Genomic DNA, 56,241 nt, shown 5'->3' with positions numbered 1-56,241 from the left:
AGACCGCCACCACGAACCGGGCGGCGAAGCCGGCGAGCCGGAGGTCCAGGTTGGTGCGGAACTGGCGGGGGATCTTGTTCCCGCTGGCCAGGGCGATGGCCGGGATCGCGAGGACGTCGTCGATGACGGCGGCGACGAGGTAGGCCACCGCCAGCGGTGCCACCATGTCGAAGGCCTGTTCAGGGGGCCAGCGCCAGTCCAGGGCGGTCAGGGTGGTGACCGCGCCGAGCGCCACCAGGACGTTCTTGCCGACGCCGAAGGCCAGTTTGATCCGGGGCAACCGGTGGAAGGCGATGGCGATGCCCACGGCGGTGCAGAGCACCACCCAGGGGCCGGGGGCGATGGCCGCCCCGACGATGATCGCGGTCTCGTTCCAGCTGATCGACTGGTTGGTGGAGCGGATCCGGATCCGGATGGTGACCCGGGTGCCGACGGCGATCAGGAAGGCCAGCATCACGACTGTCGCGCCGTCGGTGGCCGAGGTGGGGAAGGGCGAGGTCACGGCGAGGTGGAGCGCCCCGCCGACGACGGCGGTGGCGAGAACGACGACGAGACCGACGAGCAGCCGTAGCCGCCTGTCGGTCTCGTGTGCTCGTCGCTGGGAAAGTGTCACACCACTCCCCGGGCATCACGTCGTGATGCGTGCAGTCTAGTCGTTGCGCCGTCGCTTCAGTCGATTCAGGTCCAGTCGGTACCACGCACGGTTCCGCTCCCTTCATGCCCCAGCATCGATTCGAGGTGTTTCGAAGAAAGAGGGCGCCTCTGTCTGGTGGCAAGATTAGGGGAACTTTCACCCGGTTAGAAGGAATAAATGTCGTTATGGGCAACATAAGCCAAGTCGGGCCGTATTTGTCACGTTCTGTCCAGGGCGGAGAACGGAGCGCGGTGGAGGATTTCGCTGCGCGACCGTACGGTGGCTGGACGTCCGACTCTCATTGCCTGTCGGCGACGTACTGAACCGCATTCTTGCCGGTGACTTCAACCCGTCTCGAACCGGCATCCAAGAACCGCCTTCCACCTGCGGAAACATCCCCTGATCAGGGGTGATGCCAGCGATTCCCGGTGGCCGACGTGACGGAAGAATAGCGATGATCGCGCAAGGTGATCAGTCGTGGACGCTACCGTCGAAGCGTTGAATACGGCCGGTTCGGCTCGTGGAACTCATCGTCGTGAGTGATTGGCCGACTGCGGTACGACGCAATGCGGTGACGTCGGGGAGTGTCCACGCAACGGGTCGTGTCGACGCATCGAACCCCGATCACCGACCATCGCCACTGGCGAACCGGTGGTGACTATTAGTGCCCGTGTTCATCGTCCGTGACGGACGGGTCGCACAGGTGTGTGCGTACCGAGGGGCTAGGCTTGCCGACCGTGACCGAACCCACGCAGCTCACCCACGTCGATGCGGCGGGCGCGGCCCACATGGTCGACGTCTCCGCCAAGCCGGTCTCCGGCCGGACCGCCGTCGCCGCCGGCCGGCTGCGGACCACCCCCGAGGTGATCGACCTGCTCCGGCGGGACGGGCTACCCAAGGGCGACGCGCTCGCCGTCGGCCGGATCGCCGGCATCATGGGGGCCAAGCGCACCCCCGACCTGATCCCGCTCTGCCACCCGATCGCCCTGCACAAGGTGACTGTCGACCTGCAGCTCACCCCGGACACCGTGGAGATCACCGCCACCGCCCGGACCGCGGACCGGACCGGGGTGGAGATGGAGGCGCTGACCGCCGTGGCGGTCGCCGGACTCACCCTCGTCGACATGGTCAAGGCCGTCGACCCGGCGGCGTCGGTCGACGCGGTACGGGTGCTCACCAAGTCGGGCGGGAAGACCGGCGAGTGGCACCGCCCGGCGGACCGACAGTGACAGTGGAGGACCCGGGTACGGCGCCGAACCCCATCCACGCCCGGGTGGTGGTCGCCTCCAACCGGGCGGCGGCCGGGGTGTACGCCGACACCAGCGGGCCACTGCTCGTGGACGGTCTGCGTCGGCTCGGGTGTGCGGTCGACCGGCCGGTCGTGGTGCCCGACGGCGAGCCCGTCGGCGTCGCACTGCGGGCGGCCCTCGCCGACGGGGTGCAGGTGGTCCTGACCAGCGGCGGCACCGGAGTGACCCCGACCGACCGGACCCCCGAGGTGACCCGGGCCCTGCTCGACTACGAGATCCCGGGCATCGCCGAGGCGATCCGGGCGTACAGCCGGGAGCGGGTGCCGACGTCGGCGCTGTCCCGGGGGCTCGCCGGGGTGGTCGGCCGGATGCTCGTGGTGAACCTGCCCGGCTCGACCGGTGGGGCCCGTGACGGCCTGGCGGTCCTCGCCCCGATCCTCGCCCACACGGTGCAGCAGCTCGCCGGAGGCGACCACTGAACCGTTCCCGCGGCTAGGCTCGGGGGTCCGGCCCCGGCCCATCCGTACCCCCGAGAGGCGGTCCAGTGAGCACCCAACCCCCTTCGGCCCCGGTCGCCGAGCCGCCGCCGGCCGGCTGGGAGGAGGCCCGCTCCCGGGTTTACGCCGTGGGGCTGGCCGCCGCGCTGCCGTCGACCCCCCGGCCGCTGGCCGAGGCGGACGGACACACCCTCGCCGAACCGCTGACCACCCGGACCGACCTGCCGGCCTTCCCCACCTCCAGCGTGGACGGGTGGGCGGTCCGGGGCGAACAGCCGTGGCGGGTCGTCGGACGGGTGCTCGCCGGCAGCACCCCGGCCCCGCTCACCAGCGACGGCACCACGGTGGAGATCGCCACCGGGGCGATGGTGCCGGAGGGCACCACGGCGATCGTCCGGATCGAGCACTCCGCCCGGGACCCGGAAGGGCTGGTGACAGGTGTTCCCCGCCCCCGACCGGAGTGGCGGCTGCCCGGCGAGGAGGCCCGGGCCGGGGAGGAGCTGGTCGCTTCGGGCACGCCGGTGGACCCGGCACTGATCGGGCTGGCCGCCTCCTGCGGGCAGGACACCCTCCAGGTGCGCCGCCCACCCCGGGCCGCGCTGCTGGTGTTCGGCGACGAACTGCTCACCTCCGGACCACCCGCCGACGGCCGGGTACGGGACTCCCTCGGCCCGTCCGTGCCGTCCTGGCTGCGCCGGTACGGATGTCAGGTGCGCGCCGCCGACGTGGTCGGCCCGGTCGCCGACACGTTGCCCGCGCACGTGGCGGCACTGCGGTCCGCGCTCGGCACCGCCGACCTGGTCTGCACCACCGGTGGCACCATGCACGGGCCGGTCGACCACCTGCATCCGGCGCTGGAGGCGCTCGGCGCGGACCACGTCGTGAACACCGTCGCCGTCCGCCCCGGGTTCCCGATGCTGCTGGCCCGGGTGACCTCCGACGACGGGCGGGTCCGTTTCGTCGCCGGTCTGCCGGGCAACCCGCAGTCCGCGGTGGTCGCCCTGGTCTCCCTCGTCGCGCCGCTGCTGGCCGGGCTCCAGGGCCGCCAGCTGCCGGTCCTGCCGCAGGTCACCCTCGCCGAGCCGGTGCCCGGCCGGGGCGACTACACCCATCTGGCGCTGGTCCGGCTCGACCGGGCGACCGGGACGGCGTACCCGGTCCGGCACGTCGGCTCGGCGATGCTGCGCGGGCTGGCCGGGGCGGACGGGTTCGCGGTGATCCCGCCGGGCACCTCCGGGTCGGTCGGCGACCGGGTCCGGGTCGTACCGCTGCCGTTGCTCCCGGGGGAACGGACGTGGTGACCCCGTTCGGCACCGTGACCACCGAGCCCCTCGACCTGGCCGCACACGAGGCCGCGGTGGCCGACCGGCGGGCCGGGGCGGTGGTCTCCTTCCAGGGGGTGGTCCGCGACCACGACCACGGCCGGGCGGTGTCGACCCTGGAGTACGAGGGACACCCCGGCGCCGCCGAGGTGCTCCGCGAGGTGGCCGCCGAGATCGGCGCGGACCCGGACGTCTACGCGGTGGCGGTGTCGCACCGCATCGGTCCACTGGCCGTCGGGGACGTGGCACTGGTCGCGGCGGTCAGCACCGCCCACCGGGCCGCCGCCTTCGCCGCCTGCGCGCGGCTGGTCGACGAGGTCAAGGCCCGGTTGCCGATCTGGAAGCGGCAGGTGTTCGCCGACGGCACCGAGGAGTGGGTCAACTGCCCCTGACCGTCGGCGGCGGTCAGGAGCGGGTGACCACCGGTCGGTGGGTACGGCGTCCGGCCTGGTGCCCGGCGCGGTCGGGGTAGAAGGCCGGCTCGGCCCCCGGCCGCCACGGCAGCGCGGCGACCAGCACGATCAGGGCCAGCGCCAGGGAGTTCTCCATGAGGACGCCGAACAGGCCGTGGTGGTAGTGCGACACCTCGGGGAGTTGGTGCTCGTACGGCCAGATCGGGGAGATCAGGAAGAGCAGGTAGAGCCCGAGGGCTGCGACGCCGTGCCGGAGGCCGGTCAGGGTCGGGTACCAGATCGGCGGGCGGAGCCCGGCCACCCCCGGCGGCCCGCCGTCGGGCAGTCCGTTCGTCACCCGTGGGGGCAGGCCCCGGCTGGCGTCGCGGCGACGCAGCGCGCCGTCGGCCAGGATGATGATCGCCGGGATCACCCAGACCAGGTGGTGGGTCCAGGAGATCGGGCTGATCACGTTGGCGGTCAGCCCGACCAGGGTGAAGGCGGTCAGTTCGTCGCCGTCGGCGCGGGCGGTGGCCGCCCGGGACAGCCCGACGGCGAGGAGGAGGACCGAGAAGGCCAGCCAGAGCAGCCCGGGACTCTCGATCGAGTCGTAGAGCCGGGCCAGCAGCCCGGCCAGGGACTGGTTCGGCGTCATGTCCGCCGCGCCGACCCGCTCGGTCTGCCAGAGGACCCCGCCGAAGTAGGACCGGGACTCCGCGCCGACGATCGCGAAGGAAGCGAAGGTCACCCCGACTGTGGTACCGATGGCGGTGGCCGCCACCCGCCACTGCCGGGTGATGACCAGATAGACGATGAAGAGGGCCGGGGTCAGCTTGATCGCGGTGGCCAGGCCGATACCGACACCCGCCCAGGCGCCGCTGAACACGAACCGGTGCAGCGGCCCGGCGGTCGGGTCGTACCGGGTGCCGCGTCGGGACCGCCAGCGCAGACCCACCAGATCGCCCATGACCAGCGCGAACAGCAGCAGGTTGACCTGTCCGTAGCCGAGGGTCTCGCGGGCGGGTTCCAGTGCCAGCGCCAGCGCGGTGGCGATGCCGACGGTGAACCAGAGCGGCCAGGCCAACCGGTCGATGATCGGACGCAGCAGCGCGGCCAGGACCACCGCCAGGGCGGCGATGCTGGCCACCGCGTTGAGCAGCCCGGCCACCCCCACGGAGAGGTAGGCCATCGGCAGCATCAGCAGACCGGCGAAGGGCGGATAGGTGAAGCCCAACGTGGTACCGGGCGAGATGAACTCGTACAGCTCACGACCGCTGGCCCACCACACCACTGCACCGTGGTAGATCCGCATGTCGAAGAAGTTGTAGGGCCGCCCGAAGAGCCCGACGGCCAGCCACGCGGCGTACGCCACGGCGGCCACCACTCCGAGTCGGACAACAGTCCGTCGGTCGATCCGTCGGATCAGCCGCTGGACTTGGGCGAAGCGGCCCGCCCGTCTCCCGACGGTCGCCGGCATGGCGTGGCCACCCCCGTACCAAAATCTCGTTGTCCGTCCAGGTCCGGTACGGAGCCTAGAACGGTGCCGCACGTCTTTGCCTCCCGCGTTATATGACCGTGTCCGATCCCACACCTGTTTGCGACGTTTCTTGCACGTTAACGCCTTAAAGATGGTTCAGGTGATTGGTGGAACTTCTGGGGGATGCGGCCGGGGAGGGGTCACCGACGTGCAGGTCAGAGGGGGTGGCCGGGCGGGCTGGTGGTCCGGTGGGGACCGGGGTCAGCCCGGGATCCGGCGTGCCGTGGCCGCCGAGCGGACAGCGATCCGGGCTTCCCGCCGGGCGGTACGGACGGCCCGTCGCACCGACCGACGTGAGTGTCCGACCCGGTGACCGGCCCGCCACCGCAGCCCCGGACGGCCCTCGGTGTCCGCCGCCGCCAGCAGCAGGCCACCGAGCAGCCCGAGGTTCTTCATGAAGTGGACCTGGTTGCTGGTGCGGGTGGCCGGGTCGTCGTTGCTCCAGAAGGGATGACCGGCCGCTGTCGTCGGCAGGAGGGTCCCGGCGAGCAGGAGCGCCGCCGGACGGGAGAACCGGCCGGTCGCCAACATCAGACCGGCACCGAGTTGGACCGCCGAGTTGATCCGGACCAGGGACTCGGTGTCGGTGGGGACACCGGGCATCGTGTTCTCGATCAACGGGGCGAGCCGGTCGGTCACCGGCTTCGCCGTCGACGCGAGCTGCCCCGGGTTCTGCAGGCCACGGGCACCGCTGACCACGAAGATGCCGCTCAACATGACTCGGGCGAGGGAGCGCACGGGTTTCATGGACCAGTCATACCCCGTCGGGGCGTCGGCTATCCCGGCAACCGCCGATTGCGGACCCGTACCGCAGTGGTGTCGGCCCGACCCGGATGCCCGGCGGCGGCTTCCGCGGCACCCGGTCGGAACCCCCGTCGCGCCACGCCGTGTCGATCGTCAGTGATGGATCGCTCAGGGAGTAACCTCGCGGCGTGACCAGCCTGCGGCTCCGACCGGAGGGTCCGGCAGACGCCGGCCCGGTCCGGCGGGTACTGGCCGCCGCGTTCGCCCGTCCCGACGTGACCGTCCCACCCGAGGTGCGACTCGTCGACGAGCTACGCGGCGGCGAATCCTGGATCCCCGAACTGGCGATGGTCGTCGAGTACGGCGGTGAGGTGGTCGGCTACGCCCTGCTCAGCAGGGTCCGGGTCCGTACCGGCCACCGCTTCGTCCCGGCACTGGCCCTCGGCCCGGTCGCGGTGGCACCTCACCGGCAACGGACCGGACACGGTACGGCGGTGGTGCAGGCCGCCCTGGACGGCGCGACCGAGCTGGGCGAACGGCTCGTGGTGGTGCTCGGTGCCCCCGCCTTCTACCGGCGCTTCGGTTTCGAGTCGGCCGACCGGGCCGGACTGACCGGCCCCTGGTCCGGGCTGGGGGAGCCGTGGCAGGCGCTGATCCTGCCCCCGTCGGTCAGCGGTGAGCAGCCGCCGCCACAGGGCGAGGTCCTCTACCCCGCTCCCTGGGCCAAGGTCTGACCCCGGCCGGAGGGGTCAGGACGGCTGGGTGCGCAGGTAGCGGCCGAAGTGCGGGACGGTGAAGGCGACGGTGCCTCGCTCGCCCGAGTAGATCAGTCCCTTCTTGATCAGGGCGTCCCGGGCCGGTGACAGGCTGGCCGGTCTGCGCCCCAGGGACCTGGCGATCTCGGCGGTGGGCACCGCCGCGTCCATGTCGTCCCGGACGCCCTCCACGCCCTCCGCCACCCCGGAGAGGGTGGCCATCGCCCGCATGTACTCCCGTTCCGCGGGGGTGGCCCGCTCGAACCGGGAGCCGAAGAACCCCACAGCCAACTCCGCCTCCGCCTCAGGGGCGGCCACCCGGACGTCGGCGTCGGTGATCGGGGAACGCGGCGCGTGGTCCCAGGTCGCCTTCCCGTACGCCTGGACGAAGTACGGGTACCCGCCGGAGAACTCGTAGAGCAGGTCGAGGGCCTTCTGCTCGTACTCGACCTGCTCCCGGTCGGCGGGGGCGCAGAGTGCCTGGTCGGCGGCGAGCCGGTCCAGGCGGTCGATCCGCTGGTACCGGAACAGCCGCTCGGAGTACGACTTCGCGGCGCTGAGCACCGCCGGGAGGTGGGGCAGACCGGCCCCGACCACGATCAGCGGCGCACCGAGCTGGGACAGCTCGTGGCAGGCCGCGCAGAGCGCCGAGACGTCCTCCGCCCCCAGGTCCTGCATCTCGTCGATGAAGACGGCGATCCCGGTGCCGACGTCACCGGCCACCGCCGCCGCGTCGGTGAGGAGTTCGACCAGGTCGATCTCGATGTCCCCGGAGTCGCCCCGCCCGCTGCTGGCCGGTACGTCGATGCCGGGCTGCCACCGGTCCCGCACCTTCGGCGGGGTGCCACCCCGGCCGGTCGGGGCGGCCCGTTGGGCGAAGGCCTTCAGGACACCGAGGAAGGCGTCGATGCGCTCCGGTGCCCGGTGTCGGGGTGCCAACTCGCGGACCGCCATGTGCAGGGCGGCGGCGACCGGTCGGCGCAACGACTGGTCCGGCCGGGCCTCGATCTTGCCGCTGCCCCAGAGCCGTCCGATCGCCTGCGACCGCAGCGTGTTGAGCAGCACCGTCTTGCCGACGCCACGCAACCCGGTGAGCATCAGACTGCGTTCCGGTCGCCCCCTGGCGATCCGTTCCAGGACGACGTCGAACACGTCCAGCTCGCGCCCACGCCCGGCCAGCTCGGGCGGACGCTGCCCCGCCCCGGGGGCGTACGGGTTGCGGACCGGATCCACGACTCGCACAGTATCGGCCCGTCTAGCTGCGACGATAGATTCCCGTAGAGGTGGGTACGGCGTGTCGGGGCGGGCGACGTCTCGACAGGTGTCTAGGGGTTTCTAGCCCTCGTGGCAGACCCGCCTAGATTCGGCTACCGACGACCCGGACCCCGCCGGTCGGCGCAGCTCCGTCGGGACCCCGCCGGTCGGCGCAGCTCCGTCGGGGCGGCGCGGTCGGGGCGGCACAGTCAGCGGAGCTTGAGGCAGAGGACGAAGTCCAGGGTGTCCAGGTCGCTGTCGTAGAAGTACCAGTTGGTGTACCCCTCGACCCCGGCGCACTTGGCCTCGGCGTCCCGCCCACCGCTGGTCGCCTCGTCGAACCGGCGCAACACCTCGTACGTCTTCGGGGCGCACTCGGTGATCAACAGTTTCGGCTGCCCGTCGACCATGCCGTCGTTGCGGACACACTGCCCCACCTCCGCGAACCGGGGATCGGCCGACGACTCCGGGGCGGCACCCGGCGACGGGGTTCCCGGTTCGGGCAGGTCCGCCCCGGCGGCCGGCGGCGGGGTGGCGTCGGCGACCGGCTCCTCGGCCGACCGTTTCAGCAGGAGGACGGCGCCGCCACCGGCGAGTGCGACGACGGTGAAGGCCACAGCGATCGCGAGCAGTCGGATCCGCCACTGTCGACGGGGTGGGGGTTCCGGGTCGACGCCGGGTCCTTCGAGCGGAAACGGCAGCACCGAGTACGCCGACCCGCCCGCCGGTGGCCGCTCGTCCGTGGGGGCGTACCCCCGGTCGTGGTCGTGGTCGGGCCGAGGGTCGGGGTCGGACCACGCGTCGGGACTGCCGCTACCCGGTGGCCTGTGGTACGCCATGACGCCTCCCGGTGGAGAAGGGGCCGACCTGCGCTGAGCGACCCGACCGGGTCACGGTAGCGCGACACGATGATCAGCTCACGTTCCGCAGGGTCACGACTTCGATGCGTGCCGGGGCCGACGATTCGCCAGGTCGGGACTGCCCACCGGTTCGGGGCCGCGCGCCGGGTCGACGGTGGATAGCATCGACGTCCATGTCCGTCGACGTGCCCGTCGTCGCCGTGGTCGGTGCCGTCGCCGGGGCGCTGGCCGGTGCGGCGGTCCCCGGGGTCACCCATCGGCTGGCGGTGGACGCCGCGACGGCGTACCGGACAGGGTGTCGTCGGTGCGACGAGCCGCTGCCGCGCGGACTCCCCGGGTGGCTCCGGCACCGGTGCACCCACTGCGGGCGGCGACTCGGACCGCCGGTCGGATCCACTGTGCTGCTCGGCGCGGTCGCCCTCGGTGGGCTGGCGGCCGCCCGCCCCGACGACCCGGGGCTGCCCGCGCTGCTGGCGGTGGCCGCCGTCGGGCTGGTCCTCGGCGCTGTGGACCTGGACTGCCTGCGGCTTCCGGACCCGCTGGTGGGGGCGGCCGGAGTGCTCGCCGTGGTCGGCCTGACCGGTGCGGCCCTGCTCACCGGAGCCCCCGACCGGCTGGTCACCGCCTTCGCCGGGGCGGCCGGGTCCGCACTGTTCTACCTGGTGCTGGCCCTGTCGCCGGGCTCCCGACTCGGCTTCGGCGACGTCAAGCTCGGTACGGTGCTGGGTCTGCCGCTGGGCTGGTCGGGTCTGCCGGTGGTGCTGCTCGGCCTGGTCCTGCCCGTCGTGCTCAACGGCCTCGTGGTGCTCGCCCTGCTGGCCGCCGGACGGGTACGCCGACACACCGCGCTACCCCTCGGACCGGCCCTGCTGACAGGTGCCTGGCTCGCCGCCCTGGTCGGGTGAGACCACCTCGACCAGGGCGGGGGCCTGCTCAGATCAACCGGAGCTGCCGGTCCCGGGGACGCCGGGGCTCGCTCTCGCCGAACCGCTCGAACAGCCCCGGGTCGATCGGGTCGAGGTACGGGGTGGGGGAACAGTCGCGTTCCGGCCCGTGTCGGGCCCGGCGGGCGGCGTGCGTGACGTAGAGCCGGTCCTGGGCGCGGGTGAGACCGACGAAGAACAGCCGCCGCTCCTCGGCGATCGCCGCGTCGTCGGGCGTCGAACCGGGCCACCGCATCGGCAGCAGCCCGTCCTCGGCCCCGACCAGGAACACCACCGGGAACTCCAGCCCCTTCGCGGCGTGCAGCGTGAGCAGGGTGACCGCCTCGGCGCGGGGGTCCAGGGCGTCCACCTCGGCCCCGGTGGCCAGGTGGGACAGGAACGCCGGAAGGTCGTCGCCGCACCGTCGGGCCAGCGGGGCGAGCAGGTCCACGGCGGCCCGGACGTCGGCGGGGCGGACCGCCCCGGAGCCGTCCAGGGTCGGCACCGAGAACCGGTCGGCGAGCACTTGGGCGGCCAGCCGCACCCGGGCGGTCACCGAACCGTCGACCCCGCCGGTGTGGCGCAGTTCCCGGGCGATCGCGCCCACTCCCGGGCGGTCCCGAAGCCGGTCGTGCGACCGCTTCTGCACCGGGATGTTGCCCCGGGAGAGGGCGTCCACGATGGGGGCGGCCTGGGCGTCGGTCCGGTACAGCACAGCGATGTCGCTGAACGACACTGTGGTGGCCCGGCCGTCGATCCGCCCCGAGTCCAGGGACCTGTGGGACAACCCGCCGACCAGTTCGTCGATGGTCCGCACCAGGAAGTCCGCCTCGTCGGCGACCGAGGCGGCGGCGTACCGGCCGACCAGGGGGGCCTCCGGGTCGAGCCGGGCCGGGTCGAGCCGACGTCCCCGGACCAGCGACGACGGGGCGATGGCCTGCACCGCCGCCGCGAGGATCGGGGCCGACGACCGGTAGTTGCGGTTCAACCGGACCAGCCGGGCGTCGATGAAGTCCTCGGAGAAGCGCAGGAAGTAGCCGACGTCGGCGCCCCGGAAGGAGTAGATCGCCTGGTCCGGGTCGCCGATCGCGCACAGGTTGCCGTCGGCGGGGCTGAGCAGCCGCAGCAGGTCGTACTGCACCGCGTCGACGTCCTGGTACTCGTCGACGAAGATCCACTGCCATCGGTCGCGGTACCGCTGCTTGAGCTTGCGGTCGGCGGTGAGCAGAGCCACCGGCAGGGTCAGCAGCTCGTCGAGGTCGACGAGGTCCCGTTTGCGCAGCAGTGCCGTGTACGCCGCGTCGTCGGTACCGGCCTCGGCCCGGGCCTCGTCCCGGTCGGCGTCGTCGGCGATCCGGAAGTCCGGCGCGAGCCCGGCCGCCGCGGCGTTCTCCCGCAGGACGGTCAGGCCCAGCGAGTGGAACGTGCCGACTGTGACGTCCTCGGCGACCGGACCGAGCAGCCCGTCGAGCCGGTGCCGCAGCTCCTCGGCGGCCCGCCGGGTGAAGGTGATCGCCAGGCAGCGCTCCGGGAACACGTTCAGCTCGGCGCAGAGGTACGCGATCCGGTGCGTCAGGGTCCGGGTCTTGCCGGTCCCCGGACCGGCGACGATCAACAGCGGCCCACCCGGGGCGGAGGCGGCCACCCGCTGCATCGCGTCCAACCGGTCCAGCAGGCCGGTCCCGACCTCCTCCATCCCGGAGAGCATCGGCTCGAACGGTTCGTGCGGCGACGGCGGCGGGGCCAGCGGCGGCAGTGGCGGGGCCACGACGGCCTTGCGCTTCGGTTCGGCCTTCGGCACCGTCGTACGCCGGGTCTTCGGCTTCGCCGTCGAGGCGGGGGCGCGCCGCTGCGCCGGAACGGGTACGTCGAACAACGTCTCCGCCTGTCCGGCGGCCCCTCGGGAACCCAACTCCGCCGGGTCGAACAGGGTGATCACCCCGTACTCGCCGTCGAACCCGGGCACCCGGCGGACCTCGCCCCGGCGGAGCCGACGGATCCCCTCGGCGAGCAGCTCCCCGCCCACCCGGTCGATCTCGTCGAGCGGCACGGAGGTGAGGATCTCCAGCTCCGAGCCGAGAGCGGCGACCAACTCGTTGAGCTTGCCTCCCACCTTCTTCGACTTCGGCCCGACCGAGTTGAGTTCGCCGAGGATCTCGGCCAGCGGAATGAGGTGGGTGACCGTCGGCGCGTCGGCGCGACGGTGCCCCACGGGCCGGTCGGCCAACTCCTCGATCCGGCTGAGCACCCCCACTGTGAGCGGCCTGCCGCACTCCGGGCAGCACCCCCCGGCGGCCCGGGTCTGCTCCGGTGACCAGTTCACCCCGCAGACACGGTGCCCGTCGGCGTGGTACTTCCCCTCCTCCGGGAAGAACTCGACGGTGCCCACGAGCCCGTCGCCGGTGCGCAGCGTCTCCCGGATCGAGAAGTAGTCCCGGGCACCGGCCAGGACCGTCGCCTCCCGCCCCAGGGCGGGCGGGGAGTGGGCGTCGGAGTTCGAGACGAGCTGGTAACCGTCGAGGCTCCCCACCCGCCAGTTCATCTCCGGGTCGGACGAGAGCCCGGTCTCCACGGCGAAGATGTGCCCGGCCAGGTCGGCGTAGCAGTCGGCGATGGCGTCGAACCCGGACTTCGACCCCAGCGCGGAGAACCAGGGGGTCCAGATGTGCGCCGGGACGAGGAACCCGTCCGGGCTCGCCTCCAGGGTGATCTCCAGCAGGTCGCGCGAGTCCAGACCGAGGATCGGCCGACCGTCGGAGGCGATGTTGCCGATCCGGCCCAGGGCGGTGTTGAACCGGGCCGCCGCGTCGAGATCGGGCAGGTAGATCAGGTGGTGGACCTTCCGGGTCCGGTCGTCCCGCTTGTAGATCGTGGAGATCTCCACGCTGAGCATGAACCGGACCGGATCGGCGTCGGCCCCGTCGGCCAACCGGGGCGGCAGCCGCCGGGCGATGTCCCGTTCCGCCTCGGGGGAGAGCCGGTACATTCCCGGCTCCGCCGGGTGCAGTGTCTCCCGCAGGTGGTCGTACCAGGCGGGGTGGGTGAAGTCACCGGTGCCGAGGACGCCGATGCCCTTGCGCCGGGCCCACCAGCCGAGGTTCGGCAGGGTCAGGTCCCTACTGCACGCGCGGGAGTACCGGGAGTGGATGTGCAGGTCAGCGACGAAGGACGGAGGGCCACCGGAGGGTACGGAACTGAACGGGGGCACGCCGCATCCTGTCACGCCCGCTCACGTACCCACCCGCCGCCACGCACACTCGTGACCTCCGCGATCCCCCGTCAGCTGGCCGACCCCCGGGACGGCCGTCGACAAAACCGCCAATTCAGACGGATCGCAGCTCCACCAGGGTGATCTGCGGCGGAGCGCCGACCCGGACCGGAGGACCCCAGAAACCGGCCCCGTTGGTCACGTAGACCTTGGTGCCGTCCACCTCGCCCAGGCCGGAGACCACCGGCTGCTCCAACCGGACCGCCAGGTTGAAGGGGACGATCTGCCCGCCGTGGGTGTGCCCGGACAGTTGCAGGTCGACGCCGAACTTCGCGGCCTCGAACGCGGCGACCGGCTGGTGCGCCAGGAGCACCACCGGGCGGCTCGGATCCCGGTCACCCAGCGCTGCGCCGAAGTCGGCGGGCGCGGCCACCCCGGTTCCGGCGGCGCTGACGTCGTTCACCCCGGCCAGGTCGAGTACGCCGCCCCCGGCGCGGATCTCCTCCCGCTGGTTCTGCAACACCCGCAGACCCAGCCGGTCCACCTCCTCCACCCACTCCTCCACCCCGGAGTAGTACTCGTGGTTGCCGGTGACGAAGAAGTTGCCGTGCCGGGACTGGATGTCGCGCAGCGGGGCGGCGTCCTCGCCCAGCTCGGCGACAGTGCCGTCGACCAGGTCACCGACGACGGCGACCACGTCGGCGTTCAGCCGGTTGATCGCGGCGACCATCCGCTCGGTGTGCACCCGCCCCCGCAACGGGCCGAGGTGGACGTCGGCGACGGTGGCGATCCGCAGCCCGTCCATGCTCCGGGGCAGCTTCGCCAACGGGATCTGGACCCGGTCCAGGTGCAGCGGGCCGAGGGCGGTACGGACGCCGTACCCGGTGATGCCGACGGCGGTGAGTCCGGCGAAGATGGCCGCACTCCGGGCCAGCAGGAGCCGTCGTCCCGGGTCGTGGTCGGGCTGCGGGGCGGGATCGCCACCCGCCTGCTCCGTCGACCCGTCGGTGCCGGTGTCCCCGGTCGCCGGGGCCGCCGTCGCAGCACCCTCCGGCCGGTCCGCCGTCGGTACGGACCCGGTCTGGTCCGCCGTCGGTGCGGACCTGGTCTGGTCCGCCGCGTCGGCCGCTCCGGACGCGTCGGTGCCCGGGTGGTCCGTGGTTGCGGCACCCACCAGGGCCGGGGTGGCGGGGGCGGGGGACGGAGCGACCCGGTTCTCGCGGCGGCGCAGTACCACCCGGGCGACCAACAGGGGCACCTCCAGCAGCAGCAGGAGCACCAGCAGGTAGAACATGACCGCGAGCCAGAGGTATCCGGGCCAGGCGAGCCAGTAGAGACCCGCCCTGGTGCCGATCAGGGTCGCCGGCACCAGCAGCCCCAGGACCAGGGCGGCGACCGCGCCGATCCGCCGCCACCGGCCGGGCCGGGTGGTGTCCCGGACCAGCCGCCGCCACAGGTAGTAGTGGATCAGACCGGTGATCAGCGCAAGGGTTCCCACGAACCCGAGGACCGATAACAACGGAGCCTCCCTCAGCCGCCCGCGAAGGGGGGCAGTACGTCGATCGTCACCCCGGCCGGCAGCGGGGTACGACGATCATGACAGGCCGTCCCGTCGACCAGGAAACTCGCCACCCGCAGTACGGCGGCGAGACGCTCGCCGTGCCGCTGCACCAGTTCTGCGGTGAGTTCGTCCAGCGAGCGCCCGGCGGATGCGGACTCCTCGGACACCCCGGCGGCGGCCCGAGCCCCGGCGAAGTACCTGACGGTGACCTGCTGCACCGTCACCCTCCGATCGCTGACATCGGCCGGGCCGGCTGGAGGAAGGTGGGGTCGTCGATGCCGTGTCCGGCCCGCTTGCCCCACATCGCCGCCCGCCAGCGCCGGGCCAACTCGTCGTCGTCCGCCCCGGCCCGCAGCGCGCCCCGCAGGTCCGACTCCTCGGTGGCGAACAGGCAGGACCGGACCTGCCCGTCGGCGGTCAGCCGGGTCCGGTCGCAGTCTCCGCAGAACGCCTGGGTCACGCTGGCGATCACACCCACCCGGGCCGGGCCGCCGTCGACCAGCCAGGTCTCGGCGGGGGCGGCACCGCGTACGGCGGGGTCGGGGCTGAGGTCGAACGTGGTGGCGAGGGCGGCGAGGATCTCCTCGGCGGTGACCATCCGGCTCCGGTCCCAGCCGTGCTGGGCGTCGAGCGGCATCTGCTCGATGAACCGCAGCTGGTAGCCGTGGTCGAGAGCGAACCGGAGCAGGGCGGGGGCCTCGTCGTCGTTGACCCCCCGCATCAACACAGTATTGATCTTGACGGGGGTGAGCCCGGCCGACGCGGCTCCGGCCAGCCCGGCCAGGACGGCGTCGAGCTGCGACCGGCGGGTGAGCTGCCGGAAGCGCTCCGGGTCGAGGGTGTCCAGGGAGACGTTCACCCGGTCGACCCCCGCCGCCCGCAGCCCCGACGCGACCCGGTCCAACCCGATGCCGTTGGTGGTCAGGCAGATCCGGGGCCGGGGACGCAGCGCGGCGACCTCGGCCACGATCCCGGCCAGGCCGGGACGGATCAGCGGCTCCCCTCCGGTGAACCGGACCTCGGTCACCCCGAGCCGACCCACTGCGACCCGGACCAGCCGGACGATCTCGGCGTCGGTCAGCAGGTCCGGTCCGGCGAGCCAGGGCAGACCTTCGGCGGGCATGCAGTAGGTGCACCGCAGGTTGCACTTGTCGGTCAACGAGACCCGCAGGCCCCGGGCGACCCGGCCGTACCGGTCGACGAGGCCCTCGGCGGATGGCGCGACAGGGGTCACCGGTCGACGGTAGCGCGTCCGGCATCGCTCAGGCGCCCCGCGCTCAGGGCGGCCCGCGCGACGGCGGCCTGCGCTCAGGGGCGGCCAGCGCCACGGCGGCTCGCGCTCAGGGGCGGCCCGCGCTCAGGGCGGCCCGCGCGGCGGCGGCCACGGCCGCTCGGTACTCGGCACCGAACAGTGCGGTGTGCACGAGGAGCAGGTGCAGCTGGTGCAGCGGGACCCGCGCCCGCCACCCCGCCGCCAGGGGCCATTCGTCCTGGTACGCACCCATGATGCGATCGCCGTGGGCAGCCCCGCCGAAGAGCGCCAACTGGGCCAGATCCGTCTCCCGGTGACCGCCGTGCGCCGCCGGGTCGATCAACCAGACCCGACCGTCGGCCCCCCAGAGCAGGTTCCCCGGCCACAGGTCGCCGTGGATCCGGGCGGGCGGTTCGTCCCCACCGAACTCACCGATCCGCTCGATCACCGCCTCGACCAGCGCGGTCTCCGTCGAGGTGAGGGCGCCGTTCGCCACAGACAGTCGCAGGTACGGATCGAGTCTGCGACCTGCGAACCAGGTCGACCAGGGGCCGTCCTGCTCGGTGTTGTCCTGCGGCAGTGCCCCGATGTAGCCCGACCACCGGGCACCGAACGCCGGCGCGCCGGCCCGGTGCAGCCGAGCCAGATCCCGACCGAACCGTTCGGCCGCCTCCGGAGTCGGCTCGCCGGTCTCCACCCAGGCGAGTGCCAGCAGATCCGGGAGGGCCACCAGGACCTCCGGCACCGGGACCGCCTCCGCCTCGCCCAGCCAGTGCAGCCCGGCCGCCTCGGCGGCGAAGAAGCCCTCCGGCGTCGGCTCCCCGGACCGCTGCGGCCACGACTTCGTCAGGATCGAGTGGCCGTCGTCCAGGGTCAGCCGTGAGGCCGCGCAGATGCTGCCGCCGGTGACCGGCGTCTCCCGGATCCGCTGGTGCGCCAGGAAGGTCGGCAACTGGGTCGGATGCGCCCGCAGGTAGGCCAGGTCCATCAGCGCAACGTAACTACACCCCGTCGTCGACGCCTGACCAGGGTCCCCGCCTGTCCGCACCCGGCTCGTGCCCGAGGCGCTGATGAACGTGATCGTTTGCGGTTGGGGTGCTCGACACGCCGAGGAAGAAGCATGTGGAGTGCAAACGATCATGGGCGTGATGTTCGTCGGGCAAGGCGTCGCCCGTCCCCCCACCGTTGCGAACTGACGCCCAGGCTCGCGCGTGTGTTCGTTGCACTCGGGAAAGCAACTCGCTGACCAGGGGGAATACTCTGCGTCATGTGGATGAGTCGCGTGTCGTCCACAGGCCCCCACGGGAGACGCCGTCGCCGAGCAGGCTGCCGTCATGACGCAGATCGATCGACTACGGCTCGCCGTCCGGTCCCCCGGGGACCTGATCGCCGCCGTGCCGTACCTGCTCGGATTCCACCCCGTCGACAGCGTGGTGGTGATCGCGTTCCGGGGCCAGCGGATCGTCTTCGCCGCCCGGGCCGACCTGCCCGAGGTGGGCACCGACCCGGGTCTGCCGGCCCGACACCTGGTCGAGGTCCTCGGGCGGCAGGACGCCGAAGCGACGACGCTCGTGGGCTACGGTCCGCCGACCAGGGTGACGCCGAGCATCGACGCGGTCCGGGCCGCGCTCGACGACACCGACCTGGTGCTGATCGACGCCCTGCGGGTGACCGACGGCCGGTACTGGTCCTACCTGTGCACCAGTCCCGGCTGCTGCCCACCGGAGGGCACCGCGTACGACCCCATGTCGAGTGAGGTCAGCGTCGCGGCGATCTACGCCGGGCAGGTGGCCCTCCCCGACCGGGCGGCGTTGAGCGCTCAGGTGGCACCGGTGACGGGGTCGGCCCGGACGGCGATGCGGGACGCCACGGACCGGGCCGGACAGCGGCTCCAGAGACTGCTCGACGAGGCGTCCCCGGTCGAGGCGGAGCCGGTGGGGCAGACCGATCCGGGGCTCGCCGAGGTGGAGCGGGAGGCGCTCGACGCGGCCGGGAGGAAGGCGGTACGTGACACGCTGCGTCGCCACCGTCGCGGCGGACACCTGACCGACGACGAGGTGGCGTGGCTCAGCCTGCTCCTGGTCCACCTGCCGGTCCGTGACCATGCCTGGGAACGGACCGACGGGCGGGACGAGGACATCGCGCTCTGGTCGGACGTCCTGCGCCGGGTCGATCCGGAGCTGAGCGCCGCCCCGGCGAGCCTGCTCGCCTTCGCCGCCTGGCGGGCGGGACAGGGCGCGCTCGCCGCCGTCACCCTGGAACGCGCCTTGGCCGAGCATCCGGACTACTCGCTCGCGCTGTTCCTGGACGACCTGCTCCGCCGGGGCACACCCCCGTCCCGGCTGGACGGCTGGCCGGGCACGGTGGCCGCCGACGCCGACGCCAGGTCCGATGCCAAGACCGACGCGGTGGTACGCGCCCGGCACCGCCGACCCCGTCGCCGTGACCCCGGCCCCCGGGCCTGAATCCCGCCACCTGCCGTCGGACCTGAGCCCTCGGCCGTGGGGCCTGAATCCCGCCACCAGCCCTCGGACCTGAGCCCTCGGCCGTCGGGCCTGAGCCCCAGCACCGGCCCCCGACCTGAGCGCCCAGCACTTGCCGTCGGGCCTGAGCCTCAGGACCGGCGCTGGGGCCTGGGTCGGTCGAAGGAGGTACGCCGGGATCGTCGCCGGTGACGATTCGGCGGGGCGAGAGCCCGTCGAGACTGAACTCATGGTTCCTGCCCCGGACGGTGCCCGATGAGCACCGGACTACTCCTGTCGCTTCTCGGGCTCGCGCTCGTCGACAGCACCAGCATCGGCACCCTGTTCATCCCGATCTGGTTGCTGATGTCGCCCGGGCGGGTCCGGGTCGGCAGGATCCTGGCCTACCTGGGCACCATCACCGTGTTCTACTTCGCCGTCGGGGTGTTGCTCGCCGTCGGCGGGACCCGGATCGTCGCCGCGCTCGACGGGACGTTCGACAGCCGACCGGTGATCTGGGCGCAACTGGTCCTGGGGGTGGCACTGTTCGCCCTGAGCTTCAGGTACGACGGCAAGCGCAACCGCAAGGGCGGCGGGGTGCTGCGGTGGCGTGACCGGGCCACCGGTGGCGACTCCTCGGTCCGGTGGCTGATCGGGTTGGCGCTGCTGGCCGCGCTGGCCGAGGTGGCGACGATGTTGCCGTACCTCGCGGCGGTGGGTCTGCTGACCACCGCGGAGCTGCCCGGTGCCACGACGGTGGCGCTCCTCGGCGCGTACTGCCTGGTCATGGTCCTGCCGGCGGTGGTGCTGCTGGTGGCGCGGGTCGCCCTCCCGGGGCCGGTCGAGCCCCTGTTGGCCCGGTTGAACAGGTGGATCACCGAGAAGGCCGGCGGCGCGCTGGGTTGGGTACTCGGCATCGCGGGGTTCCTCCTCGCCCGGGACGCCGCCTTCCGACTCGACCTGTTCGACCTGCTCAACTGGTGACGTCGACGGTGATCCGCCCGGGGTGGGTGTAGACGTTCATGCTCCGGTCCCGGAGGAACCCGACGAGGGTGATCCCGGCCTCGTCGGCCAGGTCGACGGCGAGACTGCTGGGGGCGGAGACCGCCGCGAGCAGCGGCACCCCGGCCATCCACGCCTTCTGGGTCAGCTCGAAGCTGGCCCGCCCCGAGACCAGCAGGAGGTGCCCGGCGAGCGGCAGCCGCCGTTCGCGGACCGCCCAGCCGACGACCTTGTCCACCGCGTTGTGCCGGCCGACGTCTTCCCGTAGCACCACCGGATCACCGTCGGCGGTGAACAGCCCGGCCGCGTGCAGACCTCCGGTGCGTGCGAAGGCCCGCTGCGCGGCGCGTAGCCGGTCCGGCAGGTCGGCCAGGACCTCGGCCGCGACGGTGACCGGGTCGTCGGTCACGGTGAACAGCGACCGGGTACGCACCGAGTCGATGCTCGCCTTCCCGCAGACCCCGCACGAGCTGGTGGTGTAGAAGTTCCGGGTCGGGTCGGTGGTCGGCTCGGGCACGCCCGGGGCCAGCACCACGTCCACCACGTTGTACGTGTTCGGCGTCTCCGCCCCGGCGCAGAGTTGCGCGGTGAGGACGTCGTCGGCCGACCGGATCAGCCCCTCGGTGAGCAGGAACCCGACCGCCAGGTCGAGGTCGTCGCCGGGGGTCCGCATCGTCACCGCGAGGGGGCGACGCCGACCAGGTCCCGCCGGACCGACCCGGATCTCCAGCGGCTCCTCGACGGAGAGGCTGTCCGGTCGGCGTACCGACCGGCGGTCGGGCGGGGTGTCGAGGTCGATCCGCAGGATCGGGCGGCGGTCGGTGGCACGTCCCATGGCGCCATCCTGCCCGACGGATCCCGTGACGGCCTGGGTGCCGCTACCGTGACCGGATGACTCCAGACCGGGACGGTCGCCGGTGACCACCGATCGGGCCGCACCTCCGACCCGGTACGCGGCGGTGGTGCTGGCCGGTGGGGCGGCCCGCCGGATGGGCGGGGCGGACAAGCCGGGGGTCCCGGTGGGGGGCCGCCCGATGCGGGACCGGGTCCTCGACGCCGTGGCGGACGCCGAGCCCCGGGTGCTCGTCGGCCCCGAGCCCGTCGAGGCGTACCCGGTGGGGGTGCGGACCACCCGGGAGGAACCCCCGGGGGCAGGCCCGGTGGCCGCTGTCGCGGCCGGGTTGGTGCTGATCGGCCCCGAGGTCCCCGTCGTCGCCCTGCTCGCCGCCGACCTGCCGCTGCTCACCGGGGAGGCGGTGTCGGCGCTGCGGCGGGAGTTGACCGAGGGTACGGCCGACGGCGTCTGCTTCGTCGACGACGACGGACGTCGGCAACCCCTCTGCGGGGTGTGGCGGGTGTCGTCGGTGCGGACCGCCCTGACTGCGGTGGCCGACGGGCGCGCGGACGGGCTCGTCGGGGCGTCGATGCGTACCCTCCTGGCTGGCCTGAGCGTCACCGAGCTGCCCTGGTCCGGTGCGGGGCCACCGCCGTGGTTCGACTGTGACACTGACGACGACGTACGCCGGGCCGAGGAGTGGGTGCGATGACGGTGATGGACGAGTGGGTCGTGGCGGCCTGCACAGAACTGGGTCTGGACCCGACGCAGGTGCCGGTGCCCGTCGTACTGGATCTGGCCCGGGACGTGGCGCACCAGGTGTTGCGTCCGGGGGCGCCGGTCAGCGCGTACCTGATGGGGGTCGCTGTGGGTCGGGGGGCGGATCCGGCGACGGTCGCGGCCCGACTGACCGAACTGGCCGGTTCCTGGCCGGTCGAGATGGGTGGAGGCGGCGGCCCTGACGGGCCGGTGTCCGATCCCGGTCGCGACTGATTCGCCCGCCCCGTGCCGTGGGTAGGGTGACCTTGACGGACGGAGGCGATCATGACGGCAGACCACCCCTCGGCGCCGGCTGACCCGACCGGCGACCCCCCGCCGGAGCACCACGAGCCGATCCTGCTGGACGCGCCGACCACGGCCGACCTGCGGGCCAAGGTGACCCAGGCCTGGCAGGAGTTCGCCCGGGCGCTCGCCGGGCGACTGCGGGACCTGCCCACCGGTACGCACATCGAGCTGACCCTCGACCCGACCGCCTCCGGCACCGGTGACGCCGTCTACTCGATCAGCGTCGACGTGGTGGCCGAGGGGCGGGTCTCGGCGCGGGCCGTCGGCAACGCCACCCTCCCGCAGGGGTACCGCATGGACCGGGCGGCGGTGGCGGACATGATCGCGCTCGGCTGGTCCCCGCCCGGGGTGGTCGAGGGTTCGGGTGAGGACTTCGGCCTGGAGGGTACGACGGCGGAGGGGAGCAGGCTCGCCGCGCTGCTCGCCCGGACGCTGCGCGACGTCTACGGCGCCCCGCACCCGGCCTTCCTGGTCTACCTGGTGCACGACGCCCAGGGGGAGCCGATCGCCGTGGAACCCCTGGGTACGGCGCGCAGCGAGTTCGGCCCGGACCGGGACGTCGAGGCCGACCTTGACGAGGCGCTGGCGGCGGCGGCCGGTCAGAGCGCCGACAACGACGTGGACACCCTCGACGAGCGGGTCCGCACCGTCGTCTCGACGATGTTGAAGTCCAAGTCCGACCTGTTGCAGATCGACTCCGACGGGGACATCAACATCCGGGCGGGTTCGGCGATGGTCTTCGTCCGGGTACGGGACAACCCGCCGCTGGTCGACGTCTTCTCTCCGGTCCTGACCGAGGTCGAGCCGACCGAGCGGCTGTACGTCAGGCTCTCCGAGTTGACCAACCGGATGCCGATCGGCCGGCTCTACTGCGCCGACGACACCGTGTGGGCCTCCATCCCGGTCTTCGGCCGGAACTTCCAGGCCACCCATCTGATGTTGGCCGTGCAGGTGATGACCGGTCTCGCCGACGAACTCGACGACCGCCTGCACGGTGAGTTCGGTGGGAAGCGGTTCTTCGGCGAGGGGGACAAGCCGGGCCGTCGGGACGCCGAAGGCGACCCGGACCACCGGACCGGCATGTACCTCTGAGCGTCGGTCACGGTCAGGCCGGGCCGACGCCGGGGGACTCGACGAGCCGGGAGAGCACGATGGTGCTCCGGGTGGAGGTGACGAAGGGTTCCGCCCGGAGTCGTTCCAGCGCCTCCTCCAGGTGGGAGATGTCGGCGGCCCGCAGGTGGACCAGGGCGTCGGCCTCCCCCGAGACGGTGTAGGCCCCCACCACCTCGGGGTGCCGACGGGTGGCGATCCGGATCTGGGCGGGGGTGGTCCGTCCGGCGCAGAACAACTCGACGAAGGCCTCGGTGGTCCAGCCCACCGCGGCCGGGTCGACCACGGCGGTGAACCCCCGGATCACCCCGGTCGATCGCAATCGGTCCACCCGGCGCTTGACCGCCGGCGCGGAGAGTGACACCCGGGCACCGATGTCCGCGTACGACGCGCGCGCGTCTGCGACGAGCAACGCAATGATTCGCTGGTCAACGTCATCTATCTGCAACGTTCCGCCTTGGGCAAGCAATGTTCGCGGCTGTTGCTAAAGTTTTACGCTACCTACGCTTGGTAATCGTGAAGCAGCAGCGAGTCGCGCAAAAGCGGATATACCTCATGTGCTCGCCTCAGCACTTCGCTGTCGAGTACGCGATCAACCCGTGGATGGACCCGACCGCCCCCGTCGACCGGGAACTGGCGGTCAAACAGTGGGAGGGGCTGCGGGATGCCCTGACCGGCCTCGGACACGAGGTGCACCTGCTCGATCCCGAGCCGGGCCTGCCCGACATGGTCTACGCCGCGAACGGGGCCTTCACCGTCGACGGCACCGCCTACGGTGCCCGGTTCAAGCACGACCAGCGGGCCGCCGAGGCGGCGGCGCACCGGGCCTTCTACACCGACCGGGGCTGGCGGTTCGTCGCGCCGGTGGAGACCAACGAGGGCGAGGGTGACCTCGCCTACCTGCCGCAGGCTTACGGCGGCCTGGTCCTCGCCGGGTACGGCTTCCGCACCGCCCTGGCGGCGCACGCCGAGGTGCAGGAGGCGGTGGGGCGGCCGGTGGTGTCGCTGCACCTGATCGACCCGCGCTTCTACCACCTGGACGTGGCGCTCGCCGCGCTGGACGACACCAACGTCGTCTACTTCCCCGGGGCCTTCTCGGCCGCCAGTCGACGGGTCCTCGCCCAGCTCTTCCCGGACGCCGTCCTCGCCGACGGCGACGACGCGATGTCGTTCGGCCTGAACCTGGTCGGCGACGGGCGCAACGTGGTGCTCAACGCCGAGGCGACCGGGCTGGCCGGGAAGCTGCGCGACGCCGGTTACCACCCGGTCCCGGTGGACCTGGCCGAGCTGAAGAAGGGCGGCGGCAGCGTGAAGTGCTGCGTCGCCGAACTCCGCCCCTGACCCGCCGCCCCGGCTACCGGCGCTGCCCAGGCCGCTGCCCTGACCCGCCGCCCCGGCCTCCTGGCGCTGCCGGAGAGGCCGGGGCGACGACGGCCGGGCGTCAGTCGTGGGCCGGTGTCAGCCCAGGGTGACCAGTTCGTTGATCAGCACGTTGGAGAGGAGCTGACCGTCGCGCTGGACGCTCCGCAGGTACCACCGCTGCTGCGGGGTACGCGACTGGTTGAACTGCCACGCGCCGCGCGGACTGTCGATCTGGCCGATGCGGCCCAGCGCCAGGTTGACCTCCTGCGGGCTGGGTTCGTCCCCGGCCAGTCGGATGGCGGCTTCGAGCACCTGGGCGGCGTCGTACGACGCCATCGCGTAGGTCGTCGGCGAGTCGTTGAAGCTCTTGCGGTAGTCGGAGGCGAACTGCCGGTTGGCGGTGTTGTTCAGGTCGGCCGAGTAGTTGAGGGCGGTGGAGATCCCGGTCGCCTCCTGCTCGCGGAGTTCACCGAGCACTGCGCCCTCGGTCAGGAACCCGGGCGCGTAGATCGGCCCCCGGTAGCCGGTCCGGCGTAGCTGTTTGACGAACTGGACGGCGGCCTGGCCGGAGTAGAAGCAGAAGACGGCGGTGGGGTTGCGGGCCAACGCCTGCTGGATGTCGGCGACGTACGTGGAGTTGCCCGGTTGGACGGTGTCGTCGGTGAAGACCACCTCACCGGCGATCCGTTGGTCGTCGGGGCCGAAGCCGTTGCGGAAACCGGCGATCACGTCCCGGCTGCCGGCGTTCTCCGGGGCGAGGATGGCGACCCTGGCATTGGCGGGCAGCTCCTGTCCCAGGTACGCCCCCATCGCCTCCCCGGGCTCGTTGAGCACGTACGACGTCCGCCAGATGTAGACGACGCTCTGGAGGCTGGCGGGCGAGGCGTTGGAGCCGATCAGCGGCACCCTGGCCTCTTCGACGGCGTCCCGGATGGCGATCATGACCGCCGGGTTCACCACTCCGGTGAGGGCGAGGACCCCCTGCTTGAGCAGGTTGTCGACAGCCGCCTGACCGCTGCGGGCGTCCTCACCCTCGTCGGCGACGACGAGCTCGACGGGTCGACCGCCCAGTTGTCCCGCGTTGCGGTCGAGGAAGAGCTGGAAGCCGTTGACGATTTCGGTGCCAATGGGCTTGAGTGCACCGGTTGTGGGGGCAATGAGACCGATCTTGATCGGTGCCCCGGTAGACGTGGTGCTGTCCTCGTCGTCCGAGCCGCACCCGCCCACCAACCCGACGGCGCCGATCCCGGCCAGCAGTTGCAGGGCTCGCCTGCGGTTCATCTGCGACACCGAAGTCCTTCCCGGAAAGGAGCGGATCGTGACCACTCCTCGGCGTTCTACCTGCTCGGTCATGGTGCGTCAATCATTGTGCAGGGACCGTAACCCACCGGTCACCTGGGGCCAGTCGGGAGCCATCGGATCGATGAGCCCGAAATGATCACATCGAGGCACTTCGACAAGTTCGACATCGGCGCCGACCTCTGCCGCCGCTGCCACATAGGCCCTGCTCATCGCGATGGGCACCTGTCTGTCGTTCGTTCCGTGCAGGATCACCGTGCGGACGGGGGGCGGCGGTCGCATGGCGGGGTCGGCGGCGGCGTACCTGTCGGGGAACTCCGTCGGCCCCCCGCCGAGCAGCGCGGCCACCGCGCCCTGGTCGAGGTCCAGCCGGTACGCCTCGGCGAGGTCGGTGACCGGGGCCAGGGCCAGGACCCCGCCGACGGTCTGCGGGGCGACCCCGGCCACGTGCAGCGCGAGGTGTCCGCCGGCGGAGTGCCCGACGAGCAGAGGTTGACCGGAAAGGTTCAGTTCGGGAAAGGCGACGGCGACGAGTTCCGGCAGTGCCGCCACCGCGTCGACGACGTCCGAGCCGGTGGCGGGCCAGCCCCCACCCGGCCGACCGGTGCGCCGGTACTCGACCTGTGCGACCGGATGACCCGACTCGGCGAGGGCGGCGGCGAGCGGCCCGGTGTGCGTCCGGTCGTACTCGGCCCGCCAGAAGCCGCCGTGCACCACGACGACGAGCGGCCCGGTCGGCGTCGGGCCGACGGGTCGGCGTAGGTCGGCGATCTGGTCCGGGTGGTCGCCGTACCGGACTGTGGCGTCCGGCGGCGGGCTCGGCCGGGTGAGCACGGCACGCCGGTCTGCGGTCATGTGCGCGACGGTAGCGCGCCCGATGGCATCGCTCCCACCCTGGTGGGCACCTTTCCTACCGGCGGGTACGCGTGGTGGACGCGCCGGTCACAACGGGTGGAACCGCAGGGTGCCGGTCGGGGCGGCGAGCGGGTGACCCGGTCCCTGGGACAAGATGGGTGCCATGACGCAATCGCGCTCCGCCGAACAGAACGACGAGCCGGGCCGCGACGGTGCCGGTGTACCCGGCACGGTGGTGGTGGTCGGCCCCGACGGCCGACCGGTCGGCACCGTGCAGACCGACGAGGTCCAGGGCGAGGACCCCGCCCGCCTGGTCGAGCAGCCGGCCAAGGTGATGCGGATCGGCAGCATGATCAAACAGCTGTTGGAGGAGGTCAAGGCCGCTCCGCTGGACGACGCCAGCCGACACCGGATGCGGGAGATCCACGAGCGGTCGATAGTGGAGCTGAAGGAGGGGCTCGCCCCCGAACTCCGCGACGAGTTGGAGCGGATCTCGCTGCCCTTCACCGAGGAGAAGGCCCCCAGCGAGGGTGAGCTGCGGATCGCCCACGCCCAGCTGGTCGGCTGGCTCGAAGGTCTCTTCCACGGCATCCAGGCAGCCCTGGTCGCCCAGCAGATGGCGGCCCGGGTCCAGCTGGAGCAGATGCGCTCGGGTCGGGCCGCGCTGCCCAGCGGATCGGGCGAGATCATCCCCGGCATGCCCGGCATGGCCGGTCAGCCCGGCGGGGAGAACCACAGCACCGGCCAGTACCTCTGACCGGCCCGGCTCAGCCGGTAGGGAAGACCCTCTCCAGGTACGCGGCCACGCCGTCCTCCGAGTTCGCCGAGGTCACCTCGTCGGCGACGGCGAGGACGGCGGGGTGCGCGTTGGCCACCGCCACCCCGCGCCCCGCCCAGGTCAGCATCGGTACGTCGTTGGGCATGTCACCGAAGGCGACCACGTCGGCGGCACCGATCCCGAGCCGCTCGCAGAACCACGCCAACCCGGCGGCCTTGGTCACCCCGGCGGCCGAGATCTCGATCAGCCCGGTGTGCGAGGAGTGGGTCGCCTCGGCGATCCCCTGGATCGCGCCGGCCACCAGCTCGACGAAGACGTCCGGATCCCGGTCACCGGCCCGGACCAGCAGCTTCACCGCCGGGACGGAGAGCAGTTCCTCCGGCGACTCGACGGCCCGGATGGCGTCGAAGTCGGCGTCCCACCGCAGCGGGTAGTGCGTCTCGTGTCGCATCTGCCGCCCGTCGGCGATCTCGACGGCCAGGCTCACCCCGGGTACCTCGGCCCGGAGTCGACGGGCCACCTCGGACAGGTGCTCCGGGGCGAGCGGGTCGGCCCGGAGCACCTCGTCGGACTCCGGGTCGTACACCACCGCCCCGTTGGCACAGATCGCCGGCAGCGGCTCGGTCAGCTGGTCGTAGACGAGGGAGAGCCAGCGGATCGGCCGACCGGTGACCAGGACCACCGGCATCCCCTGGGCGCGGAGCCGGACCAGGAGGTCGGCGGTACGGGGGCTGACGGTGGCCTTGTCGGTGAGGAGGGTTCCGTCGATGTCGGTGGCGATCAGGCGGGGTGTGTCTCCCATCAGCGGGACAGTAGCCGATCGAGGTACACCGCCACCCCGTCGTCGTCGTTGCGCAGTGTCACCTCGTCGGCGACGGCCTTCACCGACGGGTGGGCGTTGGAGACCGCCACCCGCGCCCACCCGGCCCACTCGAACATCGGCAGGTCGTTGGGCATGTCCCCGAAGACCAGCACGTCGGCCGGGTCGACGCCGAGGGTCTGGGCCACCACCGTGAGCCCGGTGGCCTTGTCGGTCTGCGGTGGGCAGATCTCGATGAAGCCGAGCCCGGCCTGGGTGAGGGTGGCCACCTCGGGCGGGATGATCCGGCGGGCGACGTCGAGCAGTTCGTCGACGTGGTGACCGGAGGTCCGGGCGAACCCCTTGAGCACCTCCCCGGAGAGGCACTCGCTCCGGCTGCGCGCCTCGAACCGGTCCGGATAGGGCCAGCTGGGGTGATAGTCGCCCCAGAGCGGGGCGTCGTGGTCGTCGAGGGCCTCGACCATCACCGTCAGCGGGCCGACCTCGGCCTCCAGGTCGGTCAGCAGCCGGGCCAGGACCTCGCCGGGAAGCCGTACGTCACGCAGCACCACCGGTCCCGCCGGGTCGCTCTGGTCCACCACCCGACCGCCACCGGCCATCACCAGGAAGTCCGCGGCCCGGATGTCGTTGCGGGTCAGTTCGGTCAGCCGGGGTCCGCGCCCGGTCGCGCCGACCACCGGGATCCCGGCGGCCCGGACCCGGTCCAGCACCTCATGGGTGTACGCGGAGACGGTCTCGTCGCTGCGCACGAGCGTCCCGTCGAGGTCGGTGGCGATCAACTTGGGCAGTCCTGGCCGGGTCATCATTCCTCCTCAGCCCACCGCCCTCGCGTAGGCCGCCGAGGTGCCGGCGTCGCTGGACCCACGATGGCGGGCAGCAAACGTACCTCGGAAAACCGGTCTCAACCATGGCTTACGCGCTAATCGGACATCAACTCGCGACGGCCGGTAGGTGACCGGCGACCTGCCGCGAACCGGGCCGGGAGGGTCAGGCCGGTGGCTCCGGACGGGCGAACGGGACCGTCGGTTGCACCGTCAGGTCGGGCGGGGCCGGCAGGGCGTCCTCGTCTGCGGCCCGGTCCGAACGCCCCCGTCGCCACGGACGGAACCCGGCGTCGGGCGGCCCGTCGTCAGCGGTCGGCTCCGTCGGCTCGTCCGGCCGGTCGGCGGCGGGCCGGGCCTGGCCTCTGCCGCTCAGGTGCAGCGCCGCCGCGAGGAGCAGACAGCCGACGAAGGCCATCACCAGGCCACGGCCGTACTCCACCTGGTAGCCGTCCTCCGGGGAGTAGAAGAGGGCGCGCTGGCTCGGTTCGTCGAGGGCGAAGGCCGTGGCGACCAGCAACGCCACCAAACCCGCCGCGACGGCCAGTCCGGCCACCCGGGCGTTGTGCCGGATCGCCGTGGTGCCGCTCAGGGCGAGCGCCGCCAGAGCGCCGAGGAGGAGCAGCCCGACCAGGTAACCGACCCCGAACCCACCGACCTCGGAGACGTTGCCCGGGATCCGCAGCTCGGTCTCGCCGTCCGCGCCGCCGTCGGGCAGCGTCATCACCAGCCACTCACCGACCATCGAGGCGGCGGCGGCCACCGCGCCCAGCCCGGCCAGCACGCCGGGGACCCGACGGTCCCGGGCGAGACCGGCGAGGGTACCGGCGGTCCGGCCCCGGGGTTTCGCCTCGCCTGATCCCCATTCGAGGACGGCTGCGCCGTCGGAGCGGTCGTCCTGCCGTGGGATGGGGAGATCCTGGGACATCGTGACCCTTCCGCCCGTGCGGGGCTTGAGCGGTCGGGGCACCCCGACCGTCGGTCCAGGCCGAATCATGACACAGTCGGCGCAGGTCGACCGGGTACGCCGCCCGGCGGGGCGCGACGTCGACTGGGCCTGCGATCGGACGACGCGCCGAGGAGCCCCGCGTCGGTTAGCGTCAGGACATGCCTATTCGTACAGCTTCCGCACAGTGGCAGGGCAACCTCACCGAGGGTTCCGGAACCATCCGTACCGGTAAGGGGGGATTGTCGGGGAACTACTCCTTCGCGTCCCGCTTCGAGGAGGGGCAGGGGACCAACCCGGAGGAGCTGATCGGCGCGGCGCACGCCGGTTGCTTCTCGATGGCCCTCTCCAAGGCCCTGGCCGACGCCGGATCGCCGGCCACCTCCGTGGAGACCACCGCCAAGGTGCACCTGGACAAGACCGACGCCGGAATGACGGTGACCCGGATCGACCTGGAGACCGTCGGCCAGGTGCCCGGCATCGACGAGGCGCAGTTCACCACCTTCGCCGAGGGCGCCAAGGAGAACTGTCCGATCTCCCGGCTGCTCGCCCCGGGCGCGCAGATCAGCCTCACCGCCCGGCTCGCCGGCTGACCACCCCCGCCGGTCCGGTCGGTGCGCGGTGCCGCACCGACCGGACCCCGGCGTGGGCTGAAGACGGCGGCCGGGTCGGGCAGAATGGGCGAGGTGCCTGTCGAGATGAGCCCGCAACGATTCGAGGACCTGGTCTCCGAGGCGCTCGACGAGGTGCCCGAGGAGCTGCTCGGGCTGATGAGCAACGTGGTGATCCTGGTCGAGGAGGACTCTCCCCCCGGTGAGCCGGAACTGCTCGGCCTCTACGAGGGACACGCGCTGACCACCCGGGGCTGGGACTACGCCGGGGTGCTGCCGGACCGGATCTTCATCTACCGCCGTCCGATCCTGCGTGTCTGCGAGACCGAGGAGGACGTCGTCGAGGAGGTGGCCGTGACGGTGGTGCACGAGATCGCCCACCACTTCGGCATCGACGACGACCGACTGCACGAGTTGGGCTGGGGCTGACGTCGCCGTACCTGTTTGCGACGGACCCGTATCGTCGCAGGTCCAGCAGGCGAAACGGAGGCATCTTCACCATGCGCAGTGAGCTGTTCTCGGCCGAGAACCTGGAGAAGGAGTCCGCTCAGCCCGGCATGTGGCTGCAGAACTCCAAGATGCTCAAGATCCGGCTACACGGTGAGGCGTTGGCCCGGGTCGGGTCGATGGTCGCCTACCAGGGACAGGTCCAGTTCCAGGCGCTCGGCTCCGGTGGTCTCGGGAAGTTCCTCAAGCAGAAGCTGACCGGCGAGGGCGTCCCGCTGATGAAGCTCACCGGCTCCGGTGACGTCTTCCTCGCCGAGATGGCCAAGGACGTACACGTCATCGACCTGGAACCGGGCGACGCCCTGTCGATCAACGGCTCCAGCGTGCTGGCCTTCGAGCCCACCCTGCAGTACGACATCAAGCTCGTCGGCGGCACCGGGATGGCCGCGTCGGGCCTGTTCAACTGCATCTTCACCGGCCACGGCCGGATCGCCATCACCACGAAGGGCATGCCCGTGGTGCTCAACGTGGACGCCCCCACCTACGTCGACCCGCAGGCGATCGTCTGCTGGTCGGCCAACCTCAAGACCGGCTACCACCGGGCCGAGCAGATCGGCCTGGGCACGCTGCTCGGTCGGCGTACCGGGGAGGCGTTCACCATGAGCTTCGCCGGTCAGGGGTTCGTGGTGGTCCAGCCCTCCGAGGAGCCGCCGACCCCCGGCAGCGGCCAGTAGGGTCCCGGACATCGACCGGGAAGGCCCCGGCCCGTCGCGGGAGCGACCGGGCCGGGGCCTTCCCGTGCGTCGGAGTGGACTCACTCCCCTCGGAGCCGCGCCAGCCGGGCCGCCGCGTCAGAGAAGTCACTCCCCTCGCCGGAGCCGCGCCAGCCAGGCCGCCGCGTCGGCGTAGTCGGTGTCCGACAGACCGGCCGGTGCCGGCACCGGCCGGTCACCGCCGGCCTCGTTCCACCGGTGCCGGGGGTACGACCCGAGGAACCTGACGTCGGCGCAGATCCGCCGAAGCCCCTGCAACGCCTCGCCGAGTCGAACGTCGGCCACGTGCCCGGTGCAGTCGAGGAAGAAGACGTACCGGCCGAGCGCCTCACCAGTGGGGCGGGACTCGATCCGGGTCAGGTTGACCCCCCGGACCGCCAGCTCCATCAGCACCGACAGCAGGACACCCACCCGGTCGTGGGCGATGTAGACGGCCAACGACGTCACGTCGTCCCCGGTGGGGGGCGGCGGCGGGCCGGGGCGGGACACCAGGGCGAACCGGGTCACCGCGTCGGGGTGGTCGGAGATCTTGTCGGCCAGCACCGCCAGCCGGTGCCGGGCGAGACCGATCGGGGCGCAGATCGCGGCGTCGTACCGGCCCTCGGCGGCACCGGTCGCGGCGGTGGCGTTGGAGAGGACGTCGACGACGGCGGCGTCGGGCAGGTGGCTCCGCAGCCACTGTCGGCACTGGGTGGACGCCTGGGGGTGGGCGGCGACCGACCGGATGGCGGCGATCGTGGTCCCCGGGCGGGCACCGAGCACGAAGTCGACAGGCAGGATCACCTCCCTGGTGATGACCAGGGGTTCCCCCTCGGCCAACTCGTCGAGGGTCACCCCGACCGCCCCGCCGACCGAGTTCTCCAACGGGACCAGGGCCGCGTCGGAATCCCCGGCCCGTACGCTGTCCAGCGCCTCGGGAACGCTGCGGGCCGGGGTCCGGGTGCCGTGCTCGGCAGCGGGAATCGTCCGCAGGGCCTGCTCTGAGAAGGTGCCCTCGGGGCCGAGGAAAGCGAAGCGGGTGGGCGGTGTTCCGGGCATGGCGACAGCCTACGCACCGGCCCCGCAGTCGCAGGCCAACGTCCGGATGCCGGCCGGCCCGATGGCGCGTACCCGGGCGGAGCAGACATCGGTGCCGGCGGTGACCAGTTCGAGGGCGGCCGGTGTGCCTGCCACCCTCAAGGCGCTGCAACTGCTGCTGGCGCAGATCGCCGCCGTCGACGAGTTCCTGCCTGCCGACTGCTGCTGCGCGGCATGGTCGTGAGCCTGCTGCGGTGGCCGGCCTCGGTGTATGCCCCGGTCGGTGCTCGCCGACCTGGACCGCCTCGCTGCGCAGGCCAGACACCCCGCGTCCTTCCCTCAGGCGTTCCACCGTCGTCGCCGCCATCAATGCCGGGGGCCATACTCTCGTTGGCGGCGGTCAGGCGGTGGGTAGGCTGGCGGGCGCGCTGCTTGCGAGTTTGCTGCTGGGTAGGAGGGCAGGTCGTCAATCGAACCCTGACTTGAAATTGCTCGGCCATTAGGTGATTGCATAGCGGCCGCGCCCGCCGCCCGCCGCCTTGCCAGGGCGTCCTCCTCCGAGCCTGCGTCCCTGACAGCCCGACCGAAAGCCTTCGCCCTAACACGGAGTTCAAGCAAGAAACGCTTCTCATCTGCAACCGTTGCCCTATGTGCAGTTCCGGCGGCCACTCGGTCTTGCGCTATTTGCTCGATTTTAGCAGAAATCGCAGGCCACCCTCCCGCTTCCTCCGCTTCCTCGGATCGGAGCTGAAGACCATCGGCCTTCCACCGGTTTCATAGTTGGTGCAACTGGGGATCATTTCCGCGCATGCTGGTTGGCGGAGGCATGTCGGTTGAGCGGCTACCAGCCTCCTCCTCCAAGGCCATTCGCTCGTCAACATCGGCAGGAACATATCTTTCCATCGTCACTCCTGACTGGCGCCTTGTCATGCAGCCTTGAACAATGGTGTCCTGTCCGGCGTGGGTGTGATGCTTGGTGTGCTTCCCCTGCAGGGGCTGGACGACACTACGGACAACCCCACCCCCCGGTTCAACCCAAATCGGGACTGAGCTGCTTCCATGGCTGTCAAGGTGTGCTGGTAGTTCCGCACCGAAGCACGACACCGACCAGACCAACACGGCACCGGTCGCCGCATACCATCAGACCGGATCCCTCGATGGACGTCTCCACACCGCAGACCAGCGCGGCGTCCTCGCTCGACAGACCCTCAGCGATCCGCCGCCAGAACCGCCGCTGGACATCCCTGCCATTCACGCCGGGCTGCCCTGGAGACCGCATCGCCGGTCGCCCGCCACCGAAGTCACCCAACTTGGTGGTCTACCCATCTACACGGTCAGAGGACGCAGAAGAAGGTCAGCGATCCGGCGACGTCCCCGTCGTCGAGGACCGGGGTGGAGATGGCGTCCACCGTCGCGTCCGGGGCGCCGACGGCCGCCTGGATGCGCAGGAGACCCCGGGCCAGCCGCCCCGAGTGCAGGGCCAGCAGCGGGGGGATCTTGTCGGTGTCCTGCTCGGTGAGCTCGCCCCGGTACGCGGTGAAGTCCAGCAGGCGCAGGCCGCCGTCGAGCAGTGGAAGGCCGATCACGTCCTCCGGTCGGCCCAGGCACAGGAGTCGGCGACCGGACGGCGAGACGGCGACGACCTTGGTCTCGGCGTCGATGAGCAGACACGGCTCGGCCGCCCGGGAGACGGTGACCGCCCAGTTGCCGACACTGCCGGACTCCTGCTCGGCGGGGGCCGCAACGGACGGCGCGAACGCTTCCGAAAGCGAGAGTTCGACGTGGGCCACCGCGCCTCCTAGGTACACCGCCGGTCCGTCCACGCTAGCCGGTCGTCGGCGGCACCGCCCGACCACGCCGGGTCGCCCGGGTCACCGCCAGGGGCGGACGACCGGACGGGAGGGCGTGCACGGAGGGGACGAGGCAGCTCCCGAACGGGCCACGTGGCGTCGACCGAGACGTTACCGCCGGTTGGCCGCCTTGTCAGCGGCCGTTCGGCCCTCGTCGTACCACCGGTAGTCGGCTGCCGGACGGTATCCGCCCTTCATCCACGTCCCCGGGTGTTGGGCCACCTGGGTCAGCTTCTCGGCGGTCGCCGGGCTGATCCGGTTTCCGCCCGCGACGAGAAGGCGGTCCAACTCCCGGTGGGTCGCCATCAGACAGTCCTTCGGCAGGCCGTAGACGCTGATGACGCCCGACCCGACGAAGGTCAGCACCGGCGTGACCGGGATGGGCAGTCCGACCGCGTCGGTCAGCGCCTTGCTGGCCCGCTTGGCGTCGCGACGGGTCTCCGGGACGTACGGCGGACGCTTGCCGTTGATCTGCACCACGTCACCGGCGACCAGCACCCGGGCTCGGCCGTGGTCGGCGATGGTGATGGCGAAGAGTCCGCTCGGCCCGATGGCGAGGAACCCGGCACGGTCGTCCTCGGCGGGGTCGAGCAGGAGGTCGGAGACGTCGGTGCGGGGCCACTCCACCACGTGCCAGGACGGCCCGAGATGGTCGAGCTGCCCGAGGGCACGGGCCCCGGCGGCCTCCAGTCTGCGGGCACCCCGTTCGGCCCGACGGCGTCGGGCCCATTCCATGGGTGTGTACCGACCGGCGAGCCCGGAGGCGTCGCCGTGCGGCGGTGAGCCGTCGGCAGGCGGCAGCGCCCGACCCGTGGAGACGGCCCGTCGTGCGGGAAAGACAGTCATCGCGACCTCCGGCAAAAGGTCCCTCGAAGTTATGTCCTCACTACCCTACGTTGCCTAGTCGGGTGTTCGGCAAGGTGGAACGCCGGAGTGAGTGCGGATGAATGCCCTATTCACGACCACATCTTTTCTCGCATGACGTCAATCCCCTGCCTAGGCTGCCAGGGTGACCCACCATGTGGACAGCGAGGTCGGTGCGCTCGGCACGGTGCTGCTGCACCGACCCGGCCCCGAACTCGCCCGGCTGACCCCCCGGAACAACGACTCGTTGCTCTTCGACGCTATCCCATGGGTGGGGCGGGCGCAGGAGGAGCACGACGCCTTCGCCGCCGCGCTCGCCGGGCGCGGCGTGGAGGTGCTCTATCTGGCCGACCTGCTCGCCGAGACGCTCGCCGTCGCCGATGCCCGGTCCGACCTGACCGAGCAGGTCCTGCGCTCCCCCAGGCTCGGTGACACCCTGCGCCGCCGGGTCGCCGAGCATCTGGCCTACCTGGACCCGGAGGCCCTCGCCGAGGTCCTCGTCGCCGGACTGGCCCACGAGGAACTGCGGCTCAGTCGGGAACGTCCCGGTGGGCTGGTGTGGACGCTGATGGACCGGCACGAGTTCGTCATCGACCCGCTGCCGAACCTGCTCTTCACCCGGGACTCGTCGGTGTGGATCGGCGACCGGGTGGCGGTCACCAGCCTGGCGATGCCCGCCCGACGCCGGGAGAGCACCCTCACCGAGGCGATCTACCGACACCACCCCCGGTTCGTCGGCACCGACCTCGTCTACCGTCCCACCCTGGAGCACCTCGAAGGCGGTGACGTCCTGCTGCTCGCCCCCGGGGTCCTCGCCGTCGGGGTGGGGGAACGGACCACCCCCGCCGGAGCGGAACGCCTCGCCCGGCAGGTCTTCGCGGCCGGACTGGTCCACACCATCCTGGTGGTCCCGATCGCCCAGGAACGGGCCACCATGCACCTGGACACCGTCTGCACCATGGTCGACGTCGACGCCGTCCTGATGTACCCGAACATCGCCGACACCCTGTCGGCGTACCCGGTGGTGGCCGGGGAGGACGGCACGCCCCGGGTGGGCGAGCGGACCCCGTTCCTGCGCGCCGCTGCCGAGGCGATGGGACTGGACCGGCTCCGGGTCATCGACACCGGCCTGGACCCGGTCACCGCCGAACGGGAACAGTGGGACGACGGCAACAACACCCTCGCCCTGGCACCCCGGCTCTGCGTCGCGTACGAACGCAACGTCGAGACCAACGCCCAACTCGAACGGGCCGGGATCGAGGTGATCCGGATCGCCGGATCGGAACTGGGCTCCGGCCGGGGCGGACCCCGCTGCATGTCCTGCCCCCTCGTGCGCGACCCGATCCCGGGCTGACCACACCCGACGGGGACCGTACCGGCCGACAAGCCCCGCCGGCACCGCCCCGCCCCGGGGCCTAACCCGTCCCGGTCTAACCCGCTCCGGTACGCCTCAGCGAAGAGTGAGCTGTCGGCCCAGCAGACCCTGTCGGGCCCGGCGTCCCGCCGCGTCGAGGGGGGTCGGGTCGGCCAACGCCTCGGCGTACCGCTCGGCGAACCGGCCGACGGGGGCCTCCCACTCGGTCGCCGGTACGTCCTCGGGCAGGTCCCACACCGGGACCAGGCGGCCGTGGGCGCGGAACATCCCGGCGAACCGGGTCTCGTCGGCGAGCGGCAGCGTCCCCGCCGCCCCCAGCCGGGCCAGTGCGTCCAGTGCGGCGTCCTCGTCGTCGGGGAGCACCCACCGCACGTGCGCCTTCTCCGGCACCCGGCACCAGTACGCCGCCCGGCTCGTCGTCAGCCGTACGGTCGGGTAGACGGCGGCGTTCGCCCGTTCCAGGGAGGCCTGCACGGTCGGGTCGGAGGCGGCCGCAGGCTCCAGCCAGAAGTCGAAGCCCTCGTGGAGGTCGACGTCCAACACGTCGTCGGCGAGGACGTCCTGGAGTCGGGGGCCGGGACCGGGCAGCGGAGGCACCTGGACCTGCCCGCCGGGCTCGGTGCGCAGCGCGCAGAGCAGCGACTCGGCCAGGTCCCGGGAGACGTCACCGCTCTGCTGGTGGCGCTGGAGCCCGACGAAGACCGTCCCGTCCGCCCGCGCCATCGCCGGGGTGGCCATCGGCAGCACGGTGGCCAGGACGACCGGACGGTCGGGATGTTCCGCCGCCAACTCCGCGTTGAGCCGCAGGGACGCCGACGCGGCCGGCACCAACTCCCGGAGGGCGATCCACTCCGGCTCGTCGGCCAGCCCCTCGAAGGGCCGGGGGACGAAGACGTCCCGCACCTTCGCCGGCTTCGGGGTGGCTACGGCGGCCCGCTGACTCTTTCGACGCTTGCTCACGGCGACCCAGCCTAGACCACCCGGGGTCGGCAGTCGGTGGGCTCGGCCGGACCCACCCGCCGACGGCCAGCCCGCGACGGCCAGCCCGCGACTGTCAGCCCGCGACGGCCAGGTCGGGGTGGCCGAGGGCGATCGGGTCGAACTCCGCCCAGACGCTCTGCCCCAGCCCGTCCCGGTCGACGCCCCAGCGGGCCGCCAGCCCGGCCACGATGTGCAGCCCACGGCCGCCGATCGCATCCGGCCCGGCCGGTCGCATCCGGGGGGTGGCTGTGGAACCGCCGTCGGTCACCCGCAACTGGACCCGTACACCCTCCGGGTCGGGGCAGAGCCGCCAGGCCACCCGGACCACCCCGCCGGGCAGCGCGTCGGCGTGCCGGACCGCGTTGCCGACCAGCTCGGCCAGGACCGCCACCAGATCGGGGAGCAGGACCGGGGAGACGACGTCGGTGAGCTCGTCGACCAGGCGACGCCGGGCCATCCGGGCACCCACTGCGTGATGGGGCACCACCACACACCACGAACGCTCGGCCCGTACCGTCCCCACGGTCGTCCTTCCCCCCTCGCGCCGCGTCGGGTCACCCACGCGGCAGCCGCACCTCTGCGACGGTACCGCCACCGACTCGTGGCCGGAGTGATACCCAACCATTCTGCTGCTCGACGAGTTGCCGGACGAGATAGAGGCCGAGCCCGGCTCCCGGATAGCGCCGACGGTCCCCGGACTCGCCCTGCCAGAACCTGTCGAAGGCGCGTTCCACGTGCTCCGGGCGGATGCCGATGCCCCGGTCGGCGACCCGGAACGCGATGGTCTGCCCGTCGGCGTCCGCGCTGACCTCGATCGGTGAGTCGGGGGCGGAGTACTTGACGGCGTTGGTGCTCAACTCGGTCAGCACGGTGGTCAGGCTCTGCTGGTGCCCGCACGCCGTCGGCAGGTCGCCGGGCAGGTCGAGGCGGAGGCGGCGGCGTACCTCACCGGGAAGGTTGTCGGCAGCGGCCCGCAGCGCGGCGGCGAGGTCGAACGGGACCGACGGTTCGACGCCCGGCCCGGTCTCGGCGGTGGTGGCGAGCAGCCTGTCGACGAGCCGGGCCAGGTCGTTGGCGCGCTGCCCGATGATCTGCGCGGCCTGGCGGCGGTCGGCCTCGGTGAGGGAGTCCCAGTGCTCGTTGAGGGTGTCGGCGTACCCCTTGATGACCGTGACCGGGGTACGCAGTTCGTGGCTGGTCACCGCCACGAAGAGTTCCCGGTCGTGGGCCCGGCGCTGCTGGTCGGTGATGTCGCGGAAGGTGACCACCCGGAGTTGCCCGGTGCCCGGCAGCTCCCCCGCGTTGATCTTCAGCCACCGGCCGTCCGGCAGCCGGTGGTCCAGGGCCCGGCCCGAGTGCGGCAGCGGGAACGGCAGGGGCTCGTTGAGGGCCTGGGCGGCGGGACGCCCGGTCAGCCGGGCCGCCGCCGGGTTCCACAGCCGTACGGTGCCGCCCTGGTCCACCACCGCCAGCCCGTCGGCGAGCGCCGCCACCACCGGCCCGTCCCCGTGGACGGGAAGGCCGTGCTGGTCGCCGTACATGTGGGCGATGCAGGTGGCGAGGTATCCGACCGCCGTGTGCCGGGTGTCGGTCCGGTGGGCGTCCCCCTCGCGGTAGAGCACGTGCAGACTGCCCACCGTCACCCCGCCGATCTCGGCGCGGGCCACCACCATCCAGGTCAGCCCGCTCCCGACCAGCTCACGGGTCAACTGGCCGTCGAGGTGCTCGATGCGGGCCTGCCGGATCCGGGGGCCGGTGAGCAGGCAGACGACGGCGGGATCGGTGGCGGACAGGGGACGCCCGACGGTCCACTCGCACCCCCCGCTGGCGGCGATCACCCGTCCCCCCGAGGGGGTGAACTCCACGAAGGCGGCACCGGCGGCGCCGAGCGCGGGCTGGACCTCCCGCAGCAGCCGGGTGAGGACGGGCAGCCCGGAGTCGCCCGCATTGATCATCTCGATCGCGGTGTGGTGTCCGGCGATGAGGGCGGCGAAGTCGGTCTGCTCCGGCATCCCCCGAGTCTGCCCCTCGACGCCCGCCCGGGGCACCCTCGCGGAACGGCCGGGGGTGCCCCGGGCGGACGAGGCCGCCGGGTCCGGTGGGTTCATCGGCCGAGCCGGGCCAGGGCGAACGCCGGTCGGTCGGTGATGATCCCGTTCACCCCGGCCGCGAGCACCCGGTCGAGGTCGGTCGGCTCGTTGACGGTCCAGACGTACACCTGGTGACCGGCGGCCTGGAACGCCGGGATCAGACCCGGACGGCTCCGGACCAGGCCGACCCCGGGACCGGCGATCCGGGTGCCGAGGGGCAGCCGTCCCGGCCGCACCCATCGTGGCCTCGACTCCATCAGCAACACCGTCGGAAGGGCCGGGGCCAGGGCCCGGATCCGCCGTACGGCGAGGGTCGAGAACGACATCACAGTCACCTGGACCGGGGTGTCCGGGGTCGGCTCGGCCAGCCCGTACCGGCGCAGCAGCGCGACGAGTCGACGCTCGACCGCAGGGCCGTACCGGGAGGGGTGTTTGGTCTCCACCAGGAGCCGGACCGGCCGCCCGGCGGCGAGCACCGCGTCGAGCAGCCGCTCCAGGGTGAGCAGGCGGGTGTGCGACTCGTCCACCGACTCGACCCCGTCGCCGGGCAGGCATCCGGGATGCCACGAGCCGTAGTCGAGCAGGTCCAGCTCGGCGAGGGTACGACCGCTGACCAGCCCCTGTCCGTTGCTGGTCCGGTCCAGCCGACGGTCGTGTACGCAGACCAGGTGCCCGTCCCGGGTCAACCGGACGTCGCACTCCAACCCGTCGGCGCCCTCGTCGAGGGCGCGGAGGTAGGCGGCGAGGGTGTGCTCGGGCAGGTCGGCGGAGGAGCCGCGGTGCGCGAACACCATTGGGTCGCCCATGGCACCGGCCCCCCTACAGCACCCGGCCGGGTTGTCCACCGGAGTCGACGACCTGGCGACCGGCGGCGGCCCACTCGCCCATTCCACCGGCGACGTTGCGCACCCGGTCCCAGCCGTGGTTCATCAGGTAGCCGACGACCTGGGCGGACCGGCCCCCGGAACGGCAGATCACCGCCACGTCCCGGTCTTCGGGCACCTCGGCGAGCCGGGCCGGTATCTCCATCATCGGCAGGTGGTGGGCGTGGGGCGCGTGACCGGCGGCCCACTCGTCGTCCTCGCGGACGTCGAGCAGGTAGGTGTCGTCGTCGATCTCGGTCACGGTCATGGTGGGTACCTGGGGTCCGAACACGGGTACCTAGCCTAGTGGACCCCGTCCGGAGAACCGTCCGGTCACACCGGTCTCACCCAGCGGGAGTTGCCGGTGGCCCACTCGGCGACCCGGTCGTCGCGCAGTGCGGCGAAGAGTCCGCCGCCGACGGCGTCGTCGAGGACGACGTAGGACACCTCGTCGATGGTCTGCGGTGCGGAGGGGACCTGCACCCCGAGCAGGGCGTCCGCCGGCAGGTCACGCAGGGCGAGCAGCAGCTCCTCGATCGGTACGCCGTTGGTGTCCACCGTCAGCGAGCCGCCCACCGCGCGGAGGACCCGGTCCAGCTTGACCGGGTTGCGCCGCAGGTCGGTCTGCCCCGCCTGCTCCATCATCGCCCGCAGCAGCTGTTGCTGGTGGTGCTGGCGGTCGTAGTCGCCGCCCGGCAGGTCGTACCGCTGGCGGACGTAGTCCAACGCCTGACCGCCGTCCATCCGGTGGCAGCCGGGGGAGAAGACCGCCCCGGTGTGGATCGACCGGACCTCGGTGTCGACGCACATCCGCACCCCGCCGAGCAGGTCGATGACGGCCCGGAACCCGGCGAAGTCCACCACCCCGGCCCCGTCGAAGCGCAACCCGGTCAGCCGGGACAGCGTGGCCGAGAGGAGTCGGACCCCGCCCTGGCCGCCGCCGCCCCGCTCGTACGCCGCATTGATCTTGTCGGGTCCGCCGGGGCTGCCGTTCGCGCCGGGTGGGATGTCGACGAGCAGATCCCGGGGTACGGAGATCAGGTAGGCCCGGCGCAACCCGGCCGGTACGTGCACGACGAGGATGCTGTCCGAGCGCTGGGACTCGTCGGTGGTCCCGAGTCGCCGGTCGGAGCCGACCAGCAGGTAGGTCAGCGGCCCGTCCAGCTCCGTGTCGTCCTTGCGGGCACCGGGGTCGAGCAGTTGCTCCCTGCTCACCGTCCGGTCGTACCTGTCGGTGAGCATCCGGAGCCCCGCGACGGCGGCCAGGGCCACCAGGACCAGTGCCAACCCGGCACCGAGCAGGATCCGGGCCCAACGCGGGGTACGGCGACGAGAGGGCCGCACGGAACACCCTCCTCGCCTGATACGAGCAACTCTCATCTCAGGCTAGGAGGGTGTCCCCCCGGTTCACCGGCGTTTCGGTGAACTCACTTCCGGGTGGAGATCATGCCCGGGTTGGCGTAGACGAACTCGGCGAGCTGGTCGTTCTTGACCGCCTGGAACATCTCCAGCGACAGCGGACTGAGCGTCTCCCGCCCGGCGTCGTTGCCGTGGAAGTCACCCCCGTTGGTCCGCAACATGGTCAACTCGTTGCCGGTGACCCCGCGCATGGTGAAGACCAGGTCGGCGAGGCCGGCGTTGCCGGTGTCGAGGATGAAGGCCTTCCCGGCCGCCTTGACCAGCTCCTGGAGCTTCGCCGGGTTGGTCAGCATCCCGGAGTCGGTCGCCTTGCGGGCCATCGCCTTGATCAGCTGCTGCTGGTTCTGCTGCCTGTCGTAGTCGCCCTTCTTCAGCCCGTAACGCTGACGGGAGTAGTCCAGGGCGGCCCAGCCCTCCATCTCCTGGCAGCCCTTCTTGTGGACCACCGGGGTACGGGCCTTGCCGGTCTTCTTGGCGTCCGCGTTCCACATCGGCTCGCCGTCGACGTACGACATGTGCGCGGACTTGACCTCCTGGTTCGGGCAGATCTTCACGCTGCCCAGGGCGTCGATGACGTTCTTGAAACCGCCGAAGTTGATGATCGCCGCGCCGTCGAAGCTGACACCGGTCATCCCCTTGATGGTCTCGGCCATCAACTGGGCACCGCCCTCCCAGCCCCCGTCGTTGCGGGCACCCGCCTGGAAGGCGGCGTTGATCTTGTCGACCCCGCCGGTCCACCCGCTCTTGGTGAACGCCGGGATGTGCGCCTCGGTGTCGCGGGGGATGGAGATCAGGTACGCCTGGTCGTGCGAGGCGGGGATGTGCAGGACGATGATGCTGTCGGCGCGGACGTCGTCGGCCGCCCACCGCTCGCGGGCGTCCACCCCGAGCAGCAGCATGTCGATCGGGCCTTCGAGGCTCTCGCCGCCCTCGGCTTCGCTCTTGCCGGCACCACCGAGCAGGTTGCGCTGCTCGATGCTCCCGGTCGCCTGGTCGACGAGGGCCTTGGTGCCGGCGAGGGCGACCCCGCTGGTCAGCATCAGGACCGCACCGACCGCCAGGGTGATCTTCGCCCAGAGGGGGTCCTTCCGGCGCTTGCGCCGGGCCGGACCGACCTGGCCCATTGCCGCCTTGTCGCTTCTGGCGGCCCTGTTCTTCTTGGGGGCGTGGCTCTTCGGGACCCGGGCAGCCGGCCGGGGGCCGGTGGCGCGCTGCGACGGGATGCCCGCTGAGCCTGAGACGGATGCGCTGGTGTACTCCGGTGACCCGGACCGGCGGGGGGACTGAACCGGCATGCGTGCTCCAGTTCGCATGAGAGGGGCGGCATCACTTTACGGTTCGGGCCCCCTTCTGGCGAGTTTTTCGCTCCCGCCAGAACCGTTTTTTCCGGCTCCGCTCACTCAACTGGCCGAACGTCCAGACAGATACGACCGGACGGTGGCCGGGCTGGTTGAGTACTCAGCCGACCACCGTCCGGTGATGACGTCCGTCGAAACGAATACGAAACAGGGGGCGGCTCAGTTCTGGCCGCCACCGCCCTCCTGCTGGCCGTTCTCCCGCTCCGGCTGGTTGGCCTGCATCCACTCGGACATCTTGTCCGCCGTGATGGCCTGATACATCGCCAGCGCCTTCTCCCGGTCGGAGACCACCACCGACTCACCGTTGATGTTCTCGCTACCCAGATGGGGACTGGTGACGAAGGTGAGGTTCTCCCCGCGCAGATTACGGAACTGAAGCGCCATGTCACCGAGCGAGAACCCCTGGTCGACGGTGACCGCGTCGGTCACCGAGCGGAGGAACGAGTTCAGCCGGGTCGGATTGGTCAACGTGCCGGAACTCGCCGCCTTGTCCATCAGGGCGCGGAGGAATTCCTGCTGGTGCCGCATCCGGGCGAAGTCACCGTCCGGGAACTGTTTGCGCTGCCGGATCCAGTCCAACGCCTCGGCACCGTCCATGTGGTTGGTGCCCTTCTCGAACGTGCGGAACGGCTTGTGGATCGACGTGACGGTCCGCTCCACCTTCAGCTCGACTCCGCCGAGAGCATCGGTGACCTGCTTGAATCCGGCGAAGTCGATGGCCATCACATGGTCGATCCGAACGTCGGAGAAGCACTCCACGGTGCGGACGGCCAGCGGCAGGCCACCGAAGGCGAACGCTGCGTTGATCTTGGCTCGCCGACCCGAGGCACACTCGGCGTCGGCGCTCTCCGGGATCGGCACGTACAGGTCACGGGGGATGGAGACCAGGTACGCCTGCTGATGGTCGGACGGGATGTGCATCATGATGATCGTGTCGGCCCGCCAGTCGCTGGACTGGTCCACCGGGGCGTCCGGATCCCGAGAGTCGGTCCCGACCATCAGGATGTTCAGCGCGCCGTCGACGGTCTTGGCGGGGCGACCCCCGGTGATCGCCGAGAACGGGTCGGTCCGGGCCAGGTTCTCGTTGAGGCTGCGGGTGTAGAACCAGGCGCCGCCGCCGACGAGGAGGGCGAGCACCAGGACGAGCACCCCGAGCACCAGGGCGATACGACGCCAGCGCGGGCGGGGGCGACCCCCCGCACCACCGGAACCGTACTGCCGGCCCCGGCCGCCGGGACCACCCGGTCCACCCGGCCCGGCCGGGCCGCCGGGAGCCGGAGCCTCGTCGTGCGCCGGGTACCACTGCGCGGTCGGCCGGGCTCGCCCCGCCCCGCCCCGGGCCGACGCGCGCCCGGCATCGCGGTGCAGATACGGAACCGGCCCGTCCGCTGAACTGGTCGCTGACATGTAACTCAGGGTACGTATCCCCGGCCACAACCGCCCTCAGGCGACGTACAGGTTGACCTCCGCCGGTGGGCGGCCGGTCACCCGAGGCGCTGGCGGAAGTACTCGATGGTCCGACGCAGCCCTTCCTCGGGGCCCACCGTCGGCTCGTATCCGAGCAGTTGACGCGCGCGGGTGAGGTCGGGGCGGCGCTTCTCCGGGTCGTCCGCACTCCTGGTGACGTACGTCACTTCGGACTCGCTGTCGGAGAGTGACACGATCAACTCGGCCAGTTGACGCATGGTCAGCTCGTGCTCGGTGCCACAGTTGATCGGCCCGGTCTCGGTCGAGTCGAGCAGCAGCAGGATCCCCCGGACCAGGTCGTCGACGTAGCAGATCGAGCGGGTCTGGTTACCGGTGCCGTGCACCGTCAGCGGCTCGCCGCGCAGCGCCTGGGAGATGAAGGTCGGGATGGCCCGCCCGTCGTCGGGCCGCATCCGGGGACCGTAGGTGTTGAAGATCCGGACGATGGCAGCGTCCAGCCCACGGTGCCTGTGGTACGCCATGGTCGCCGCCTCGGAGAAGCGCTTCGCCTCGTCGTAGACGCTGCGCACCCCGATCGGGTTGACGTTGCCCCAGTACGTCTCGGGCTGGGGGTGCACCAACGGGTCCCCGTACGCCTCGGAGGTGGAGGTCATCAGGAACCGGGCACCGTCGGCGACGGCCCGCTCCAGCAGGTGCAGCGTGCCCACCGACCCGACCCGCAGGATCTCCACCGGAAGCAGGGCGAAGTCGGTCGGGCTGGCCGGGGAGGCCATGTGCAGGATCGCGTCGAACCGCTCGGCCAGTGCCGGGTCGGCCGGGAGCCCGTCGGAGACGTCCGCCTCGACCAGGGTGAACGCCGGGTGGTCGACCAGGTGGGCGACGTTCTCCTTGGAGCCGGTGACGAAGTTGTCCAGCACCACGACCGTGCAGCCACGCCTGACGAGCACGTCGACCAGGTGCGACGGCACGAACCCGGCACCACCGGTGACCAGGACGCGGTGACCGGATCCGAAGCGCGCAGCGACACTCATGGGGGTCAGCCTACAGACGCCCCGGCGGTGGCCGGGAGGCGTGGCGGTGCCCTGCCGAGGGGACCATCCAGGGCACCGCCACGCCGGATCACCCGGTCGCGACCGGCACGCCGCCCGGTCGTCGTCGCCGACCCCCGGTCGGACCGGCGACGACGACCGGGTCGTTCAGTGCGCGCCGACCCCGGTCATCGACCGGACCTCCAGCTCGGCGTACTTGTCCTCGTCGTGTTCCTTCGAGATGACCGTGCCGATCCAGCCGCAGAGGAAACCGAACGGGATGGAGAGGATGCCCGGGTTGGACAGCGGGAACCACTGCCAGTCGTGGTCGGGGAACATCGACGTCGCCGCGCCGGAGACCACCGGGGAGAAGAACACCAGGAGCACCGCGGAGAGCAGGCCACCGTAGATCGCCCACACCGCGCCGGAGGTGTTGAACCGCTTCCAGAACAGGCTGTAGAGGATCGCCGGCAGGTTCCCCGAGGCGGCCACCGCGAAGGCCAGCGCCACCAGGAAGGCGACGTTCAGGTTCTGCGCGTAGATCGACAGGACGATGGAGACCGCCCCGATGCCGAAGGCCGAGATCCGGGCGACCCGTACCTCCTGACGCTCGGAGGCCTCTCCCCGCTTGATCACGTTGGCGTAGAAGTCGTGCGCCAGGCTGGACGAGGAGGCCAGGGTGAGCCCGGCGACCACCGCCAGGATGGTGGCGAAGGCGACCGCCGCGATGATGGCCAGCATGGCGGCCCCGCCGACGTCGCCGCCGAAGAAGTCGATGCCCAGCCGTTCGGCGAGCTGCGGTGCCGCGGTGTTGCCGGCCCGGTCCTGGGCCAGGATCGCATCCCCGCCGACCAGTGCCGCCGCCCCGAACCCGAGCGCCAGGGTGAACAGGTAGAAGGTGCCGATGATGCCGATCGCCCAGAGCACGCTCGTCCGGGCGGCCTTCGCCGTGGGCACCGTGTAGAACCGGATCAGGATGTGCGGCAGGCCGGCGGTGCCGAGGACCAGGGCGATGCCGAGGGAGAGCAGGTCGACCTTGTTGTAGAAGGTCTGCGTCGCGTTGCCGGCGACCTCGACGCCGTACCGGAGCCCGGGTTCGAGGAAGGCGCTGCCCTGGCCGGACGCGGAGGCCGCGTCGCCGAGCAGGGCGGAGAGGTTGAAGTTGTACTTGGCCAGCACCAACAGGGTCATCAGCAGGGTGCCGCCCATCAGCAGCACCGCCTTGACGATCTGCACGTAGGTCGTGCCCTTCATCCCGCCGACCGTGACGTAGATGATCATCAGTGCCCCGACCAGGATGATCGTGGCGACCTTCGCCGTGTCGGCGCCCATCCCGAGGAAGGTGGTCCCCGGCCTGATGCCGAGCAGCAGGGCGACGAGCGCCCCGGCCCCGACCATCTGGGCCAGCAGATAGAAGATCGACACCGTGATGGTGGAGACGGCAGCCGCCGTCCGGACCGGCCGCTGCCGCATCCGGAAGGCCAGCACGTCGGCCATCGTGTACCGGCCCGAGTTGCGCAACAACTCCGCCACCAGCAGCAGCGCCACCAACCAGGCCACCAGGAACCCGATGGAGTAGAGGAACCCGTCGTAGCCGTACAGGGCGATCAACCCGGCGATCCCGAGGAACGACGCGGCGGACATGTAGTCCCCACCGATCGCCAGACCGTTCTGGAACCCGGAGAAGGACCGGCCACCGGCGTAGAAGTCGGTGGCCGTCTTCGTCTGCCGACTGGCCCAGATCGTGATCGCCAGGGTTCCCGCCACCAGCACCACGAACAGGGTGATGGTCAGCGTACGGGCGGTGTCGCTGTTGCCGGCCTCGGCCGCCAGGAGGGCGTTCACTTCTCACCCCCGGTGAGCTCGTCCCGGATCCGGTCGGCGATCGGGTCGATCCGTCGGCCGGCGTACCGGGAGTAGAGCCAGGCGATCCCGAACGTCGAGACGAACTGCAACAGGCCGAAGACCAGGGCCACGTTGATGTTCGTGCCGAACAACTTCGCGCTCATGAAGCCCCGGGCGTACGCGGAGAGAATGACGTAGAGCGAGTACCACAGGAAGAACGCGACGGTCATCGGGAAGACGAAGCCGCGCAGCGCGCGACGGAGCGCGCCGAACTCGTCCGACCGTTGTACGGCGAGGTACCGCTGGGCGTCGTCGGTGGACGCGGCGGACTGGTCCGTTGACATCGTGGATCACCACCTTCGGCAGGCGTGGGGTTTGGCGCACCGTAGAAAGCGCCGTCCCCGCCCGGGAAGGTCTGGATCGGCACCGGTCGACGACTGCGCCGAACGGCCCACCCCCTGCGCCCAGTGACACAGCTCACTCCGGCGAACGGTCCCCTCCCGCCACGCCACCCGGTGTGGGTACCGCCGAAGGCGTGGCGCGATCAGGTGTCGAGGGTGCGGTAGCGGCCCCGGTGGTGGAGCAGGGGAGCACTCTCCTCGGCCAGGTCGACCGCCTCGACGGTGGCCTCCACCAGCAGGCCCCAGCCGTACTCGCGGGAGGTGTCCAGGCGGCACCCGGCCCAGCCCCCGGCGTCGGCCGGCACCGGCCCGTACGGAGTGTCGGTCCACTCGCCGATGGCGAAGAGGCCACCCGGGGAGGGGAAGAGACCGGCGAACCGGTCGGCGAGCTGCCGGTGCGCGGGACCCAGTTGGGCCACGGCGAACCGGCCGGAGTCCTCCACCGCCGCCCACAGGTCCGACTCCGGGTCGACCAGCCCGAGGAGTCGATCCGGCTCCCCCTCGGCGACCAGGGTGGAGGAGACTGTCAGCCCGGCCGGTCCGGGGGCGGTCCAGAGCGTCACCGGCGCGGCGAGTCGGCCGCGCAGCCGCCGTGCGGGGGACCGCTGCCCGGTCGGTACGGCGAACGGGTCGGTGTGGTGGATCTCGGCGCCTGGCCTCTGATGATTCACGTGAAACATTGTGCCGCCGCGAACGTCACCCGTCTGCGTCTCGGGAGTCCACGGACCGGTCGGGCGGCGAGTCCACGGGTCGGTCCGCCTCTCGGGCGTCCACCGGTCGGTCGGGCGGGGTGTCGAGGGACCGTCGGGCGGCGGCGAGCACCACCTCGTCGGCGCAGCCGGCGGCGTACCCGGCGATCCGTCGTCGGATGTCCCGGCCCAGCAGCCACGTCCCGATCCGGTCGGCGACCGGTCGCAGCCACGCCGGGCGGCAGCGGAAGCTGTACCGCCAGGTGGCGACGGTGGTGTCGGGTTCGGGGCCGGGGGCGAACCGCCAACCCCCGGCGAACATCTCGAAGAACCACGGTCCCCGGACCATCTTCATGCCCACGTTCGTCGGCGGGGCGAACGAGACGTACTCGCTGACCATCGTCAGGCCGTGTCGGGACCGGGTGAAGGTGCGGACCCCCCGGCCCGGCCGGGTCGCCCCGTCGACGAAGTGCTGCTCCCGGACGAAGGGGTCCCAGCGGTACCGCACCGGCGCGACCGTCTGCGACACGGCGAAGGCCAACTCCGGCGGGACCGCGACGGTGGTCACCGACTCGACGACGGGCACGCCTGCTCCTCCACCTCTCAGCGACGCGGGGTGACGGTGGCGAGCAGCTCCGGCATCCGACGGTCCAGGACGTCACCGGCCAGGTACGCCCCGAGCCACGCCATCCCGACGCCGTACGCGGCACCGACCGGCAGGGCCAGCCAGTACCAGGCGTCGCCGAGCAGGAGCGCCGCCACCAGGATCGGCACCGCGGTGATCGCCGCGACGACCATCGACACCAGGGTCAACATGCTGCGGGCCACCCCGGCGCCGGAACTCATCGCGAACGGGTTGCTCGTCTCCGGCAGCGCGTACGCGGCCAGCACCGACAGGAAGGTGTTGACGGCCAGCCCACCCCCGTAGGTGGCCAGCAGGACGCCCAGCGTCAACCCGATCCAGCCCGGCTCGCCGAGCACCACCACCAGGACGATCGAGACGACGCCCAGCATCGGCAGGACGTACACCGAGAAGGCGGCGATCCGGGCCAGCAACTCGACCCGGCCGGGCACCCCGGCGACCACGTTCGCCGCGTACGCGCTGCCGTCGAAACCGAACTGGTTGGCGATGGTGACGGCGGCCAGGGCCCCGACGATCACCATCGACAGGCTGACGGCCACCGGGCTCGCCGACCCGAGGGCGTCGAACCCCTCGGCCCCGTCGAACTGGAACCCGGACCCGCCGACGTTGACCACCGCCGGGATGAACACCCCGATCACCGCGAGGGTGATCAGGTTGGCCCGCCGCCGGGCGTCCCGCCACCAGTACCGGCACTCCCGGGCGGTCAGCGCGCCGAACCGGGTCCGCCCGAGCCAGCCGAGGCTGCGGGGGAAGAGCTGGGTGACGGGGCTGCCGACCGGGCCGCTGTTCTTCACGGTGGCCGGGCCGGCGGTGGCCGTACCGACCATCGCGCTCTCCAACGACCGGGACCACCACAGCAGCAGCCCGACCACCGTGACCCCGGTGATCAGCAGCTTCACCAGCGCCGCCCAGGCCCGTCCCTCGGCCACGTCGATCCCGACGGTCCAGGGTGCGGCGAACGGCGTCCAACCGACCACCCGGGCCACCCCGGCCATCCGGTCCCAGTCGGCGCCCGCGATAGCGGCCACCAGAGCGATCTGCAACGGCCCGAGCAGCGCGGCGAGCACCGCGAGCCCGACGGCGGCCAGGTCACGGACCCGACGGGACCGCAGCATCGCGGCGAAGGCACTGGTCAGGGCCCGGCTCCCGGCGACACAGAGGAGCACCCCGGCGAGGACCCCGACCCCGGCGACGACCGCCGCCGCCCAGCCACCCAGCGCGGCGGCGGTGACCACCAGGCCGCAGAGGGCGAGCAGCGCGGCGACTGTGGGAAGGCTGACCAGGGCGGCGGCGCACAGACCGAGGAGCAGGGTACGGCGGGACAGCGGCAGCAACGCGAAACGGGCCGGGTCGAGGGTCTCGTCGACCCCGAAGAAGACCAGCGGCAGGAGCAGCCAGCCCACAGTGAGCAGGCCCCCGCCGATCCCGGTGACGATGACCGCGGCCTGGTTCTCGCCGAGGAGGCCGGGGGCGGCGAGGGCGAGGAACCCGCCCAGGGCGAACCAGACGGCGAAGAAGACACCGACGGCGTACAGCCCGATCCGCCAGCTCTGGCCCTTGAAGTTGTTGGCGGTGACCCGCAACTTCAGGCGGACGAAGTGCCGGGCCCTGACCGGGCGTACCGGGCCGACGTCGGTGCCGACCGGCAGGCTCCCGGTCGGGCTCACCGGGACAGCCACGACAGCTCCTCGCCGGTGGCCGTACGCCCGCCGACCACCTCGACGAAGACCTCCTCAAGGCGGCGGTCGGCGCGCACCTCGTCGAGGGTGCCGACCCGCTTGATCACCCCGTCGGCCAGGATCGCCACGTGCGAGCAGAGCCGCTCGACGACCTCCATCACGTGGCTGGAGAAGATCACGGTTCCGCCGCCGACGACGTACCGCTGGAGGATGTCGCGGATCAGCGCGGCGGAGACCGGGTCGACCGCCTCGAACGGCTCGTCGAGCACCAGGAGCCGGGGGCCGTGCAGCAGGGCGCAGGCCAGGCCGATCTTCTTCTTCATGCCGGCCGAGTAGTCGACCACGAGGGTCCGCCCGGCCTCGCCGAGGGCGAGGACGTCGAGCAGCTCGGTGGCCCGCCGGTCCACCACCGCCGGGTCCATGCCGCGCAGCAGGCCCTGGTACGCCAGCAGTTCGGCCCCGGTGAGCCGGTCGAAGAGGCGAGCCCCGTCGGGCATCACGCCGAGTAGCTGTTTGGCCCGGACCGGGTCGGTCCAGACGTCGTACCCGAGCACCCGGGCCTGTCCGTGGTCCGGGCGGAGCAGGCCGACGGCCATCGACAGGGTGGTGGTCTTGCCCGCGCCGTTCGGACCGAGCAGCCCGTAGAACGAGCCGGACGGCACGTCGAGGTCGACGCCTGCGACAGCCACCTTCGTGTCGAACCGTTTGGCCAGGCCGCGCAGGCTGAGCGCCGGGTGCTCTTCACTCATGCCCCGACCGTATCGGGAAGTGACCAGGTCACAAGCGGAGGGCTTCGGGGGCGTGGAGCCGGAGCATGATCGTGCCGACGTCGCCGGGGGTGCGGCGGCGGGAGGCGAGCGACCCGATGATCATCACGGAGAAGGCCAGCGGCACCGTCCAGGCGGCCGGTTGGGCGACGAAGGTGGCCGGCCAACCGGACAGGGGCGGCCCGAGCACCGTCACCAGGACCGCAGCCACTGCCGCTCCACCTCCGGCGACGATCCCGGCGGCGGCTCCGACGTCGGTCAGTCCCCGCCACCAGATCCCGAGGACCAGCAGTGGGCAGAAACTGGACGCGGCGACAGCGAAGGCCAGCCCCACGACCTGGGAGACGTCCAGCCCGGAGACGTTGAGGGCGAGGACCGTCGGGACTCCACCGGCGACGACGGTGGCCAGCCGGAATCCGGGTACCGACCCGCGTCCGAGAACGTCGGTGGAGATCACCCCGGCGACGCTGGTGAGCAGCCCGGAGGAGGTGGAGAGGAAGGCGGCGAAGGCCCCGGCGGCGACGAGTGCGGCGAGGGCCCGACCGGTGGTCCCGTCGCCGAGGGCCGCCCCGGGGAGGAGCACCACCACGGCGTCGGTTCCGCCGGCGACGAGCAGTTGCGGGGTGTAGATCCGGCCGAGGACCCCGTACAGGGTGGGGAGCAGGTAGAACGCGCCGACCAGGGCCAGCACCACCAGTGTGGTCCGGCGGGCGGCGGCCCCGTCCGGGTTGGTGTAGAACCGCACCAGGACGTGCGGGAGTCCCATGGTGCCGAGGAATGTCGCCAGGATCAGCGAGTACGTCGCGAACAACCCCCGGTCGTCGTCCCCGGCGGCGCTGGGCAGCAGCCAGTCGGCGGCCCCGGTCGCCACTCCGGACACCTCGGGCACCGGGTCACCGGCGGCGAAGTCGAGTTCGTCGCCGGGGCGTACCTGCCGGGTCTCGCCGTCGGGCCAGGTGAGGGTCGCCCGGTCCTCGACCACGACGGTGGTCGCGGTCCGGAACGTCGGCCCGTCGGGCGGGGTCACCGCCGGACGGCCGTCGGCCTGCCACTGCAACGCCAGGAAGATCACGGGTACGGCCAGGGCCGTCAACTTCAACCAGTACTGGAACGCCTGGACGAAGGTGATCGCCCGCATCCCGCCGAGCGCCACGTTCGCGGTGACCACCGCCGCCACCAGCAGTGCCCCGACCGGGTACGGCGACCCGGTCAACGTGGCCAGGACGAGTCCCGCCCCCTGCAACTGCGGCACCAGGTAGAGCCAGCCGATGAAGATCACGAAAACCGTGGCCAGGGTACGCAGTCGCCGCGACCGGAGCCGTACCTCGCAGAAGTCGGGAAGGGTGAACGCCCCGGAGCGGCGCAGCGGGGCGGCGACGAACAGCAGCAGGGCGAGGTATCCGGCGGCGAAACCGACCGGGTACCACAGCACGTCCACGCCATACTTCAGGACCAGCCCGGCGATGCCGAGGAAGCTCGCCGCCGACAGGTACTCCCCACCGATCGCTGCGGCGTTCCAGGTGGGGCTGACCCTGCGGGAGGCGACCAGGAAGTCGGAGGTGGTCCGGGCCAGCCGCAGCCCGTAGAAGCCGATGCCCAGCGTGATCAGGGTGACCGCCACGATCGCCGGGACCACGAGGGCGTTGCCGTCCAACTCAGGACTCCGGCCGCTGGACGAGGTCGGTGAAATCCTGCTCGTTGCGTTCGGCCAGCCGAACATATCCCCAGCCCACGGCGATGAGGAAGGGGAAGGAGGCCACCCCGAGCAGCAGCCACGGCAGGTTGACCCCGGCGACTGTGGTCCGCCCCACCGCCGGGGCGATCGCGAACAGCAACGGCAGACCGCCGAGGCCGATCGCCACCACCAACGACATCCGTACGGCCAGCGCGAGCTGCGCCCGGACCAGCCCGCGCACCAGCGCCTCGCCCACCCCCGTCTGCTCGGTCAACTCGGTCCGGGTCAGCTCGGCCGACGGTGCCCGACGAGACACCTCGGCCAGCACGATCCGGGTCCGGTGACCGTCGTCCGGGGGCCGGTGGGAAGGGAAGGGATCGAGGGCGGCCACTGACGCAGTCTCACCGCCCTCGCCGGATTGTCAAGCGTTCCCGTCCGTCCGCAGGCACCCCGCCCGGCCTTCGTGACCGGTCGTTCCTGGCGGGTCTGCCCCGGTGCTTGGTCGCAGGTCAGGATAGGTCTCGTGCACGCTGTCGAGCTGCCCCCACAGTCGGGGCACGCACGCCTCGTGAAAATCGACGAGTAGACGCCGACCCCTCAGGCGGGCCGGAAGGAACCAGGCGGGCTGAAAACATCGCCGGCCCGAACAACACAAGGAGGCCGGCAGGCATCAGGCGGGCCGCCCCTGCACCAAGCGCCGGTCCCGTCTGTGGGGGCAGGGCGGTCGAAGGGCAGGGGCGAGTAGGGATCTGGACGGTCGGACAGGTTGTGAACAAACCTGTGGAGAACTCTCCACAGCTGTGGATAACCCCGTGGACAACTCATCGTTGTTGCTGGTGTTCGGCAGTGTCGGTGCTGTCAGGTCGGGACGGTCGCGCGGTCGTGGGGGTGCCGGTCCGGCTGCGGACGGTCCAGGGTGCGCCAGGGGCCGCCGAGCAGGGGCGTGAGGACGACGAGGAAGTAGCCGACACCTACTGCGACCAGGGTGGGCGTGACGCCGAGGTGGTCGCCGGCGAGGCCGGCGCCGAGAGCCCCGAGGGGGATGGCGGCCCACGCACCGGCACCGATGACGCCGTAGACGCGGGCCCGCATGTGGGCCGGTACCCGTTCGAGTTTGACGGCACCGATGAGGGGGTTGATGGCACCGGCGGCGAGTCCGGCGAGGCCGAAGACGGCCGCCTGCACGGGGAGCGGAAACCCGGCTGCGAGGCTCCAGAACGGTGGTGCCCCGGCCAGGGCGAAGGCGGTGACGAACGTGGCGCGTCGGGGTAGTCGGTGTCCGACGGCGCTGAACGTCAGGGAACCGATCACGGCACCGCCGCCCATCACCCCGACCAGCAGGCCGAAGGCGGCTGCTCCGCCGAGTTCCCGTTCGGCGACCAGGGGAAGCAGGACGCTGGACTTCGTCGCGTCGAAGAAGTTGGTGACGAGCACGAGCAGGACGACGGCGCGCAGCAGCGGTTCGGTGAACAGGAACCGGAGCCCGGCACCGAACTCCCGCCAGTAGCCGTCGCCGCCGGACGCCTGCTCGGTGGGACGGAGGGTTGCGGGTACGAGGAGGGCGACGACGGCTGCCGACAGGGCGAACGTGGCAGCGTCGATGGCCAGGACGGTCAGCCCTCCCAGGGCCGCGACCAGCAGACCGGCCACGGGGGCGCCGACGAGTCGGGCACCGCGTTCGGTCGCCTCGTACCAGCCGACGGCTCGTTCCAGTGGAATGCCGGCGGTGGCGGCCGCCTCCGGCAACAGTGCGTTGCGGGCCGTCTGGCCGGGGGTGTCGAGCAGACCGCTGAGGAACACCAGGGCGAGCAGCGCCCAGAACGGCAGCCCGATCGTGACGTCGATCAGCGGCACCGCGGCGACTGTGACACCGGAGACCAGGTCGGCCAGGATGCTGGCGCGACGGTAGCCGATCCGGTCGACGACGACCCCGCCGAACGCGCCGCCGAGGACGACGGGGGCGGTGGCGAACGCGCCGGTGATGCCGGTGGCGGTAGGTGATCCGGTCTGCGCCAGCACGTAGAGCGGCAACGCGATGATCGTCAGCATGTTGCCGGTCATCGAGACGGCGTGCCCGATCAGCAGCCCGGCCAGCGGACCCCGGCGGTGCGGCGCGGCGTTCACCGGGGCCAACGGAACGCGTGGTAGATCAGCGCGACCCGCTCCGCCCCGGCGCGCTCCGGATCGCTGCGGGCCTCCCACCGGGCGGCCAGTGCCTCGACGTCCGCGCGCAGCTCCACCAGTTCGTCGCTGGTCAGGTGGAGGAGGTTGTCGCCGCTGGTGGTGCCCTCGACCCAGCGCGCCTCCAGGGTGGCCTCGGTGTCCAGGTACGCCTGCAACCGGTCGGCGTACCGCTGGAGGACGGCGCGGCGGAGCAGGTCCGAGGCGGCCTTGCGCTCAGGGTCGTCGAGGGTTTCCAGCGGTTCCCACGTCGTACGCGAGTGTGCCGCCTTCCACCATCGTTCCCGGCGGGTACGGGCCAGCTCGGGGGCCTGGACCACGAAGCCGTGTTCGGCGAGCTTGCCGAGGTGGTAGCTGACCGACCCCACCGCCTCGTCGACGAGGTCGCTGAGCATGCCGACGGTCTGCGGTCCACGTGCTCGAAGCTCGCCCAGGAGGCGTAGCCGGGTGGGATGGGCCAGGGCGCGCATCGCCCGGGGGTCGGTCAGGTGCAGGGCGGGAGAGGGCTCGGACATATCGACACCCTAGACCGACAACGAATGACGTACAAGAAGTCTTGTTGTTGGCGTCAGCGGGTCCAGTCCTGCTTGGCGGCGCGGACCAGGCGGTCCTTCAACTCCCGGGTGTGTCGTCGGCTGACCGGCAGCTCGGTGTCGTCCACGACCACCACGTAACCGGAGTTGACCAGGCGCAGCTCGGTGATCAGTCGGAGC

The 56,241-nt window shown here is 71.8% G+C and carries 57 protein-coding genes and 1 pseudogene (2 of these 58 running past the window's edge); 18 read left to right on the top strand and 40 right to left on the bottom strand.

What is annotated here, in order from left to right; genetic code table 11:
- Positions 1 to 613 carry the beginning of a putative bifunctional diguanylate cyclase/phosphodiesterase gene (locus tag WHN02_RS04525; protein WP_434742194.1) on the bottom strand. Its footprint begins 1,913 nt before the window's first position, so the window shows 613 of its 2,526 coding nt (coding positions 1–613); its start codon is at positions 611 to 613; its stop codon lies beyond the left edge, outside the window.
- Positions 614 to 1,371: 758 nt separating this feature from the next.
- Between WHN02_RS04525 and moaC the strand changes: the two genes are divergently transcribed.
- The 4 genes from moaC to WHN02_RS04505 all read left to right on the top strand — a co-directional run bounded on the left by moaC (position 1,372) and on the right by WHN02_RS04505 (position 4,095).
- A complete protein-coding gene (gene moaC / locus WHN02_RS04520) occupies positions 1,372 to 1,863 on the top strand; it encodes a cyclic pyranopterin monophosphate synthase MoaC (protein WP_434742193.1) in 492 nt (163 codons plus the stop codon).
- Positions 1,836 to 2,363: a MogA/MoaB family molybdenum cofactor biosynthesis protein gene (locus WHN02_RS04515; protein ID WP_434742192.1), complete on the top strand. Its 528-nt coding sequence runs from the start codon at positions 1,836 to 1,838 to the stop codon at positions 2,361 to 2,363. The genes moaC and WHN02_RS04515 overlap by 28 nt, the downstream gene beginning before the upstream one ends.
- Positions 2,364 to 2,428: 65 nt before the next feature.
- Complete coding sequence (locus WHN02_RS04510; protein ID WP_434742191.1) at positions 2,429 to 3,682, top strand: molybdopterin molybdotransferase MoeA; 1,254 nt, start codon at positions 2,429 to 2,431, stop codon at positions 3,680 to 3,682.
- Positions 3,676 to 4,095: a molybdenum cofactor biosynthesis protein MoaE gene (locus WHN02_RS04505; RefSeq protein WP_434742190.1), complete on the top strand. Its 420-nt coding sequence runs from the start codon at positions 3,676 to 3,678 to the stop codon at positions 4,093 to 4,095. The genes WHN02_RS04510 and WHN02_RS04505 overlap by 7 nt, the downstream gene beginning before the upstream one ends.
- A 13-nt stretch (positions 4,096 to 4,108) precedes the next feature.
- Here WHN02_RS04505 and WHN02_RS04500 read toward each other — a convergent pair whose 3' ends face one another.
- Together WHN02_RS04500 and WHN02_RS04495 are read right to left on the bottom strand one after the other, a co-directional pair.
- The gene (locus tag WHN02_RS04500) at positions 4,109 to 5,572 is read right to left on the bottom strand and encodes a glycosyltransferase 87 family protein (protein ID WP_434742189.1); all 1,464 of its coding nucleotides are present in this window, start codon (positions 5,570 to 5,572) and stop codon (positions 4,109 to 4,111) included.
- Positions 5,573 to 5,833: 261 nt separating this feature from the next.
- Positions 5,834 to 6,379 carry a DoxX family membrane protein gene (locus WHN02_RS04495; protein WP_434742188.1) on the bottom strand — a complete coding sequence of 182 codons (546 nt, stop codon included), beginning with the start codon at positions 6,377 to 6,379 and terminating at the stop codon, positions 5,834 to 5,836.
- Positions 6,380 to 6,564: 185 nt separating this feature from the next.
- On the opposite strand from WHN02_RS04495, the gene WHN02_RS04490 reads away from it, so the two are divergent.
- A complete protein-coding gene (locus WHN02_RS04490; protein ID WP_434742187.1) occupies positions 6,565 to 7,110 on the top strand; it encodes a GNAT family N-acetyltransferase in 546 nt (181 codons plus the stop codon).
- A gap of 15 nt (positions 7,111 to 7,125) precedes the next feature.
- Here the strand turns inward: WHN02_RS04490 and WHN02_RS04485 are convergent, their stop codons facing one another.
- The gene (locus WHN02_RS04485; RefSeq protein ID WP_434742186.1) at positions 7,126 to 8,364 is read right to left on the bottom strand and encodes an ATP-binding protein; all 1,239 of its coding nucleotides are present in this window, start codon (positions 8,362 to 8,364) and stop codon (positions 7,126 to 7,128) included.
- 230 nt (positions 8,365 to 8,594) lie between these two features.
- Positions 8,595 to 9,089: an LppU/SCO3897 family protein gene (locus tag WHN02_RS04480; protein ID WP_434743817.1), complete on the bottom strand. Its 495-nt coding sequence runs from the start codon at positions 9,087 to 9,089 to the stop codon at positions 8,595 to 8,597.
- A gap of 329 nt (positions 9,090 to 9,418) precedes the next feature.
- Here WHN02_RS04480 and WHN02_RS04475 point away from each other — a divergent pair, with 329 nt between their 5' ends.
- On the top strand, positions 9,419 to 10,150 hold the full coding sequence (locus WHN02_RS04475) for a prepilin peptidase (protein ID WP_434742185.1): 732 nt from the start codon (positions 9,419 to 9,421) through the stop codon (positions 10,148 to 10,150).
- A 28-nt stretch (positions 10,151 to 10,178) separates the two neighbouring features.
- Here WHN02_RS04475 and WHN02_RS04470 read toward each other — a convergent pair whose 3' ends face one another.
- The 5 genes from WHN02_RS04470 to WHN02_RS04450 all read right to left on the bottom strand — a co-directional run bounded on the left by WHN02_RS04470 (position 10,179) and on the right by WHN02_RS04450 (position 17,177).
- Positions 10,179 to 13,376: a UvrD-helicase domain-containing protein gene (locus WHN02_RS04470; RefSeq protein ID WP_434742184.1), complete on the bottom strand. Its 3,198-nt coding sequence runs from the start codon at positions 13,374 to 13,376 to the stop codon at positions 10,179 to 10,181.
- A 115-nt stretch (positions 13,377 to 13,491) separates the two neighbouring features.
- Positions 13,492 to 14,895: a metallophosphoesterase gene (locus WHN02_RS04465; RefSeq protein WP_434742183.1), complete on the bottom strand. Its 1,404-nt coding sequence runs from the start codon at positions 14,893 to 14,895 to the stop codon at positions 13,492 to 13,494.
- Positions 14,896 to 14,906: 11 nt separating this feature from the next.
- On the bottom strand, positions 14,907 to 15,155 hold the full coding sequence (locus WHN02_RS04460; RefSeq protein ID WP_434743816.1) for a MoaD/ThiS family protein: 249 nt from the start codon (positions 15,153 to 15,155) through the stop codon (positions 14,907 to 14,909).
- A gap of 2 nt (positions 15,156 to 15,157) precedes the next feature.
- A complete protein-coding gene (gene moaA / locus WHN02_RS04455; protein ID WP_434742182.1) occupies positions 15,158 to 16,171 on the bottom strand; it encodes a GTP 3',8-cyclase MoaA in 1,014 nt (337 codons plus the stop codon).
- 106 nt (positions 16,172 to 16,277) lie between these two features.
- On the bottom strand, positions 16,278 to 17,177 hold the full coding sequence (locus tag WHN02_RS04450) for a fructosamine kinase family protein (RefSeq protein WP_434742181.1): 900 nt from the start codon (positions 17,175 to 17,177) through the stop codon (positions 16,278 to 16,280).
- A gap of 346 nt (positions 17,178 to 17,523) precedes the next feature.
- Here WHN02_RS04450 and WHN02_RS04445 point away from each other — a divergent pair, with 346 nt between their 5' ends.
- Together WHN02_RS04445 and WHN02_RS04440 are read left to right on the top strand one after the other, a co-directional pair.
- A complete protein-coding gene (locus tag WHN02_RS04445; protein ID WP_434742180.1) occupies positions 17,524 to 18,654 on the top strand; it encodes a DUF4192 domain-containing protein in 1,131 nt (376 codons plus the stop codon).
- Between the two features lie 273 nt (positions 18,655 to 18,927).
- Entirely contained in the window at positions 18,928 to 19,635 is a 708-nt protein-coding gene (locus tag WHN02_RS04440; RefSeq protein ID WP_434742179.1) for a GAP family protein, read from the top strand.
- Here WHN02_RS04440 and fdhD read toward each other — a convergent pair.
- The gene (fdhD, locus tag WHN02_RS04435; protein WP_434742178.1) at positions 19,625 to 20,488 is read right to left on the bottom strand and encodes a formate dehydrogenase accessory sulfurtransferase FdhD; all 864 of its coding nucleotides are present in this window, start codon (positions 20,486 to 20,488) and stop codon (positions 19,625 to 19,627) included. The genes WHN02_RS04440 and fdhD overlap by 11 nt on opposite strands.
- Positions 20,489 to 20,642: 154 nt before the next feature.
- Here fdhD and mobA point away from each other — a divergent pair, with 154 nt between their 5' ends.
- The 3 genes from mobA to WHN02_RS04420 are packed head-to-tail and all read left to right on the top strand — an operon-like array spanning position 20,643 to position 22,645.
- Positions 20,643 to 21,200 (top strand): molybdenum cofactor guanylyltransferase, encoded by a 558-nt coding sequence (gene mobA / locus WHN02_RS04430; RefSeq protein ID WP_434743815.1) that lies wholly within the window; start codon positions 20,643 to 20,645, stop codon positions 21,198 to 21,200.
- Entirely contained in the window at positions 21,197 to 21,481 is a 285-nt protein-coding gene (locus tag WHN02_RS04425) for a DUF6457 domain-containing protein (protein ID WP_434742177.1), read from the top strand. Before mobA ends, WHN02_RS04425 begins: the two co-directional genes overlap by 4 nt.
- A gap of 51 nt (positions 21,482 to 21,532) precedes the next feature.
- Positions 21,533 to 22,645, top strand: a complete 1,113-nt coding sequence (locus WHN02_RS04420) for a T3SS (YopN, CesT) and YbjN peptide-binding chaperone 1 (RefSeq protein WP_434742176.1) — start codon at positions 21,533 to 21,535, stop codon at positions 22,643 to 22,645.
- A gap of 13 nt (positions 22,646 to 22,658) precedes the next feature.
- On the opposite strand, the gene WHN02_RS04415 is transcribed toward WHN02_RS04420, so the two are convergent.
- Entirely contained in the window at positions 22,659 to 23,111 is a 453-nt protein-coding gene (locus WHN02_RS04415; protein ID WP_350895373.1) for an Lrp/AsnC family transcriptional regulator, read from the bottom strand.
- Positions 23,112 to 23,218: 107 nt separating this feature from the next.
- Here WHN02_RS04415 and ddaH point away from each other — a divergent pair, with 107 nt between their 5' ends.
- Positions 23,219 to 24,004, top strand: coding sequence for a dimethylargininase (ddaH, locus tag WHN02_RS04410; protein WP_434742175.1), 786 nt, complete (start codon positions 23,219 to 23,221; stop codon positions 24,002 to 24,004).
- Between the two features lie 117 nt (positions 24,005 to 24,121).
- On the opposite strand, the gene WHN02_RS04405 is transcribed toward ddaH, so the two are convergent.
- Both WHN02_RS04405 and WHN02_RS04400 read right to left on the bottom strand, forming a co-directional pair.
- Complete coding sequence (locus tag WHN02_RS04405) at positions 24,122 to 25,315, bottom strand: ABC transporter substrate-binding protein (protein ID WP_434742174.1); 1,194 nt, start codon at positions 25,313 to 25,315, stop codon at positions 24,122 to 24,124.
- A gap of 69 nt (positions 25,316 to 25,384) precedes the next feature.
- Positions 25,385 to 26,179: an alpha/beta hydrolase family protein gene (locus tag WHN02_RS04400; RefSeq protein ID WP_434742173.1), complete on the bottom strand. Its 795-nt coding sequence runs from the start codon at positions 26,177 to 26,179 to the stop codon at positions 25,385 to 25,387.
- A 154-nt stretch (positions 26,180 to 26,333) separates the two neighbouring features.
- Here WHN02_RS04400 and WHN02_RS04395 point away from each other — a divergent pair, with 154 nt between their 5' ends.
- The gene (locus WHN02_RS04395) at positions 26,334 to 26,936 is read left to right on the top strand and encodes a bacterial proteasome activator family protein (protein WP_434742172.1); all 603 of its coding nucleotides are present in this window, start codon (positions 26,334 to 26,336) and stop codon (positions 26,934 to 26,936) included.
- Positions 26,937 to 26,946: 10 nt separating this feature from the next.
- Here WHN02_RS04395 and WHN02_RS04390 read toward each other — a convergent pair whose 3' ends face one another.
- From WHN02_RS04390 to WHN02_RS04380, 3 genes are all read right to left on the bottom strand, one after another.
- On the bottom strand, positions 26,947 to 27,759 hold the full coding sequence (locus tag WHN02_RS04390) for an HAD family hydrolase (RefSeq protein WP_434742171.1): 813 nt from the start codon (positions 27,757 to 27,759) through the stop codon (positions 26,947 to 26,949).
- Positions 27,759 to 28,580: an HAD family hydrolase gene (locus tag WHN02_RS04385; RefSeq protein WP_434742170.1), complete on the bottom strand. Its 822-nt coding sequence runs from the start codon at positions 28,578 to 28,580 to the stop codon at positions 27,759 to 27,761. The genes WHN02_RS04390 and WHN02_RS04385 overlap by 1 nt, the downstream gene beginning before the upstream one ends.
- Before the next feature lie 184 nt (positions 28,581 to 28,764).
- Complete coding sequence (locus tag WHN02_RS04380) at positions 28,765 to 29,526, bottom strand: hypothetical protein (protein ID WP_434742169.1); 762 nt, start codon at positions 29,524 to 29,526, stop codon at positions 28,765 to 28,767.
- Between the two features lie 179 nt (positions 29,527 to 29,705).
- Here WHN02_RS04380 and WHN02_RS04375 point away from each other — a divergent pair, with 179 nt between their 5' ends.
- The 3 genes from WHN02_RS04375 to WHN02_RS04365 all read left to right on the top strand — a co-directional run bounded on the left by WHN02_RS04375 (position 29,706) and on the right by WHN02_RS04365 (position 31,336).
- Complete coding sequence (locus tag WHN02_RS04375) at positions 29,706 to 30,137, top strand: OsmC family protein (protein ID WP_434742168.1); 432 nt, start codon at positions 29,706 to 29,708, stop codon at positions 30,135 to 30,137.
- A gap of 84 nt (positions 30,138 to 30,221) precedes the next feature.
- The gene (locus WHN02_RS04370) at positions 30,222 to 30,584 is read left to right on the top strand and encodes a metallopeptidase family protein (RefSeq protein WP_350895364.1); all 363 of its coding nucleotides are present in this window, start codon (positions 30,222 to 30,224) and stop codon (positions 30,582 to 30,584) included.
- Between the two features lie 71 nt (positions 30,585 to 30,655).
- Positions 30,656 to 31,336: an AIM24 family protein gene (locus WHN02_RS04365; RefSeq protein ID WP_434742167.1), complete on the top strand. Its 681-nt coding sequence runs from the start codon at positions 30,656 to 30,658 to the stop codon at positions 31,334 to 31,336.
- Between the two features lie 126 nt (positions 31,337 to 31,462).
- Here the strand turns inward: WHN02_RS04365 and pheA are convergent, their stop codons facing one another.
- Entirely contained in the window at positions 31,463 to 32,413 is a 951-nt protein-coding gene (pheA, locus tag WHN02_RS04360) for a prephenate dehydratase (protein WP_434742166.1), read from the bottom strand.
- Between pheA and WHN02_RS04355 the strand changes: the two genes are divergently transcribed.
- Positions 32,412 to 32,636 carry a hypothetical protein gene (locus WHN02_RS04355; protein ID WP_434744130.1) on the top strand — a complete coding sequence of 75 codons (225 nt, stop codon included), beginning with the start codon at positions 32,412 to 32,414 and terminating at the stop codon, positions 32,634 to 32,636. The two genes, pheA and WHN02_RS04355, sit on opposite strands and share 2 nt — an antisense overlap.
- A 1,090-nt stretch (positions 32,637 to 33,726) precedes the next feature.
- On the opposite strand, the gene WHN02_RS04350 is transcribed toward WHN02_RS04355, so the two are convergent.
- Together WHN02_RS04350 and WHN02_RS04345 are read right to left on the bottom strand one after the other, a co-directional pair.
- Positions 33,727 to 34,182, bottom strand: coding sequence for a hypothetical protein (locus WHN02_RS04350; RefSeq protein WP_434742165.1), 456 nt, complete (start codon positions 34,180 to 34,182; stop codon positions 33,727 to 33,729).
- Between the two features lie 171 nt (positions 34,183 to 34,353).
- Positions 34,354 to 35,088, bottom strand: coding sequence for a hypothetical protein (locus WHN02_RS04345; RefSeq protein WP_350895360.1), 735 nt, complete (start codon positions 35,086 to 35,088; stop codon positions 34,354 to 34,356).
- A 163-nt stretch (positions 35,089 to 35,251) separates the two neighbouring features.
- Here WHN02_RS04345 and WHN02_RS04340 point away from each other — a divergent pair, with 163 nt between their 5' ends.
- Entirely contained in the window at positions 35,252 to 36,460 is a 1,209-nt protein-coding gene (locus WHN02_RS04340; RefSeq protein ID WP_434742164.1) for an arginine deiminase, read from the top strand.
- Between the two features lie 96 nt (positions 36,461 to 36,556).
- On the opposite strand, the gene WHN02_RS04335 is transcribed toward WHN02_RS04340, so the two are convergent.
- From WHN02_RS04335 to WHN02_RS04240, 20 genes and pseudogenes are all read right to left on the bottom strand, one after another.
- On the bottom strand, positions 36,557 to 37,441 hold the full coding sequence (locus WHN02_RS04335; protein ID WP_434742163.1) for a DUF5926 family protein: 885 nt from the start codon (positions 37,439 to 37,441) through the stop codon (positions 36,557 to 36,559).
- A gap of 94 nt (positions 37,442 to 37,535) precedes the next feature.
- Positions 37,536 to 37,952 (bottom strand): ATP-binding protein, encoded by a 417-nt coding sequence (locus WHN02_RS04330; protein ID WP_434743814.1) that lies wholly within the window; start codon positions 37,950 to 37,952, stop codon positions 37,536 to 37,538.
- 64 nt (positions 37,953 to 38,016) lie between these two features.
- A complete protein-coding gene (locus WHN02_RS04325; protein ID WP_434742162.1) occupies positions 38,017 to 39,474 on the bottom strand; it encodes an ATP-binding protein in 1,458 nt (485 codons plus the stop codon).
- 92 nt (positions 39,475 to 39,566) lie between these two features.
- The gene (locus WHN02_RS04320) at positions 39,567 to 40,358 is read right to left on the bottom strand and encodes a glycerophosphodiester phosphodiesterase (protein ID WP_434742161.1); all 792 of its coding nucleotides are present in this window, start codon (positions 40,356 to 40,358) and stop codon (positions 39,567 to 39,569) included.
- A 13-nt stretch (positions 40,359 to 40,371) separates the two neighbouring features.
- Positions 40,372 to 40,707 carry a rhodanese-like domain-containing protein gene (locus WHN02_RS04315; RefSeq protein ID WP_434742160.1) on the bottom strand — a complete coding sequence of 112 codons (336 nt, stop codon included), beginning with the start codon at positions 40,705 to 40,707 and terminating at the stop codon, positions 40,372 to 40,374.
- A 41-nt stretch (positions 40,708 to 40,748) separates the two neighbouring features.
- A complete protein-coding gene (locus WHN02_RS04310) occupies positions 40,749 to 41,759 on the bottom strand; it encodes an LCP family protein (protein WP_434742159.1) in 1,011 nt (336 codons plus the stop codon).
- Between the two features lie 83 nt (positions 41,760 to 41,842).
- Positions 41,843 to 42,958 carry an LCP family protein gene (locus WHN02_RS04305; protein ID WP_434742158.1) on the bottom strand — a complete coding sequence of 372 codons (1,116 nt, stop codon included), beginning with the start codon at positions 42,956 to 42,958 and terminating at the stop codon, positions 41,843 to 41,845.
- Between the two features lie 393 nt (positions 42,959 to 43,351).
- Positions 43,352 to 44,599 (bottom strand): LCP family protein, encoded by a 1,248-nt coding sequence (locus WHN02_RS04300; RefSeq protein ID WP_434742157.1) that lies wholly within the window; start codon positions 44,597 to 44,599, stop codon positions 43,352 to 43,354.
- A gap of 77 nt (positions 44,600 to 44,676) precedes the next feature.
- Positions 44,677 to 45,651, bottom strand: coding sequence for a UDP-glucuronic acid decarboxylase family protein (locus tag WHN02_RS04295; RefSeq protein WP_434742156.1), 975 nt, complete (start codon positions 45,649 to 45,651; stop codon positions 44,677 to 44,679).
- A 165-nt stretch (positions 45,652 to 45,816) separates the two neighbouring features.
- Positions 45,817 to 47,493 carry a solute symporter family protein gene (locus WHN02_RS04290; protein ID WP_434742155.1) on the bottom strand — a complete coding sequence of 559 codons (1,677 nt, stop codon included), beginning with the start codon at positions 47,491 to 47,493 and terminating at the stop codon, positions 45,817 to 45,819.
- The gene (locus tag WHN02_RS04285) at positions 47,490 to 47,837 is read right to left on the bottom strand and encodes a DUF485 domain-containing protein (protein ID WP_434742154.1); all 348 of its coding nucleotides are present in this window, start codon (positions 47,835 to 47,837) and stop codon (positions 47,490 to 47,492) included. Before WHN02_RS04285 ends, WHN02_RS04290 begins: the two co-directional genes overlap by 4 nt.
- Positions 47,838 to 48,037: 200 nt before the next feature.
- Positions 48,038 to 48,586: pseudogene (locus WHN02_RS04280) on the bottom strand (flavin reductase family protein); the annotation flags it as partial.
- Between the two features lie 4 nt (positions 48,587 to 48,590).
- On the bottom strand, positions 48,591 to 49,169 hold the full coding sequence (locus WHN02_RS04275; RefSeq protein WP_434742153.1) for an SRPBCC family protein: 579 nt from the start codon (positions 49,167 to 49,169) through the stop codon (positions 48,591 to 48,593).
- 17 nt (positions 49,170 to 49,186) lie between these two features.
- Positions 49,187 to 50,905: an ABC transporter permease gene (locus WHN02_RS04270; RefSeq protein ID WP_434742152.1), complete on the bottom strand. Its 1,719-nt coding sequence runs from the start codon at positions 50,903 to 50,905 to the stop codon at positions 49,187 to 49,189.
- Positions 50,890 to 51,654, bottom strand: a complete 765-nt coding sequence (locus tag WHN02_RS04265; protein WP_434742151.1) for an ABC transporter ATP-binding protein — start codon at positions 51,652 to 51,654, stop codon at positions 50,890 to 50,892. Before WHN02_RS04265 ends, WHN02_RS04270 begins: the two co-directional genes overlap by 16 nt.
- A 28-nt stretch (positions 51,655 to 51,682) precedes the next feature.
- On the bottom strand, positions 51,683 to 53,326 hold the full coding sequence (locus tag WHN02_RS04260; protein WP_434742150.1) for a cation acetate symporter: 1,644 nt from the start codon (positions 53,324 to 53,326) through the stop codon (positions 51,683 to 51,685).
- 1 nt (position 53,327) lies between these two features.
- Positions 53,328 to 53,738 (bottom strand): hypothetical protein, encoded by a 411-nt coding sequence (locus tag WHN02_RS04255; protein WP_434742149.1) that lies wholly within the window; start codon positions 53,736 to 53,738, stop codon positions 53,328 to 53,330.
- Positions 53,739 to 54,205: 467 nt separating this feature from the next.
- Positions 54,206 to 55,471: an MFS transporter gene (locus WHN02_RS04250; RefSeq protein ID WP_434742148.1), complete on the bottom strand. Its 1,266-nt coding sequence runs from the start codon at positions 55,469 to 55,471 to the stop codon at positions 54,206 to 54,208.
- Positions 55,468 to 56,043, bottom strand: coding sequence for a helix-turn-helix domain-containing protein (locus WHN02_RS04245; RefSeq protein ID WP_434742147.1), 576 nt, complete (start codon positions 56,041 to 56,043; stop codon positions 55,468 to 55,470). The genes WHN02_RS04250 and WHN02_RS04245 overlap by 4 nt, the downstream gene beginning before the upstream one ends.
- 53 nt (positions 56,044 to 56,096) lie before the next feature.
- Positions 56,097 to 56,241 carry the final stretch of a LytR/AlgR family response regulator transcription factor gene (locus WHN02_RS04240; RefSeq protein ID WP_434742146.1) on the bottom strand. Its footprint extends 611 nt past the window's final position, so only the last 145 of its 756 coding nucleotides appear in the window; its start codon lies beyond the right edge, outside the window; it ends in the stop codon at positions 56,097 to 56,099.

This window comes from Micromonospora sp. SH-82, assembly GCF_051132485.1.
In the GTDB taxonomy this organism is placed as follows: domain Bacteria; phylum Actinomycetota; class Actinomycetes; order Mycobacteriales; family Micromonosporaceae; genus Micromonospora.
Note: the sequence above shows the minus strand (reverse complement) of the source record. Positions and strands in the feature narration are given on the sequence as shown.

Coding starts and splice junctions, on each gene's coding strand:
- WHN02_RS04500 (WP_434742189.1), bottom strand. CDS start 5,572: ATGCCGGCGACCGTCGGGAGACGGGCGGGCCGCTTCGCCCAAGTCCAG.
- WHN02_RS04495 (WP_434742188.1), bottom strand. CDS start 6,379: ATGAAACCCGTGCGCTCCCTCGCCCGAGTCATGTTGAGCGGCATCTTC.
- WHN02_RS04475 (WP_434742185.1), top strand. CDS start 9,419: ATGTCCGTCGACGTGCCCGTCGTCGCCGTGGTCGGTGCCGTCGCCGGG.
- WHN02_RS04450 (WP_434742181.1), bottom strand. CDS start 17,177: ATGGACCTGGCCTACCTGCGGGCGCATCCGACCCAGTTGCCGACCTTC.
- WHN02_RS04445 (WP_434742180.1), top strand. CDS start 17,524: ATGACGCAGATCGATCGACTACGGCTCGCCGTCCGGTCCCCCGGGGAC.
- WHN02_RS04440 (WP_434742179.1), top strand. CDS start 18,928: ATGAGCACCGGACTACTCCTGTCGCTTCTCGGGCTCGCGCTCGTCGAC.
- fdhD (WP_434742178.1), bottom strand. CDS start 20,488: ATGGGACGTGCCACCGACCGCCGCCCGATCCTGCGGATCGACCTCGAC.
- mobA (WP_434743815.1), top strand. CDS start 20,643: ATGGGCGGGGCGGACAAGCCGGGGGTCCCGGTGGGGGGCCGCCCGATG.
- WHN02_RS04425 (WP_434742177.1), top strand. CDS start 21,197: ATGACGGTGATGGACGAGTGGGTCGTGGCGGCCTGCACAGAACTGGGT.
- WHN02_RS04420 (WP_434742176.1), top strand. CDS start 21,533: ATGACGGCAGACCACCCCTCGGCGCCGGCTGACCCGACCGGCGACCCC.
- ddaH (WP_434742175.1), top strand. CDS start 23,219: ATGTGCTCGCCTCAGCACTTCGCTGTCGAGTACGCGATCAACCCGTGG.
- WHN02_RS04400 (WP_434742173.1), bottom strand. CDS start 26,179: ATGACCGCAGACCGGCGTGCCGTGCTCACCCGGCCGAGCCCGCCGCCG.
- WHN02_RS04395 (WP_434742172.1), top strand. CDS start 26,334: ATGGGTGCCATGACGCAATCGCGCTCCGCCGAACAGAACGACGAGCCG.
- WHN02_RS04390 (WP_434742171.1), bottom strand. CDS start 27,759: ATGGGAGACACACCCCGCCTGATCGCCACCGACATCGACGGAACCCTC.
- WHN02_RS04385 (WP_434742170.1), bottom strand. CDS start 28,580: ATGACCCGGCCAGGACTGCCCAAGTTGATCGCCACCGACCTCGACGGG.
- WHN02_RS04380 (WP_434742169.1), bottom strand. CDS start 29,526: ATGTCCCAGGATCTCCCCATCCCACGGCAGGACGACCGCTCCGACGGC.
- WHN02_RS04375 (WP_434742168.1), top strand. CDS start 29,706: ATGCCTATTCGTACAGCTTCCGCACAGTGGCAGGGCAACCTCACCGAG.
- WHN02_RS04370 (WP_350895364.1), top strand. CDS start 30,222: ATGGGCGAGGTGCCTGTCGAGATGAGCCCGCAACGATTCGAGGACCTG.
- WHN02_RS04365 (WP_434742167.1), top strand. CDS start 30,656: ATGCGCAGTGAGCTGTTCTCGGCCGAGAACCTGGAGAAGGAGTCCGCT.
- WHN02_RS04355 (WP_434744130.1), top strand. CDS start 32,412: ATGGCGACAGCCTACGCACCGGCCCCGCAGTCGCAGGCCAACGTCCGG.
- pheA (WP_434742166.1), bottom strand. CDS start 32,413: ATGCCCGGAACACCGCCCACCCGCTTCGCTTTCCTCGGCCCCGAGGGC.
- WHN02_RS04345 (WP_350895360.1), bottom strand. CDS start 35,088: ATGACTGTCTTTCCCGCACGACGGGCCGTCTCCACGGGTCGGGCGCTG.
- WHN02_RS04325 (WP_434742162.1), bottom strand. CDS start 39,474: ATGCCGGAGCAGACCGACTTCGCCGCCCTCATCGCCGGACACCACACC.
- WHN02_RS04320 (WP_434742161.1), bottom strand. CDS start 40,358: ATGGGCGACCCAATGGTGTTCGCGCACCGCGGCTCCTCCGCCGACCTG.
- WHN02_RS04305 (WP_434742158.1), bottom strand. CDS start 42,958: ATGGGCCAGGTCGGTCCGGCCCGGCGCAAGCGCCGGAAGGACCCCCTC.
- WHN02_RS04300 (WP_434742157.1), bottom strand. CDS start 44,599: ATGTCAGCGACCAGTTCAGCGGACGGGCCGGTTCCGTATCTGCACCGC.
- WHN02_RS04295 (WP_434742156.1), bottom strand. CDS start 45,651: ATGAGTGTCGCTGCGCGCTTCGGATCCGGTCACCGCGTCCTGGTCACC.
- WHN02_RS04285 (WP_434742154.1), bottom strand. CDS start 47,837: ATGTCAACGGACCAGTCCGCCGCGTCCACCGACGACGCCCAGCGGTAC.
- WHN02_RS04265 (WP_434742151.1), bottom strand. CDS start 51,654: ATGAGTGAAGAGCACCCGGCGCTCAGCCTGCGCGGCCTGGCCAAACGG.
- WHN02_RS04245 (WP_434742147.1), bottom strand. CDS start 56,043: ATGTCCGAGCCCTCTCCCGCCCTGCACCTGACCGACCCCCGGGCGATG.